A 55,736-nucleotide genomic window follows, 5' to 3' on the forward strand; every position below is an offset into this window, starting at 1 on the left:
GCGCCCTCTTGCAGCTTGGCTGGCGCCCGATCGCACAAAAACTGGTTCGACCGCGCGCTTCATATGCGCGAGCAGGAAAATTCCAGATTTCCGGCGTGTCTGCATGCGCAGCGACCCGGCATCCGATGTTTTATGAGTTTTGGGGCTGTGTGAGCCGCCTCTTATGAGCAGGAAACAACCCATGGCCCAGGCGACCGCCCCCTCCAGCCGCTTCATCAGCGGCTTCGGCGTCCAGGTGCTGGTCGGCATGCTCGCCGGACTGGGCCTTGGCCTGCTCGCGCGCCGACTGGGCGTCGAGGAAGGGCAGGCGGGTCACGCCCTGGCCGAGGTCCTGCACCAGGTCGGTTCGATCTTCATCCAGCTGCTGCGCGTGCTGGTGCCGCCGCTGGTGTTCACGGCCATCGTCGCCAGCATCGCCAACCTGCGCGAACTGCAGAACGCCGCCCGCCTGGTCTGGAAGACCCTGCTGTGGTTCGCGATCACCGCCCTGATCGCGGTGGCCATCGGCATCACCCTCGGCGTCGTGCTGAAGCCGGGCGCGCACGCCGTGCTCGATGCGGCGACCGCCGCCGCGCCGCGCACCAACGGCTCGTGGCTCGACTTCCTGACCGGCCTCATCCCGTCCAACATCCTGGGCCTCAACGCCTCGACCAAGGTCGGCGACAGCGGCGCCAGCACCTCGCTGTCGTTCAGCGTGCTGCAGATCCTGGTCATCTCACTGGCCGCCGGCATCGCCGCCCTGCGCGTGGGTCCTGCGGGCGAAGGCTTCCTGGCCTTCAACGCCTCGGCCCTGGCGGTCGTGCGCAAGGTGCTTGGCTGGGTGATCCGCCTGACGCCGATCGGCACCGTGGGGCTGCTCGGCAACGCCGTCGCCCAGTACGGCTGGACGACGCTGGGCCAACTCGGCGCCTTCACCGGCGCGATCTATATCGGCCTCGGTCTGGTGCTGTTCGTCGTCTATCCGATCCTGCTGACCGCGCACGGCCTCAACCCGCTGAAGTTCTTCGCCAGCGCCTGGCCTGCCATCCAGCTGGCCTTCGTCTCGCGCTCGTCGATCGGCACGTTGCCGGTGACCGAGACGGTGACCGAGGCGGGCCTAGGCGTGCCGCGGGCCTACGCCGCCTTCGCCGTGCCGCTGGGCGCGACCACCAAGATGGACGGCTGCGCCGCGATTTATCCGGCCCTATCGGCGATCTTCATCGCCCAGTTCTACCACTTGCCGTTGGGCGTGGCCGACTACGCGCTGATCGTCGCCGTCTCGGTGCTGGGCTCGGCGGCCACGGCCGGCCTGACGGGCGCGACGGTTATGCTGACCCTCACCCTGTCGACGCTGGGCCTGCCGCTGGAAGGCGCGGGCCTTCTGCTGGCCATCGACCCGATCCTCGACATGGGCCGCACGGCCGTGAACGTCGCCGGCCAGGCCCTGGTGCCGACCCTGGTGGCCAAGCAGGAAGGCATTCTCGACCAGGCGACCTATGACGCCGCCGCCGGCGTCGCCCCTGAAGGCTCTCTGGAGGAAGGCGCGGTCACGCAGTCCTGACCAACTCCGGCCGGGCTCGTAGGCGCGTGGCGTCGCGCAGCGGCGGGGCGCCGAACAGCCGGGCGTATTCGCGGCTGAACTGCGAAGGGCTGTCGTAGCCGACATTGTGGCCGGCCGTCGCCGCGTCCAGGCCCTGGGCCAGGATCAGCCGGCGGGCCTCCTGCAGACGCAGCTGCTTCTGATACTGCAGCGGGCTCATCGCCGTGACGGCCTTGAAGTGCTGGTGCAGGGCCGAGGGGCTCATCCGCGCCTCGGAGGCCAGTGTCTCCATCCGGAACGGCAGGTGATAATTGGTCCTCAGCCAGTGGATGGCGCGGGAGACCTGGCCCAGCCGGCTTTCGCAGGCGGCGATCTCGCGCAGGCGCGGGCCCTGGTCGGTGCGCAGCAGTCGATAGAGGATCTCGCGCTGGATCAGCGGCGCCAGCACAGGGATGTCGGACGGCTTCTCCAGCAGGCGGACCAGCCGCACCGTCGCGTCCAGTAACTCCGGCGTCGTCTCGCTCAGCGCCATGCCGGGCGCCGGGGCGTTGCGGACCGGGCCGGGGTCGATCTCCAGGATCAGTTCGTTCAGCCGGCGCGGATCGATGTCGAGCCGCACGCACAGATAGGGCGCGTCTTCGCTGGCCTCGATGACCTGGCCGACCACGGGCACATCGACCGAAACCACCAGGAACCGGGCGTGGTCATAGACATAGACCTCTTCGCCCAGCATCACCTGCTTGCGGCCTTGGGCGATGATGCAGACGGCCGCCTCGTGCACGCCGTGCACCGGCGGGCTGGGCTGCGACATGCGGGCCAGCCACATGCCCGGGATGGCGGTGGGATGCACGCCGTCCATCGATACGGATCGTTCAATCGCCTCGGCCAGGGCCGGATGGCGAGGGCAGCCGACAGGCGTCGACGCTGGGGAGGTTTGCATGACGCTAGGTTAGCGCCGTGGGGCGATAAGGCCAATGGCGGCGAGCACGGTTCTGCGGGATCGTGCAAGAATTCCGGGCGATCATGCGCCCAGGCAAGGGTCAGGGGTGCAGGATCAGCGAGCGCGGGGTCGCCTCGAAGCGCGACAGGCGGCCCAGATAGCTCATGCCCAGCAGCGAGGTTTCAAGGCCGCTCTCGATCACCAGGGCGTCGACATTGGCGACCTTGGCGCCGGCGATGGCGACGCTGCCCAGCTTGACCGAGGCGGCGCGGGTGCGGCCGTCGGCGGTGACGACGTCGTACTCATAGTTCAGCTTGGCGACGTCGATGCCCAGGCGCTGGGCGTCGGCTTTGCTCAGCGAGACCGCGGTGGCGCCGGTGTCGACCAGGAATCGTACGGCGCGGCCGTCGACCTTGGCCTCGGCCCAGAAGTGGCCGTCGGGACCCTTGGTCAGCTGAGCGGCGCCGGCGTCGCCCAGGGTGGCGGCGGCCGCGGTGGCAGGACCCGGTGACGATTGACGCAGCGAGCTGTCGAGCGAGGTCACGGCCTTGGCCGCACCTACCGCCGACAACGCACCGACAATCGCGATCGCCGTGAACTTGAGCATCGAAAGCACCCCGCCTTGCAGGCTTTTCGGCCGTTTCTACGACCATTGACTGCACAGTAGGGCGAAAGGCGTTTTCAACCCGTGAATCGGAATGCGGATTTACTTGGTTAACAAAGTGTCTTCAGAGCTCCCAGTTAACTCGCCGTAACATTCCATCCGCAACATGTAATAAAGTTCATTGACTGGATTTAACTTCAAAGCTCAGGCCCAAGGTCGCATGTTCACCAGCGTTGAAAAGACGCCTCGGGAACAACCTTGATGCAGAGCCTGAAGATACTTTCAAGAACCTGAGGATGCTTCAACCGCGCGAAGCCGACTGGGCGGCCATCAGGCTCTCCATCGGATCGGGGCGAAGGGGCAGGGCGGTAATGATCGCCGCGCGCTCCTCGTCGCTGTAGCGCGACCAGCCGGCGATCTCCTGCAGGGTCCGTCGGCAACCGAGACAGAAGCCGCTCGCGCCATCGACCGCGCACACCTTTACGCAAGGGGTGACGATCGGACGGGGAGGGCGGTTCTCGGAAGTCATGACCGAATGTCGCCGTCCGCGGCGTCGCGCGCAAGCCGCTCGACGTCCAGCGATCGCGCGGCCTGATTTCAACCACTGGGGACAATGCCATGCGCACCACCGTTATCCTGCTCGCCGCCGCCTCGCTCGCCGCCGTCGCCGCGCCGGCCCTGGCCGCCGAACGCCTGAACGACGCTCAATTCGTCCGCGCCAACCGCTGCCTGGGTCTGACCGAAACCAAGGCCTTGGGCGAAGCCGATCCGACCGCCCTGAAATCGCTGATCAAGACGCAGCGTCAGGGCCGCCACAGCTCGACCGAAGATCGCGCGGACAGCGCCCGCCTGGACGCCAAGCGCGAAGCCGCCAACGCCGAGGGCGCCGCCAAGTCGGCCCTGGTCGAGGAGCGCGACGGCGCCTGCAAGTCGCTGGGCCAAAGCTGATTTCGCGGGCCTGATTTCTTCGCATCGCGCCAACAATCTGGCGCGATGCGCTTGCATCGGGCGCGGACGGGTTTAAGTCCGCGCCCATGACCGCTTCCGCCGCCGCTTCGCCCTTTGCCGACATCCGCCGCCTGGCCGCCGACCTGCCCGCGCCGGGCGTCTTCGTTCCGCCGGCCGACGGCGGCCGTCTGGCCGAGATCTCGGCCTGGCTGACGGCCTGGACCGGCCGCAATCCGCCTTCGGTAAACCGCCCGGTGATCGCCCTCTATGCCGGCGCTCGGCAGGGTGTCGGTCCGCGCGGTTACGCTCGCGATCGCCTTGAAGCCGTCGCCTCGGGCGGCGCGACCGTCTGCCGCCTGGCCGGCGCCCAGGGCGCGGGCCTGGAGGCCTTCGACCTCGCCATCGACCGCCCGACGCCCGACGCTCGCCAGAAGGCCTCGATGAGCGAGAAGGAATGCGCAGCGACCATGGCCTTCGGCATGGAAGCCCTGGCCAAGCAGCCCGACCTGCTGATCCCCGGCGTGATCGCCGCCGAAGCCCATCGTGACGCCGCCGCCATCGCCCTGGCCCTGTTCGGCGGCGAGGCCGGCGACTGGACCGAAGCGACCGCCGACGTTTCCGCCGCCGTCGAGCGCGCGCGGGGCGACGGCGATCTCTCCGATCCGCTGGAAGTCCTGCGCCAGCTGGGCGGCCGCGAGACCGCCGCCGTCGCCGGCGCCATCCTGGCCGCCCGCGTCCAGAAGATCCCGGTTCTGCTCGACGGCTACGCCGCCGCGGCCGCCGCCGCCGTGCTGCATGCCATCGATCCCGACCTGATCGCCCACGCCGTCGCCGCTCATGTCGCCGGTCCCGGCCACGCTCGCCTGCTGGAGAAGCTGGGCAAGTCGCCGCTGCTGTCGCTGGAGATCGAGGGCGAGGAAGGCGTCGGCGGCGCATCTGCCGTGGCGCTCGTGCGCCTGGCCTGCGAGGTTCGCTGACGTACTTCCCGAAGCTTGGGTGAACGCCGTTTACGTTGACCCAAGCGTCATCTTTCCAAACGCTCGTTTGGCTCCTATCATCGCCCCGAGACAACAGAGAAGGCCGCCCCAGTCGGCCATGTTCGGGAGCCTGCCATGAACCTCGACTTTTCGCCTGAAGACTTGGCCTTCCGCGACGAGGTTCGCGCCTTCATCGCCCAGAACTACCCCGAGGGCCTGCGCGAGCGGCAGGAGGAGGGCGAGGAGATGTCCAAGGAGGACTTCCTCTCCTGGCACCGCACGCTCGCCAAGAAGGGCTGGGTCGCCCCGGCCTGGCCGCAGAAGTACGGCGGCCCAGGCTGGACCTCGGTTCAGCGCTACATCTGGTCGGAAGAGACCGCCCGCGCCGACTGCGTGCCGATCCTGCCCTTCGGCATCAACATGGTCGGGCCGGTGATCTACACCTTCGCCACGCCCGAGCAGAAGGAACGCTTCCTGCCGCCGACCCTGTCGGGCGAGATCTGGTGGGCCCAGGGCTACAGCGAACCGGGCGCCGGTTCCGACCTCGCCAGCCTGAAGACCAAGGCCGAACGCTTCACCGGCGATGACGGCAAGGAATACTACCTGGTCAACGGCCAGAAGACCTGGACCACCCTGGCCCAGCACGGTGACTGGATCTTCTGCCTGGTCCGCACCGACCCGAACGCCAAGATCCAGGAAGGCATCTCGTTCCTGCTGATCGACATGAAGTCGCCGGGCGTGACTGTGCGCCCGATCATCACACTGGGCGGCGAGCACGAGGTCAACGAGGTCTGGCTCGAGAACGTCAAGGTGCCGGTCGAAAACCGGATCTTCGACGAGAACAAGGGCTGGACCTGCGCCAAGTTCCTGCTGGCCCACGAGCGCTCCGGCATCGCCGGTGTCGCCCGTTCCAAGCGCGGCATCGAACGCATCCGCGCCATCGCCTCGACCGAGCTGTCGGACGACGGCGACGCGCTGATCAAGGACCCGATGTTCAAGCGCAAGATCGCCGAGCTGGAGATCGACCTGACGGCGCTGGAATACACCGAACTGCGCACCCTGGCGGGCGAGGCCGCCGGCAAGGGCCCCGGTCCCGAATCCAGCGTGCTGAAGATCAAGGGCACCGAGATCCAACAACGGATCACCGAACTGGCCCTGGAGGCGGCGGGTCACTACGGCGCGCCCTATTTCCGCGGCTTCCCGAAGGACGGCGACAACGCCCACCCCATCGGCCCCGACTTCGCCCACCGCGCCGCGCCGACCTATTTCAACGTCCGCAAGACCTCGATCTACGGCGGCTCCAACGAGATCCAGCGCAACATCATCGCCAAGATGGTGCTCGGGCTCTGACGTCTTCTCCCTCCCCGGAAGCGGGGAGGGCTTCGCAATCCAATCAACGACGCTCCTGGCAGGCCCGGCGGAACGCGGCCTCGGAGCTTTGAGAACAAGGGACTTCAGGGATGGACTTCAACTTCACCGAAGAGCAGTCGATGGTCCGCGACACGGTCGCGAGCTTCCTGCAGGACAAGTACGACTTCGAGACCCGCCGTAAGATCGTGGCCTCGGAAAGCGGCTGGCGCGCCGACTACTGGCAGGCCTTCGCCGAGGAGCTCGGCATCTTGGGCGCTTCGTTCAGCGAGGAGTTGGGCGGCCTGGGGGGCGGCGCGATCGACAACATGATCATCATGGAGGAGTTCGGCAAAGCGCTGGTCATCGAGCCCTATCTCGGCACGGTCGTCATCGGCGGCGGCTTCATGAAGCACTCGGGCTACGCCGGCGCTGCTTCGGTCATTGAGGGCATCGTCGCCGGAACCACGACCATCGCCTTCGCCTATGCCGAACCCCAGGGCCGCTACACCTGGAGCGACCTGAAGACGACCGCCAAGAAGGACGGTTCGGGCTGGATCCTGAACGGCCACAAGGCCGTGGTGGTCGGCGCGCCGTTCGCTTCGCATCTGGTCGTCACCGCCCGCACCGGCGGAAGCCAGCGCGAGGCCTCGGGCGTGTCGGTGTTCCTGATCGACAAGAGCCTGCCGGGCGTCGTTACCCGCGACTATCCCACCGTCGATGGCGGCCGCGCCTCGGAGGTCTATTTCGAGAACGTCTCGATCCCGGCCGACGCCCTGATCGGCGAAGAAGACGCGGGCCTGCCGCTGGTCGAGAAGGTCATCGACGAGGCCACCGCCGCCAGCCTGGCCGAAGGCGTGGGCGTGCTGCGCAAGCTGCACGAGGGCACCTTGGACTACGCCAAGCAACGCAAGCAGTTCGGCCGCGCCATCGCCGACTTCCAGGTGCTGCAGCACCGCATGGTCGACATGTTCATCGAGCTCGAGCAGTCGGTGTCGATGACCTACATGTCCACCATCAAGCTCGACGAAAGCGACGCCGAGCGCGCCAAGGCCGTCTCGGCCGCCAAGGTGCGCATCGGTCGGGCCCTCAAGTTCGTCGGCCAGAACGCCATCCAGATCCACGGCGGCATGGGCATGACCGACGAGTTGGCCATCGGTCACTACTTCAAGCGCGGCACGATCATCGAGGGTCTGTTCGGCTCGGTCGATCACCACCTGCGCCGCTACGAAGGACTCTCGTTCGGCGCCGCGGCCTAACACCACCTAAGAAACGGCGCCGCCCACGGAACGACGCCGTTTTTCCAGGGAGGCCGCCTGCGTCACGCCGACGCGGGCGGCCTTTTTTCTGGAAGCGCGATTTTCACCGCCCCGTCGGGCGGGGTGCGACCGTTCAACGCAGCAGAACACCCGATCGACTGCACGGTGAATGTGATGCTCCGCCCCGAAGCCCTCCAAGGTCTCTCCCCGGAAAAACTGGCCGACACCCTGGAGGCCATGGATTCCAGCGCCCGCCTTCTGCTCGACCAGGCCCGCGAGGCCAAGGCGCGCGCCGACAAGCTGGAAACCGCCCTGTCGCTGCTGGTCGGCGTGGTCGCCAACGACCCGGGCCTCGAGGAAAACTACGCCCTGCAACGGATCGCGGGCCAGCTGCGCCTGTGCGCCGACCTGCCGGAACTGGCCGCCGAACTGGTCGGCTGCGAGGCCGATCGGATCGAGCCGGTCATGCTGCGGGCCGCGGCCAACATCATCGCCGCCGCCGGCAAACCCGACGCCGTGAGCGAAGCCGTCACCCATGAGCTGATGGACCGGGATGGCGCCACGCTTCACTAATTCGTTCGTTGACTGATAATATTCGCGGCGACTGACCTGACCCGCCGGTGATCATTTTCAGCATGCGGACATCGTCCGAACCCGGAATATTTTGCTTGTCATGGGCGAGCTTGAGCGCATCTTCGCCCATGACGCGCTGACGACTAGGAGGGTGCGAGTCCCTGTAAGCCGCGCGCGTCTCTTTCTGGCTGGGCCGGTCTTTCGACCGGTCCCGTAACAAGTGGAGCGTTTTCAGGAAGCCCTCCTGAACCGCTCCGGGCTGGTCAAGGAGACGCCGCCATGAACGTGACGAAGATGAACCACGCCATGCTGTCCTTCGCCCTGATGGGCGGACTGCTGGTTGGGCCTCGCCCCGGAAACTCCAAGCCGCCGCAGCGGCCGTCCAAGACTTCGGACAGGAAGTAGCGCCTCAGCGCCTCTCACCAAAGAAAAACGCCATCCCGGTCGGTCCGGGATGGCGTGAAATCCGACGCTTTAGTCGGGGAGGGCTTACGGCTTGGCGGCCGCGTTGCATTCCTCGATGCCGGCGGCGTCGAGCGCATCGCCGCGCCACGTGAAGGCCGACACGGCCCCGAGCTCGGCCACGATCTTGCGGCAGCTGCGGCCGGCCGGAAGGGCCTTGACCGTCGGCGCCTTGCAGACGGTGCCGGTGCAGCGCCAGATCGCGCCGTCATGAATGAGTTCGGCCTTGGCCGGCGGCGCCTTGAGCACGAGCATGGCGCCTTCGGAAGTCGCGGCCTGGGCCGCGCCGACGAGCGAAATCGCGGCGAAACCGCCGAGCAGAAGCATACGCATGGACATCTCCTATCCCCACGTCCTATTTCTAGGTGGACGCTGATCACATTGTTCGTTGTGATTGAAAACTAAGTCAATCGGCGAACGTCGATCTCGTGGTCGCGATCGACGTCCAGACCCCAAGCCAGCACGGCCCGCGTCACTTCTGAAGCCTCCGTGACCGAGACCCAGGCGTTGGCCAGCGCCGGCGGCGTCAGTCCACGCTCGATCGTGTGGTGGAGCAGGGCGAACAGCGGATCCCAGAAGCCGTCGGGATTGTGGAACACGATCGGCTTGCGGTGCAGGTCGAGGCGTCGCCAGGACAGCAGCTCGATGATCTCCTCGAGCGTGCCGATGCCGCCAGGCAACACGACGAAGGCGTCCGAACGCTCGAACATCAGCATCTTGCGCTCGTGCATCGAGGTGACGATCACCGTCTCGACGTCATCGAAAGGCTGTTCGCGGCCGCGCAGGAACTCGGGGATGATGCCCAGCACCTTGCCGCCGGCGTCGTGCGCGCCGCGCGCGGCCGCGCCCATCAGGCCAACGCCGCCGCCACCGTAGACGAGCTTGATCCCCGACCGGGCGAAGTCGCCGCCGATGTCGTAGGCCGCCTGCAGATAGGCCGGGTCGGCCGTGTTCGATGAGCCGCAGTAGACGCAGACCGATCCCAGGGCGCTAGACAGGTCGGGCATCGTCGTCCACTCCAACAAAAGAAAAGGCGCGGCTCCCAGCGGGAAGGGCGCGCCATGGTGTTTCAGGCTCGGCCGCAGGCCGACGCCAGACTTGGAAGGCGCATGATCGGGATTCGCAAGGCCGCTTTCAAGCCGTGGCCCCTGGCGTTCGCAGCGTCCATGGCGCTCGTCGCGACCCTGGCGGGCTGCGACGACGCGGGGCGGCGCAACTGGGGCCGGGAAACGCCGGCCGCCCAGCCGGCCCGCGACCCGGAAGCGGCCTATCTGGCGCCGCCTAAGGTCGTGACCGCAGCGGTCGAGGGCGGCGGCGTGGCCGTGTCTGGATCCGCGGCTCCCGGGGCCTCCGTGCGCCTGGGCTCGCCCACCGGCCAGGCCGTCAGCACCGAGGCGGACGCCGGCGGTCTCTGGCGCGCGATCCTGCCCGGCGCGGCCGAGCCCCGCCTCTTCGGCCTGTCGATGACCCGCGAGGGTCGCACCGTCCAGGCCGAAGGCTATCTCTTCGTCGCTCCCGAGGGCGCTGTCGCCCTGCTGCGGGCCGGCGGCGGCACCGAGCCGCTGTCGGGACCGTCCGATTCGCCGCGCATTCTGGCCATCGACTTCGACCGCGAGGGAGGGGCGGTGATTTCCGGCGTTGGCCGGCCCGGCGCCGGCTTCGGCGTCCGCGTCGATCGCGCCACCCAGGCCGAGGGCAAGGTCGACGCCCAGGGACGCTTCAGCCTGTCCCTGACCCAGCCGCTGGGGCCCGGTTCGCACACCGTGCAGGTAGCCGGCGAGGGCGGCGAGAACCTCGTCCGCCTGGACGTGTCTCCGCCCGGACGGCTGACCGGCGGCCCTCTGCATGCCGAGCGCTTCGAAAGCGGCTGGCGCGCCGACTGGATGACCCCCGGCGGCGGGATCCAGACCACCATGCTGTTCACGCCGGGAACCGGCTCGTGAGGGGCTTTTCTTCGGCCGGTCGTGATCAGGCCCGCACCGCGCCGGAAGCCTCACGCCCGGTCTCCGGCTGGGAGGCGCTGGCGGAGCTGCTGCGCCTCGTCCTGCGCTCGAAGGCGCCGGGCCTGAGTTGGCGGCTGACGGCGGCCCTGGTCCTGACCTTCGCCGGCAAGGCGCTGGGCGTCGCCGCACCGCTGCTGCTGGGCGCGGCGGTCAACCGGCTGACGGCCGGGCAGGGCGCGGCCACCCAGGTGACCCTGTCGTTCGGCGCCCTGGCCCTGGGCTGGGCCGGCGTGCGGTTCATCGCCGCCGCCGCGCCGCAGGCCCGCGACGCGGTGTTCACGCCCGTCGCCCAGGCGGCCCAGAACCGCGCGGCGACCGAGACCTTCGCCCACGCCCTGTCGCTGTCGATCGACTTCCACCAGACCAAGCGGACCGGCGCCTTGTCGCGGACCATCGACCGCGGCGCGCGGGCCATGGATTTCCTGATCCGGGGCCTCGTCTTCAACATCGCCCCGACCCTGGTCGAGCTGGTCCTGGCCGCCGCCGTGCTGGCGCGGGCCTATGACTGGCGGTTCGCGGCGACGGCTATCGTCACGGTCGTGATCTACGGCGTCCTGACCTTCTCGATCTCCAACTGGCGGATCGGCCATCGCCGCGTGCTCAACGAAGCCGACGCCGAGGCGGCCAGCCGGGCCGTCGACGCCTTGCTGAACTACGAGACGGTCAAGACCTTCGGGGCCGAGGACCGGGCGGTCGCTGCCTATGAGCAGGCCTTGAAGACCTACGGCGCGGCCCAGATCAAGGCGACCAACTCGCTGTCGCTGCTGAACGTGGTCCAGTCGCTGGTCATGAGCCTGGGCCTGGCGGTCATGGCCGTGCTGGCCGGCTCGGAAGCCGCCGCCGGCCGCATCGGTCCGGGCGACATCACCGCCGTCGTGCTGATCCTCGTGAACCTGTACCAGCCGCTGAACTTCCTCGGCTTCGCCTATCGCGAGATCCGCCAGTCGTTCATCGACATGGAGTCGATGATGGACCTGCGCCGCCAGGGCGCCGACGTCGCCGACGCGGCGGACGCCATCGACCTGCCGCCGACCGGCGACCGCCGGGGCGGGGCCGTGGCCTTCGAGGGCGTCTCGTTCCGTCACGGCGCGCGATCGGACGGGCTGACGGACGTCGGCTTCGTCGCCAAGCCCGGCCAGACCGTCGCCATCGTCGGCCCGTCTGGAGCCGGCAAGACGACGCTGGTGCGCCTGGCCCTGCGGATGATCGATCCGCAGGCCGGCCGGGTGACGCTGGACGGCCATGACCTGAAGGCCCTGACCCAGGTCTCGTTGCGGCGGGCCGTGGCGCTGGTGCCGCAGGACGTGGCTCTGTTCAACGACACGATCGCCGCCAACATCGCCTTCGGGCGCCCCGACGCGACCGAGGAAGAGGTCTGGGGCGCCGCACGGTCGGCGGAGCTGGGCGACTTCATCGGCAATCTGCCGGAAGGCATGGACACCAAGGTCGGCGAGCGGGGCCTGAAGCTGTCGGGCGGCGAGCGCCAGCGGGTAGGCATCGCCCGGGCCCTGCTGGCCGATCCGCGGGTGCTGATCCTCGACGAGGCCACCAGCGCGCTGGACAGCCGCACCGAGGCGGCGATCCAGGCGACGCTGCGCAAGGCCCGGGAAGGGCGAACGACCCTGGTCGTCGCCCACCGGCTGTCGACCATCGCCGACGCCGACGAGATCATCGTCCTGCGCCGGGGCAAGGTGGTCGAGCGCGGTCCGCACGCCGACCTGCTGGCGGCCGACGGCGAGTATGCGGCCCTCTGGCGTCGCCAGACGCGCGGCAAGGTCGCGACGGCTTGATCGATCGGCTATATCGGCGGCGACTGCTTCGAACACCTGGGAGGCTCCCTTGCGCTATCTGCACACCATGGTCCGCGTGAAGGATCTCGACGCCTCGCTGCGGTTCTACTGCGAGGGCCTGGGCCTCCAGGAGATGTACCGGATGGAGAACGAGAAGGGCCGGTTCACCCTGGTGTTTCTCGCAGCGCCCGAGGACATCGAGCTGGCCAAGGAGCGCAAGGCGCCGCTGGTCGAGCTGACCTTCAACTGGGACACGGAGGACTACCAGGGCGGCCGCAACTTCGGTCACCTGGCCTATCGGGTCGACGACATCTACGAGACCTGTCAGCGCCTGGCCGATCTGGGCGTGGTCATCAACCGCCCGCCGCGCGACGGCCACATGGCCTTCGTCCGCTCGCCCGACGGCATCTCGGTGGAGCTGCTGCAGGACGGCAGCCTGCCGCCCGCCGAGCCCTGGGCCTCGATGCCCAACACCGGCGCCTGGTAGACGCACAAAAGGCCCGCCAGCACGGCGGGCCTTCTTCGTTTCAGCCCCGCGTGCCGAACCGACTGGCGCGGGCGGCGGTGGAGCGCAGGTCCGAGAAGCTGGCGGCGACCAGCGGGTAGTCGTCGGGCAGGCCCCACTTGGCGCGATACTCCTGCTCGGTCAGGCCCAGGCTGTTGAGGTGGCGCTTGAGCGAGCGGTAGCGGCGGCCGTTCTCGAAGCTGATAATGGCGTCGTCGCTGACGCTGGCGGCGATCTCGTCGGGACTGGGCCGCTCGACCGGCGCGGCCGGCGTCGAGAACACCGCCTCCAGCGCCGCATAGGTGCGGGCGGCGAGGTCGGGCAGGTCGTCGGTCGAGACGACGTTGTTGTTCAGATAGGCGCAAAGCACCTGGGCCGTCACGTCGGCGGCGCGTTCCTGGGCCTTGTTCATCGGTGGATCTCTAGGGTCTCGCATCGAAAAGAACCCCGGGGACGGCGGGCGGCCGTCCCCGGGGGCGGGGCAGGGTCAGTGGGCGCCGGCGGGACGCAGGCGGGCGCCGAACACGCAGGCGGGCGGCAGCTCGACCTTCGATCCCGTGCGCTCCTTGCTCTTGACCCACTCGCTGAGCACCTCGGTGGCGGTGTGGTCGAGCACGGTCAGGGCGCTGGTGTCGAGGCGGACGACGCCGCCGTCCGGAGCCGCGTCCAGGGCCTTGGTGATCTTCGGCAGCTGCACGAAGGTCGCCGCGCCCTCGAGGCGGATTTCCTGCTCCTGTTCGCCGACGTCGCGCTGGTCGATGCGCAGGCGCATCTTCTTCAGGTTCGGCAGCAGCTCGACGATGGTCAGGGCCAGGCCGACCAGGACGCCGGTGAGCAGATCGGTGGCGACGACCATGATGAAGGTCGCGGCCCAGATCAGCGCTGGCAGCAGGCCGTAGCGGGCGAACAGGTGGCGCACGTGGTCGAGGCTGACCAGCTTCCAGCCGGTGACCACCAGCACGCCGGCGAGGGCGGCGCTGGGCACCTGGCGCAGGACGAAGGGCAGCAGGGCCACGAAGGCCAGGATCCAGACGCCGTGCATGATCGCCGACAGGCGGGTGACCGCGCCGGCCTGGACGTTGGCCGAGCTGCGCACGATCACGCCGGTCATCGGCAGGGCGCCGACCGCGCCGCACATCATGTTGCCGACGCCCTGGGCGAACAGCTCCTTGTTGTACTTGGTGCGAGGGCCATCGTGCATGCGGTCGACGGCGGCCGCCGACAGCAGGGTCTCGGCCGAGGCGATGAAGGCCACCGCCACGGCGGTCAGCACGATCATCGGGTCCATCAGCTTGGCGAAGTCGCCAAGGCCCGGGATCGCGATGGCGGCGCCGATCGATTCCGGCACGGCGATCTTCTGGACGTCGAGGCCAAAGCCCATGGCCACGAAGGTGCCGGCCAGCACGCCCAGCAGGGCGCCGGGGACCAGCTTCAGCTTTGCCGGGCGGATCTTTTCCCACAGCAGGATCGAGCCGATGGTGACGACGCCGACCAGCAGCGCCGCTTCCGCGCCGCCGAAGGTCGAGGCCGACAGGCCGCCGAGGGCCGCCGGGATGGCCATCAGGTTGTCGAGGCCGTTGGCTTTCGGCTTGTCGCCGAACAGCACGTGCAGCTGGCCCGCGACGATCAGCACGCCGATGCCGGCCAGCATGCCGTGGACGACGGCCGGCGAGATGGCGCGGAACCATTGACCCAGGCGCAGGGCGCCGGCGATCAGCTGGACGAGGCCGGCCAGCACGAGGATCGGCCCGAGGGTCGACAGGCCGTGCTTGGCGACGATCTCGAAGACGATGACGGCCAGGCCAGCGGCCGGGCCGCTGACCTGCAGGGGCGAGCCGGCCAGGGCGCCGACGACGATGCCGCCGATGATGCCGGTGATCAGGCCGCGCTCGGCCGGCACGCCGGAGGCGACGGCGATGCCCATGCAGAGGGGCATCGCCACCAGGAAGACGACGATCGAGGCGGTCAGGTCACGCGACAGGAACGCCGTCAGACCGGGCTTGCCACCGTTGGGGGAGGAAACGGCGGGGCGGGTCATTCGGCGGCGATGCCCAGGTGATCGGCGGCGACCATGCGACGGCTCGGGCGCTGGGCGACGGGGAGGGGCGCGCCTTCGAAGACCTGTTCGAACTGGCCGGTGTCGCCGTTGTAGGCCTGGATCTGGCCGGTCTCGATCTCGAAGAACCAGCCGTGCAGGGTCAGCTCGCCCTTGGCCAGGCCCGAGGCGACCGAGGGGTGGGTGCGCAGGTGGTTGATCTGGACGACGACGTTCTCGAGCGACAGAGCGCGGGTGCGCTCATGGTCGCCCAGGCCGTGATAGGCGTTGCAGACCACGCTGTGGGCGGCGTGGGCGTGGCGCAGCCAGGCGGCGACGTTGGGCATCTTTTCCAGGGCTTCCGGATGCGAGAAGGCCTTCATGGCCCCGCAGTCGGAGTGGCCGCAGACGACGATGTCGCGCACGCCCAGCGCCACGACGGCGTATTCGACGGCCGAGGAGACCCCGCCGTTGGCCTGGCTGAACGGCGGCACGATGTTGCCGGCGTTGCGGCAGACGAAGAGATCGCCGGGCGCGGCCTGTGTGATCAGCTCGGGCACGACGCGGCTGTCGGCGCAGGAGATCATCAGGGCCTTGGGGCTCTGGCCGTGGCTGGCCAGGCGCTCGTAGAGGGCGCTCTGGGCGGGAAAGACCTGGCCGCGGAAGAGGGCGGCGCGTTCGAGAAACTGTTCCAAGGGAACCTCCGTGCGATGGCCGCGACGTCCGGGGAAAGGGGGAAACGGACGTCGCGGCGCGGCGCGGCTGGACCGCCACGCTAGGGAGGAAGTTGGGGGGCGGCCTTTGCTGCGATGCAGCGGGTTTGTGTCAAAGGGTGTCTGAGGCGCCTGCGAAGACCCCCTCCGCCCCTTCGGGCCACCTCCCCCAGAGGGGGAGGATCTACGCCGCAGATGCTCCCCCTCTGGGGGAGCTGTCGCGGAGCGACTGAGGGGGTTTTGGGCACGGCTTCTCGATCTCCCGTGGCGATCCACGAAAGTTGGCGGGGAGGCGCGGAGCGGCCGGGCGGAGCCCGGAGACCGTGATGTGGTTTAGCGTTTCGGCTTCGTCTGACCGCTCCGCCACATCGTAGGCTCGAAGGACCGGGGGCGCGGGTGCTTTTTCAACCCTGGACCCGGTTGTCCCTCGGACGGGCAGGACCAATAGCCCCGCGGTGATCCGGCGGCGCCTCGGCTGATCCTGTTAGGCCGGTTTGAAACGATCCCGACCCTGTCGACCCGCTTGTCTCGTCACGGAACGGCTGGCGGCCCAATCACGCCTTCTGAGCGATCCTGCAAACCCGCCCTTCCCATGACGCAACAAGCGGCCCCGCTCGATGCGATCTCAGCCGCTAACTCGGGCCGGTACCAAGAGCCCTCCCCATGGCTGGGATGGCTTTGATTATGGGGGGGCTGGAGTGGGTGGGGATAAGTTGGGGTTATAAAGTTGCAGGGCGTTGAGTTGGTTGGATTCTTTTCCAATTACGCCGTGTGAGCAGTGTGCGTAAGGCCGCCCCAACTCCGTAAAATCCCCGCGAAAGCGGGGACCCAGGTGTTTTATCGTCGAGCGCGGTGGGTGGCAGAAAAAGCCTGGGTCCCCGCTTTCGCGGGGATTTTACGGGAGAAAGGGTCGGGGTGGGACCGCCGGCGGTGTAACCCCTCACCCTCCCACGCTTCGCGTGGGCCCCTCCCTCTCCCTATGGGAGAGGTTTCCTAAAGGGCCGGCAGCCGCACCTCGGCCCGCAACCCGCCCTCGGGGCGGTTCTTCAGCACCAGTTCGCCGCCTTCGCGCTTGAGGATCTGCTGGACGATGGTCAGGCCAAGGCCCAGGCCCGCCGTGTTGCGGGCGCGGGCGCTGTCGAGGCGGTGGAAGGGCTCCAGGACGTGGGCCAGTTCTTCCTCGGGGATGCCGGGGCCGCTGTCCTCGACCGCCAGGATCACCAGCCGGCCGTCGCGGACCAGGCTCAGGCGGGCCTCGCCGCCGTAGTGCAGGGCGTTCTCGACCAGGTTGCTGATCGCCCGCTTCAGCGACAGCGGACGGGCGTGGACCGGCAGGTGCTCGGGGCCGTCGTAGGCCGCCTCGCGCTCGGAGTCGGTGGCGTCGTCGACCAGGGTCATGGCGATGGCGGCGATGTCGGTGCGGCGCGGCGGCTCGGGATCCTCCTGGCCGCCGAGATAGGCCAGCAGCGAGTCGAGCATGGCCGTCATCTCGGCGACGTCGGCCTCCAGGGCTTCGCGGGCGGCGGCGTCCTGGACGAAGCCGGCGCGCAGGCTGAGCCGGGCCAGCGGCGTGCGCAGGTCGTGGCCGACGGCGGCCAGGGCCTCGGTGCGGGTCTGCAGCAGGCCGGCGATGCGGTCCTGCATGGCGTTGAAGGCCTTGGCGACGAGCTTCAGGTCGCCGGCCCCGGTCTCGGCCACGCGCATCCGCTCGCCCTGGCCGACCTTGTCGGCGGCCTCGGCCAGCGCTCGAAGCGGCCGGCTGAGGTTGCGCAGCACCAGGGCGGCGGCGGCGATGACGCCCAGGCCCAGAATGAAGGCCGAGCCGAAGCTGCTGAGCACCACGGCCCAGGGGGCGGCGCGGATCTTGGTCTTCATCCACACCCACGAGCCGTCGCGCATCTTCAGCGCCACCTTCAGGTGGGTGTCGCGGGGCAGGGCGTGGTCGGTCTCGGTGTTCATCCGCAGCTCGCGCCGAACGAGGCTGGGCTCGGCGTCGCGGAACTGGTCCTTCAGCTTGCGCTCGGCGGCGCGCTCGCGATCGACCAGGCTCGGCAGGGCGGTCCAGCCGATCTCGTTGGGACGGGCCGACAGGCCGGCGGCGCGAGCGGCCCGCTCGTGCTCGGGACGGGTTTCGAGGATGGCCTCGGCGGTGACCAGTTGCTCGGCGGCGCGGCGGACCTGGTTGTCGCGATTGGGATAGAGGCGGCTGTTCTCGAACAGGATCGAGCTGCCGACGAACTCCAGGGCCACGGCCAGCATCAGGACCAGGGTGACCTGGCCGACCAGACGCTGCGGCCACAGCCGCAAGGGCTTCATCGACGCTCCACCGCCGCGGTGAAGATGTAGCCGACGCCGCGCACGGTGCGCAGCAGGGCCTCGGCCTGGCCGCTGACGGCCAGTTTGCGACGAAGACGGCTGACCAGCACGTCGATGCTGCGGTCCGAGGCGTCGGAGATGCGGGCGCGCGACATCTCCAGCAGGCGCTCGCGGCCGATCACCCGCTGGGGCGACGACAGGAAGGCCAGCAGCAGGTCGAACTCGGCCCCCGACAGATCGACGAAGGCGCCGTCGGGCGACAAGAGCTCGCGACGGCCCGGATCGAGCTGCCAGCCGGCGAAGACCATCTGCTGGTGGCCGCGCGGCTGGCTGGACTGGGTGTTGCCCTGCGCCCGGCGCAGGATGGCCCGGATGCGGGCGATCAGCTCCTTCTGGCTGAAAGGCTTGCCGATATAGTCGTCGGCGCCGAGCTCCAGGCCGATCAGGCGGTCGGTCTCGTCGTCGCGGGCGCTGAGCATGACGATCGGCACGTCGCTCTCGCGGCGCACGCTGCGGCACAGGTCAAAGCCGTTGCTGCCGGGCAGCATGACGTCGAGCAGGATGATGTCGACGCTGTTGGTCTCCAGCACCCGGGCCATCTCGGCCCCGTGGGCGGCGCTGAGCGGCTGGAAGCCCTCCTCGCGCAGCAGGCGCATCAGGAGCGTGCGCAGGGCCGGATCGTCCTCGACGATCAGGACGACCGGCGCGACGGGGGCGGCAGCGATCTCGCGCTGCAGGGCGATCATTCCGTGGCCTGAGGATTCCATGCGTCCGGGCTATCTAGGAACGACGGCGCCGTGAACAAGGCCGAAAGGGGCGTTTCTTCGCCGGTTTCCACCAGGGGTCGGCCGACTTTCGTCGCTCGCTGAAAAGTAAGGCGCCCTCGCGCGCACTTCGGGGGAAGAGGAACTCGCGCGAGGGCAGGCCGCCGGGGCGGCCGTCTTTGGACCGCTGGCTTACGCCGCGCGGCAGGCTTCGGAAACGGCGGCCCGCACCGCGCCTTCGTGGGCGGCGGCGTCGGCGGCGCTGTTGAACACCACGTGGACCAGGCCGTCCTGCGGCTTGGCCTTGGACACGCCCTGGCGGCTGGCGACGGCGGTGGCGGCCGACTGGGCGCAGGGGGTCTGGATCTTCACCGTGCGCTTGGCGAGGTTCTGCTTGGCGACGGCTTCGGTGTGGGTGAGGCCGTGGCCGGCGGGACCGGCGACGGCGGGCGAGGCGGCCAGGCACGCGGCCAGGCCGAGGAACGCAACGACTTTCATGGACTTAAGAAGCTCCGGATACTGAACTCAGCCGCCAGCGGCGGTGTCGGCTTTCGCCTGAAGGGCGGGCAGGGTGGCGCGGTAGCCGTCGACGGCCTTCAGCAGGCCGGCGATTTCGGCCGGGGTGATGGCCGTGCGGTGCTCGTAGCCCTTGTCGGACTTGAACTTGAAGCCCCAGGCCGACGGCGCGGCGGCCAGCTTGCGCAGCTCGGTCTCGCTGACGGTGAAGGCCAACTCCTCGCGGCAGAGCTCGGGCGCCTCGAACAGGAAGCACTGGCCGGCGTTGTCGCGGATCTTGGTCACCTGAGCCTGCACCGGGAAGGCGCTGGTCTGGTAGGCCACGGCCCCTTCGCCATAGCCGCGCATCGAGCCCTGGTAGGTCAGGGTCTGGCGCACCTCGAAGCGGGTCGAGCCCGTGCGCTTATCGACGACGGCGCGCAGGTGGTTGTCGTTGGAGGGCGAGCGGAACACGCCCTTGCCGGTCTGGAAGCCGCGCTCGGTGCTGACGACGGTCTCGATGTCGAGCGGATCATCCAGCACCTGGGCCTTGGCGTGGAAGTGCTCGACGCCGAGCGCCGTCTGCTTGGCGGGCAGTTTCACCGTTTCCGCGGCTGCGACGCCGGCGATCGCGAAGCCGCTGATCACGGTAAGCGCCAGCAGGCGATGACGGGTCTTGTTCATGGTCTTCTCCCGAACGGCGCCGACCGATCCCTCGTTCGACAGGCGCCTCTGAACGTGTGTCAGAGTGGAGAGAGCGCCTTGCGGCTTTGCATCGCGTTCGTGACAAAACGTGTCGGAGCAGGCGTTTCCGCGCGACGGCGTTATGCGGCCGAGCCCAGGTAGCCCAGGCCCGTGGCGCGGTGGATGGCCTGCGCCCGGCCGGCGACGCGCAGCTTCAGGGCCGCGTTCTGGACGTGGAAGCGGACGGTGGGTCCGGAGATGCCGATGATCTGGCCGATGTCGGCGTCGGTCTTGCCGGCCGCGGCCCACTTCAGGCACTGGATCTCGCGCTTGGTCAGCCGGGCCAGCGGCGCGTCGTCGCCGACGCCGTCGCGATAGGCCGACACCAGCCGCAGGGCCGCGCCATGCAGCTGGTCGGCGCGGGCCTCGTAGAGCGCCGGCAGGTCGGGAACGGGCTTGGCCGAGGCCCAGACGACGGCCCCGATCACCCCGCCGGTCAGGTAGGCGGGTGCGATGATGGCGGCGGCGACGCCGAAGTCCTCGGCCGCCTCGCGAACCGCGATGGCTTCCAGCCGGGGCAGGGGGCGCCAGCTAGAAAAGCGGCCTTCGTGATAGAAGAACGGATCGGCGGCGTAGCGGGCGGCCAGGATGAACGGGGCCCGCAGGGCGAACGAGCGGTCGCGCCAGTAGCGCAGGCCCGCGTCCAGCCACTCGAAGGTGGTCTCGGCAAGCGGCAGGCCATCTGGCCCGAGCATCGGCTCGGGGCTCGAGATGTCGGCGCTGGCGGCGATGTAGGGCAGTCCGATCTCGGCGCCGAGGTCGCGGACGCGCACCGCCAGGTCCATGACCCGCGCCAGGCGTTCGTCGCTTCCCCCCAAGGACTGGGCCGTGGTCGCCGTCATGCGGGCGCTCTTTCCCTATCGGTTCCGATAGCTTGCGCACCCGGGCCAGGCTTTCGCAAGTTTCCCCGAGGGCGTGTGATGGGAGTGAGCGCGTGGATCTGGAACTGTCGGCTAAGGACCTGGCCTTCCGCGACGCGGTGCGCGCCTTCATCGACGCGAACCTGAGTCCCGAGCTGCGCGAGGCCGGGCGGCGGATGACCAGCGTGTTCTGCGACAAGGCCCACAGCCTGGCCTGGCAACGGATCCTGGCCGCCCAGGGCTGGGCCGCGCCGACCTGGCCGGTCGAGTACGGCGGGCCAGGCTGGAGCGAGATCCAGCGCCACGTGTTCTTCGCCGAATGCGCCCGGGCCGGGGCGCCGGGCCTGGCGCCGATGGGCCTGAGGATGGTGGCGCCGGCGATCATGCGGTTCGGCAGCCCCGAGCAGAAGGCCCGCTACCTGCCGCGGATCCTGTCGGGCGAGGACTACTGGTGCCAGGGCTATTCGGAGCCGGGGGCGGGGTCGGACCTGGCCTCGCTGCAGATGAAGGCCGTGGCCGACGGCGACGACTATGTGCTGAACGGCTCGAAGATCTGGACCACCCACGCCCACTGGGCGACGCACATGTTCTGCCTGGTCCGCACGAGTAGCGAGGGCAAGCCGCAGGCGGGGATCACCTTTCTGCTGGTTGAGATGGACCGGCCGGGGATCTGCGTCGATCCGATCATCACCATGGCCGGCGAGCACGAGGTCAACCAGGTGTTCTTCGACGATGTCCGCACGCCCAGGGCCGACCGGCTGGGCGAGGAGAACCAGGGGTGGACGGTGGCCAAGCACCTGCTGGAGTTCGAGCGGGGCGGCGGCTATGCGGCCGGGCTGGAGGCTGGGCTGGAGCGCCTGCGCGGGCAGGTCGAGCCACAGGATCTCGATCACCGCCGGCGGCTGGCGGAAGCGCAGATCGCGGCGCTGGCCATCGACGTCACCGAGCGGCGGGTGCTGAGCGCCTTCGCCAGCGGGTCCAATCCGGGGCCGGCCTCGTCGATCCTCAAGGCGCAGGGCTCGGAGGCCTTGCAGCGGCAGGACGAACTGGCGCTGGACGCCCTGGGCGGCTACGCGGCCGTGCACCAGCCGAAGGCGCGCGAGGCGGGCTCGAACGAGGTCTTCGTCGGTCCCGAGACAGGTCTGACGACCACGGCCCGCTATCTCAACAACCGCGCCGCCTCGATCTATGGCGGCTCCAACGAGATCCAGCGCGACATCATCGCCCGGCTGGTGCTGGGTCTATGACCCTATCAGTTCCGATAGCTTGTTAGAGTCCCCCGCCCACCGCACGCTCCGATAGAGCCAGCGTCCAATGAAGGCGCGGCCGGAGGGAGGTTTCGCATGCGAGGACTTCGTGTCGCGCTGACGCTAGGGGTGTCCGCGGTGGCTCTGACGATGGCGGCGCCGGTCTGGGCGCAGGCCCAGGCGGCCAAGCCCGCCCAGGACGACAAGGACAGTTTCGCCATCGAGACCGTCGTGGTCACGGCCCAGCGCCGCGAGGAGGCGGCCAACGACATCGGCATGCCGATCCAGGCCTTCAGCGGCGACGCCCTGAAGCAGCTGCGGGTCACCGACCCCAAGGACCTGTCGACCGTCGCGCCCAGCTTCACCGTCAGCCAGAGCTACCAGGGCGTGCCGACCTACACGCTGCGCGGCATCGGCTTCAACACCATCAACCTGTCGGCCACCTCGACCGTCGGCACCTATGTCGACGAGGTCGCCTACGCCTATCCGTTCATGAACACCGGCCCGATGTTCGACCTGGAGCGGGTCGAGGTGCTGAAGGGTCCGCAGGGCACGCTCTACGGCCGCAACACCACGGCGGGCCTGGTCGACTTCGTGACCAACAAGCCGACCGACCAGTTCGAGGCCGGGCTGACGGCCGAGGCCGGCAACTACGAGACCCGCAATCTCGAGGGCTATTTCAGCGGGCCGCTGGGCGACAAGGTGCAGGCCCGCGTCGCCTTCCGCGCCGAGCATAGCGGCGAGGGCTGGCAGAAGAGCAATTCGCGCGACGAGCGCCTGGGCGAGGTGCATCGCCAGGGCTGGCGACTGTCGCTGGCCGCCCAGCCGAGCGAGAAGGTCGATCTCGATTTCTCCTACGCCGGCTGGCGCAACCGGTCCGACACCGTGGCCGCCCAGGCCGTCGGCTTCACCCCGGCCACGGCCGCCAGCCCGTTCAACGCGGCGGGCCTGGCAGCCTACGTCGCCAACAACAAGCCGACCAAGTCGACGGAGGCCGACTGGGCGCCGCTGTCGGTGCGCGGAACCGACGTGGGCACGGGCCTGGGCATCAGCGACCCGGCCGAAGAGGACGACCGCTTCGACGCGGCCAAGCTGCGCTTTTCCTGGCACCTGTCGGACGACGTCAGCCTGATCTCGCTGACCAGCTACAACAAGCTCAAGCGCGACGCCGTCTTCGACTGGAGCGGCGCGCCCTATGAGATCCTGGTGCAGAAGGCGCATGGCGACATCGAGTCCACGGCCGAGGAACTGCGGCTGGAGGGGCGGACCGAAAAGGGCTCGTGGCTGGTCGGCGTCTATGTGGCGCACGACAAGATCCTCGACATGAACCGCACGATCCTGGGCCAGAACGCCAATGTCGGCCTGATCCGCTATTACGGCTCGACCCTGCTGGCGACGCCGTTCAACAGCGGCGGTTACACGGCCCTGCAGATGAGCCAGGCGTTCCGCACCTATGAGGACGTCGGCAATATCGAGACCGACACGGCCAGCCTCTTCGCCAACGCCGACCGGCAGCTGACTGATAGGCTGAAGCTGACCGTCGGCCTGCGCTACAGCCAGGACAAGCAGGACTATGTGGGCTGTTCGCGCGACTTCAACGGCAACATGCTGCCCAACGTAAATGTCGTGAACCGGGCGCTGTTCTTCGGGGTCTACGGCCTGGTGGCGCCGATCACGCAAGGGTCGTGCAACACCTTCGATCCTGCGACGGCCAGCTTCGGTTTCGTGAAGTCGACCCTGGACGAGGACAACTTCGCCTGGCGCGTGGCGCTGGACTGGCAGGCGTCGGACGACGTCTTGGTGTTCGGCTCGATCTCGCGCGGAGCCAAGGCCGGGGCGACGCCGATCAACGCCGCCAACATCTCGACCCAGAACGCCCCGGCGCGGCAGGAACTGCTGACCGCCTACGAGCTGGGCGTGAAGGCGGCGCTGTTCGACCGCCGGGTGCAGGCCAACCTCGGCGTCTTCTACTACGACTACACCGACAAGCAGCTCAGCGTGTATTTCGCCGACCCGATCTATACGGCCCTGTCGCGCCTGGCCAACGTGCCGGAAGGCGAGGCCAGGGGCCTGGACGGCGACATCACCTGGCGCGCCACGCGGTCTTTGACTTTCCTCGCCTCGGCGACCTGGCTGCACACCGAAGTGAAGGGCTACACCGGCATCAACGCCGCCGGTCAGGCCCAGACCTTCGATGGGCGGCCCTTTCTATACAGCCCGAAGTTCCAGGGCGGCCTGACGGCCCTGTTCGACCACGACCTCAGCAATGGCCTGAAAGTTCAGGCTGCGCTGAACGGCCGCTGGCAGGACAAGTCGAGCGCCGACCTGGAGGGCAATCCGCTGTTCGCCATCGACAGCTATGGCCTGCTGAACGCGAGCCTGGGCCTCTCCTCGCCGGAAGCCGGCTGGGAGGTCTCGCTGTGGGGCCGCAACCTGACGGACGAGTACTACTGGACCGCCGTCAGCAGCAACGCCAACACCGTGGTCCGCTTCCCCGGCAAGGCCCAGACCTGGGGCGCGGCGCTGAGCTGGAAGTTCTAGACGGATCAGGGGCGACGCGGAGCCGATCCGCGTCGCCGCCTCGCAGTTGGCCAGCGGCCGATCATCGCGCCTGGAATTGATATGGCTCTGGGGCTGGCGTTCTCGCCCGACCCAAGCTAGCAGACCGCCCCATGATCCGCCTCGACAACATCTCCAAGCAGAACGGCCACCAGATCCTGTTCATCGAAGCCTCGATGGGCATCCAGAAGGGTGAAAAGGCCGGCCTCGTCGGCCCCAACGGCGCCGGCAAGACGACGCTGTTCCGCATGATCACCGGTCAGGAGCAGCCCGACGATGGGCTGGTCGCGATCGATCCCGGCATGCGGATCGGCTATTTCAGCCAGGATGTCGGCGAGATGTCGGGCCAGAGCGCGGTCGCCGCGGTGATGGACGGCGTCGGCCCCGTCAGCGCGCTGGCCGCCGAAATGGCCGCGCTCGAGGCGTCCATGGTCGATCCGGACCAGGCCGACCAGCTGGACGCCGTCATGGAGCGCTATGGCGAGGTGCTGGAGCGCTTCCAGGAGCTCGACGGCTATGCGCTGGAGGCGCGGGCGCGCGAGGTGCTGGCCGGCCTGAGCTTCAGCCAGGAACGCATGGACGGCGACGTCGGCATGCTGTCCGGCGGCTGGAAGATGCGCGTGGCGCTGGCCCGCATCCTGCTGATGCGGCCCGACGGCATGCTGCTCGACGAACCCTCCAACCACCTGGACCTGGAAAGCCTGATCTGGCTCGAAGCGTTCCTGAAGAACTACGACGGCGCGCTGCTGATGACCTCGCACGACCGCGCCTTCATGAACCGCATCATCGGCAAGGTGGTCGAGATCGACGGCGGCCAGCTGATCACCTATTCGGGCGATCTGGACTTCTACGACCAGCAGCGCGCGCTGGGCGAGGCGCAGCGCCAGGCGCAGTACGAGCGCCAGCAGGCCATGCTGGCCAAGGAAATCAAGTTCATCGAGAAGTTCAAGGCGCGCGCCTCGCACGCCGCCCAGGTGCAGAGCCGGGTCAAGAAGCTCGACAAGATCGAACGCGTGGAAGCCCCGCGCCGTCGCCAGGCGGTGCAGTTCGAGTTCCAGAGCCCGCCGCGCTCGGGCGAGGACGTGATCAGCCTGCGCAACGTCCACAAGGGCTATGGCGGCAAGCCGATCTACGAGGCCCTGGATTTCCTGGTGCGCCGCAAGGAGCGCTGGTGCGTGCTGGGCGCCAACGGGACCGGCAAGTCGACGCTGCTGAAGCTGGTGGCCGGCGACGCCAAGCCCGACCAGGGCGCGGTCAATATCGGCGCCAGCGTCAAGATGGGCTATTTCGCCCAGCACTCGATGGACCTGCTGGACGGCGAAGAGACGATCTTCGAGTCCCTGGAGCGCTCGTTCCCGCAGGCCGGGCAGGGCGCCTTGCGCACCCTGGCGGGCTGCTTCGGCTTCTCGGGCGACGACGTCGAAAAGCCCTGCCGCGTGTTGTCGGGAGGCGAGAAGGCGCGTCTGGTCATGGCCAAGATGCTGTTCGATCCGCCGAACCTGCTGGTGCTCGACGAGCCCACCAACCACTTGGACATGGCGACCAAGGAGATGCTGGTCGCGGCCCTGGCGGACTTCGAGGGCACGATGCTGTTCGTCTCGCACGACCGCCACTTCCTGGCGGCCCTGAGCAACCGCGTGCTGGAACTGACGCCCGAGGGCGTTCACCAGTACGGCGGCGGCTATACGGAATACGTCACCCGCACCGGCCAGGAAGCGCCGGGCCTGCACCCGGGCGGGTAAGAACCGCCTGACCGTTTAGCGTGCGGCGAGGGCGCGACGAGACCCTCGCCGAAGCGACGTCAACTTCCCGACGTCAGCTTCCCGCCGCCGGCTTGGTGATCAGGAAGCGCGGCAGCAGGCTGGCCACGACGCGGCGGGCCGCGTCGTCGGGCTGGTCGAGCATGTCGCGCAGGGGCGGGCCGATCAGGGCCTCGCCGAAGGCGCTGAGCGCGATGAACAGCACCGCCGCCCCCATGCCCTGACGGGCCTGAGCGTCCTGCACGCCCATCTTGTCGCTGATCGCATCGACCAGATTCTGCACCGCGGCCCGCACGGGCTCCAGGTGCGAGAGGTCTCCGGACAGCGCTATCCAGGCGGCCAGACGGCCGGCGCCGCCGGTCGAAAAGGCGTCGAACACCGCATTGACCAGCTCCAGCGGCGCGCCCTCGTCGGTGCGCAGGCGGGCGACCGCCTCGTCGAGGGCCTGGGTCAAGTCGGCGACCATCGAGGCCATCAGCGCCGACTGCAATCCAGCCGCCGATCCGAAGTGGTGGATCAGGTTGGCGTGGGTCACGCCGATCTCGCCGGCGACCGCCGACAGCGTCACCGCGTCGGGCCCGCCCGACAGCAGCAGGGCGCGCGCCGAGGTCAGCGCTTCACGTCGCGCCTCCTCGGGCAGGCGTCGACGACGACGCGTGGCGGTCTTTTCAATTGACATCGATGTAAATGACATTCATGTAGATAAGACGAAATTCTTAAGCCCGGACAAGGGGAACCGCAAGTGCAAGCTTCGCCGTCATCACCCGTGTTGCAGCCCGTTGCCGGGCATGAGCGGCTGCCGTCCCTGACCGCGCCGCGTCGCGTGCAGCCCGTGCGGGCGGCCCGCGCCTTCGGCCGGCTGGTGGCCGACAAGGAAGACACCCGGCAGGTGTTCGAGATCATGAACGCGCTGGCGGGCCGTTCGATCGACTGGGGCTACCAACGCCTGCTGGAGACGCCGGAGGGCGGCCAGCAGGCCTATGCCCAGGTCGAACTGTCGGACCGGCTGCAGGACCGCGACTGGCTGGCGGGCTTCGCGCCCGGCACGGTCGGCGCGGCCTATCTGGCCTTCATCGACGTGCGCAACCTCTCGGCCTACGGCCTAGCCGACGAGAGCCGCAAGGTGGCCGACAGCGAGATCGAGGCGGCCCATCCCCGCGCCTGGTACGCCCGCCGCATCCGCGACGTGCATGACATCTGGCACGTGCTGACCGGCTACCAGACCGATGCTCTGGGCGAGGCCTGCGTAGTGGCCTTCTCGCTGCCGCAGACCAAGAGCGCGGGCTTTGGCCTGATCGCCGCCGGCGGGGCGGTGCAGTTCATGCGGGCGCGCACCGGCTATCCCTGCGGGCGGGCCGTGCTGCAGGCCTGGCGCAACGGCCGCCGCGCGGCCTGGCTGCCGGGGCAGGACTACGAGGCGCTGATGGCCGAGCCGCTGGAAGCGGCGCGCCGGCGGCTGAAGATCCCGCGCCCGAGCGTCTACGAACAAGTGCCGCCGACCGTGCGCAACGCCTATCTGGGAGGCGCCGGATGAGGCGCGCGGCGACGGGGCTTCTCGTCGGACTGGCCGTCCTGGCGGCCTCGGCCTCGCCGGCCCTGGCGCAGGACGACGCCTTGGTCGGTCGCTGGCGCACCTCGGCCCGCGACGGGGTCGTGGCCATCGAGCGCTGCGGCGCGGCGCTGTGCGGGCGGGTGCTGGACGCGGCGCCCCTGCGGACCAATCCCGACCAGCGCGATATCCACAACAAGAAGCCGGCCCTGCGGACGCGGCGGGTGATGAACCTGCTGGTGCTGGAGAACTTCACCGGCGGTCCCAAGGCCTGGAAGGGCGGGCCGCTCTACGACCCCGACAGCGGGGACCGAGCCGGAACCGGGACCCTGACCCTGATCGACGACGACACCCTGGCGGTGAAGGGCTGCATCGCGCCGCTGCTTTGCCGGACCCAGACCTGGAAACGCGCGCGCTGAGTATCGGGCGCGCGGGCCCAATGAGTGCCCAGTAACGGGCGGCCCAGGCCGCCGCTTTTCATCCGATGGCTTCGAGGAAGCCGGCGTCGAAAGGGACGCCGGACGGGGGATTGCGACCATGCTGATCTGGATCGGCGCGCTTGCGCCTGTGGTGTTCCTGCTGGCCTTCGTGCAGGCCAGGGCCCTGGCCTGGGGCGCGGCCCTGGCGGCCTGGATAGCAGCGGGATGGGCCCTGGGCCTGGTGGGTGCGACGCCGGCCCTGGCGGCGGCGGCCGTTGTCGCGGTCTTCACCGTCCTGCTGGGCCTGCGGCCGCTGCGCGCCGCCGTACTGTCGGCGCCCGCCATGAAGGCCTTCGGCGCGATCATGCCGAAGATGAGCCCCACCGAGCAGGCCGCCGTCGAGGCCGGTAACGTCTGGTGGGACGCCGAACTCTTCGCCGGCCGGCCCGACTGGAAGAAGCTGCTGGCCACCCCGGCGCCGAAGCTGAGCCCCGAAGAGCAGCGCTTCGTCGATGTCGATACCGAGCACCTGTGCGACCTGTCGAACGACTGGGAAAGCACCGCCGTCTGGCAGGACCTGCCGCCGGCCGCCTGGGCCTACGCCCGCGACAAGGGCTTTCTCGGGATGATCATCCCCAAGCGCTATGGCGGTCTCGGCTTCTCGGCTTACGCCCATAGCCAGGTGGTGCAGAAGCTGTCGACCCGCTGCTCGGCCGCGGCCGTGTCGGTGATGGTGCCCAACTCGCTGGGTCCGGCCGAGCTGCTGCTGCACTATGGCACCGAGGCGCAGAAGGACCACTACCTGCCCAGGCTGGCGAGCGGCGACGAGATCCCGTGCTTTGCCTTGACCAACCCCTATGCCGGCTCGGACGCCGCCTCGATCACCGACACGGGCGTGGTCTGCCGTGGGACCTGGCAGGGCCGCGAGACCCTGGGTTTCCGCATCAGCTGGCGCAAACGCTACATCACGCTGGCCCCGATCGCCACGGTGATCGGCCTGGCCTTCCGCGCCGTCGATCCGGACGGCCTGCTGGGCCTGGGCGCCGAGCCCGGCATCACCTGCGTGCTGATCCCGCGCGAGCATCCGGGCGTCAATATCGGCCGCCGTCACTGGCCGCTGAACGCGGTGTTCCAGAACGGCCCGATCACCGGCGACGACGTGTTCGTGCCGATGGAGATGGTGATCGGCGGCCAGGCCCAGGTCGGCCATGGCTGGCGGATGCTGATGGAGTGCCTGGCGGCCGGGCGGGCGATCTCGCTGCCGTCGTCCAATGTCGGCATGTCCAAGCTCGCGGTCGGCATGGTGGGGGCCTATGTGGCGATCCGCCGGCAGTTCAACATGCCGATCGGGGCCTTCGAGGGCGTGCAGGAGCCGCTGGCCCGGATGGCCGGCCACCTCTACGCCGCCGACAGCGTGCGACAGCTCGCGGCCGCGGCCCTGGACCAGGGCGAAAAGCCGTCGGTGGTCTCGGCCATCGCCAAGTACCACGTCACCGAGCGCGCCCGCATCGTCGTCAACGAGGCGATGGACGTGGTCGGCGGTAAGGGCGTGTGCATGGGCCCCGGCAACTTCCTGGCCCGCGCCTATCAGCAGATCCCCATCGCCATCACGGTCGAGGGGGCCAACATCATGACCCGCACCCTGATCATCTACGGCCAGGGCGCGATCCGCTGCCATCCCTACGTCCTGACCCTGATGCGAACGACGCAAGCCGCAGACCTCAAGGCCTTCGACGCGGCGCTGTTCGGCTATGCCGGCTTCCTGTTCCGCAATCTCGCCCGATCGGCCGCCTTCGCCCTGACGGGCGGCGCGCTGATCGCCGCGCCGGCCGGCGCCGCGCCGCAGCTGGCCCGCTACTATCGCGCCGCGACCCGGTTCTCGACCCTGCTGGCCCTGGCTTCGGACCTGTCGATGGCGACGGTGGGCGGCGCGCTGAAGCGCAAGGGCGCGCTGACCGGACGGCTGGGGGACCTGCTGTCGCAGCTGTTCATCCTGTCGAGCGTGCTCAAGCGCTTCGAGGACGAGGGGCGGCCGGCCGAGGACTTGCCGTTCGTCCACTGGGCGGCGCAGGACGCCCTGGCGCGGGCGGCGGTCGCCTGGAGGGCGCTGTTGGCCAACCATCCCAGCCGCGTCGTGGCCGGGCTGCTGGGCCTGGTCGGCGTTGGCCTCTCGGGACTGACGCGCGGACCCAATGACGATGTCGCCTCCGCCGTCGCCGGCCTGATTCAGCGCCATGGTCCGGCGCGCGACCGCCTGCTGGCCGGGTCGTGGACGCCGCGCATCGAGGTCGATCCGATCGCCGCCACGGCGGTGGCCTTCGATCTCCACCCGCAGGTCGAGGCCATCGAGCGTCGCCTGAAGCCCGCCATCACGGCCGGGACGATCGCCCGCGCGCCGCAGAACCTGACCCTGATGGACGCCTGGGCGGCTGACGCCGAGGCCAAGGGCCTGATCGACGCCGCCGAACGCGACCTGATCGGCCGGTTCGCCCATCTCGCCGACCAGGCCATCCAGGTCGACGACTTCCCGCAGGACTTCGGCCTGGGCGAGGGCCTGGCCCGCCGTAACGGGATCAAGGGCGCGGCGCGCGCCAAGAAGGAAGGGGTGGCCTGATGCCCGACCGCTATCTGGAATTCGCCAGCAGCGGCCTGGGCGGCTGGGTGGTCGAGGCCCTGGGCCTGCCCAAGCCCGCGCCGCTGCTGCGGCGGGGCGAGGGGGAGGCTCCGCCAAGCCTGCCGCTGCTGCTGGGCCCGCCGACGGCGGACGGACGCATGGGGCCGATGCTGGAGCGGCTGGCGGCCGCCTCGGGCGTCGAGATCCACCAGGCCTGGACGCCGGACGTGCGCTATGGCGGCCTGGTGTTCGACGCCTCGGCCTGCCTGGACGTCGCCGCGACGCAGGGGCTCTACAGGTTCTTCCACCAGGCGATCCGCTCGGTGGCCGAGCATGGCCGCATCGTCGTGATCGGCATTCCGCCCGAGACGGCCAAGACCGCCGAGGGCGAGGCCATCCAGCGCGGGCTGGAGGGCTTCGTGCGGTCGCTGGCCAAGGAGGCGCGGCGCAGCATTGCCGTGCAGCTGCTCTACGTGACGCCGGGCCGCGAGGATCAGGCGCAGAGCACCCTGGCGTTCCTGCTGTCGCCGCGTTCGGCCTATGTGTCGGGCCAGGTGATCCGGGTAGGCGCCGCCGCCGTGGCGGCCGATCCCGCCGTCGGTCACGCCGGCCGCCAGGTGCTGGTCACGGGGGCCGCCCGAGGGATAGGCGAGGCGATCGTCCGGCTGTTCGTCGCCGAAGGGGCCAAGGTCACGGCCCTGGACGTGCCCAGCGCCCAGGACGACCTGCGCGGCCTTGCCGCCGAACTGGGCGTCGATCCGCTGGCGCTGGACATCACCGCTCCGGAGGCGGCCGGCGTGCTGCTGAAGACGGCGCGGGCGAGGGGCGGGTTCGACGTGGTGGTGCACAACGCCGGCATCACCCGCGACCGCACGCTGGGCCGAATGGACGAGCGCGAGTGGAACAGCGTCATGGCCGTCAATCTCGGCGCGCCCCTGGCCCTGACCCGCGTGCTGCTGGAGGCCGGCGCGGTGCGCCGCAACGGTCGGATCGTGGCGGTCTCGTCGCTGAGCGGCGTGGCCGGCAACATGGGCCAGACCAACTACGCGCTCTCCAAGGCCGGCTGGATCGGCGCGGTCGGCCGCATGGCGCGCGACGGGCTGGACCACGGGATCACCGTCAACGCGGTGGCGCCAGGCTTCATCGAGACCCGCATGACCGCGGCCATCCCCTTCGCCATCCGCGAGGCCGGGCGGCGCATGAACAGCATGGGGCAGGGCGGCAGTCCGGTCGATGTGGCCGAGACCATCGCCTGGCTGGCCCACCCGGCCAGCGGCGGCGTCAACGGCCAGGTGGTCCGCGTCTGCGGCCAGAGCCTGCTGGGGGCCTAAACCATGTCCAACGCCGAGCCGGTGTCGCCCCTGGGCCTGGCCTGGGGCGCGGCGCGAGGGCTGCTGCGCGCCGGAACGGTCAGCGACCTGCCGTCCGTCAGCCTGCACGCCGATCAGGTCTGGGTGCGCGCCGAGGCCGTCAGAGCCTATGCCGAGGTCTGCGGCTTCGCACCCCAAGCAAGCGTGCCGCCGACCTTCGCCCACATCCTGGCCTTCCCGTTGCAGATGCGGATCATGCTGGCGGCGGGGTTTCCGTTCCCGGTGATGGGCCTCGTGCACATCCACAACCGCATCCGCCAGCGCGCGCCTCTGCGCATCGGCGAGAGCCTGACGATCGGCGCCCGCACTGGCCGGCTGATGGCCCACGACAAGGGCCAGGCCTTCTCGCTGGAGACCTGGGTCCTGCGCGACGGCGCCACGGTGTGGGAAGGGACGAGCGTCTATCTGCGCCTGGGCAAGCCCGGCCGCGGCGAGCCCGCGCCGGTGCTCGACGTCGGCGAGGCGAGGGCGCCTGTCGAGACCTGGCAGGTCCCCGCCGACATCGGCCGGCGCTACGCCCGGGTGTCGGGCGACGCCAACCCGATCCACACCTCGCCGCTGGGCGCGCGGCTGTTCGGCTTTCCGCGTCCGATCGCCCACGGCATGTGGGCCAAGGCCCGGGCCTTGGCGGCCCTGACCCGAGGCCAGGCGGTCGAGGCGATCGAGGTCGAGACGGCCTTCCGCGCGCCCCTGTTGCTGCCAAGCGAGGCACGCCTGTCGAGCGGCCCCGCCGGCGCCTTCGAACTGACGGACGCCAGCGGCGGCCGAACCCATCTGCGCGGGCGCCTGATCAGCGCGCCCCAATCACAGGATCTATCCCCATGCTGACCTTGCCCGCGCCGCGCCGCGTCGCCGTGATCGGCGGCCGCCGCATTCCCTTCGCGCGCTCCAACACCGCCTATGCCGAGGCCTCCAACCAGGACATGCTGACCGCCGCCCTCCAGGGCCTGGCCGACCGCTTCGACCTGCACGGCCTGCGGCTGGGCGAGGTGGCGGCCGGCGCGGTGCTGAAGCACTCGCGCGACATCGCCCTGACCCGCGAGAGCTTGCTCTCGACCACCATCGGTCACGACACCCCCGCCTACGACGTGCAGCAGGCCTGCGGCACCGGGCTGGAGGCGGCGATCCTGGTGGCCAACAAGATCGCGCTCGGCCAGATCGACGTCGGCATCGCCGGCGGGGTCGATACGACCTCGGACGCGCCGATCGCCCTCAACGAGGACTTCCGCAAGGCGCTGCTGGCCGCCAATCGGCAGAAGACGACGGGAGCCAAGGTCAAGGCCCTGGCGGGCGCGGGTCTGACCGCGCCGTTCCGCCCCGAACCGCCGCGTAACGCCGAGCCGCGCACGGGCCTCTCCATGGGCGAGAGCTGCGAGTTGATGGCCAAGCGGTGGGGCATCGCCCGCGAGGAGCAGGACGCCCTGGCGATCCGCAGCCATCGCCGGATGGCGAAAGCGTATGACGACGGCCTGTTCGACGACCTCGTCACGCCGTTCCGGGGCCTGAAGCGGGACAACAACCTGCGGCCCGACATCGACCCGGCCAAGCTGGCGACCATGAAGCCGGTGTTCGACCGCGAGCACGGCACGCTGACGGCGGCCAATTCCACGCCCCTGACCGACGGTGCCTCGGTGGTGCTGCTTGCCAGCGAGGACTGGGCGAGGGCGCGGGGCCTGCCGGTGCTGGCCTACCTGCGGGCCGGCGAAACGGCGGCGGTGGACTTCGTGGGCGGCGACGAAGGCCTGCTGATGGCCCCGGCCTACGCCGTGCCGCGCATGCTGGCCAAGCTTGGCCTCTCCTTGCAGGACTTCGACTACTACGAGATCCACGAGGCCTTCGCCGCCCAGGTGCTGTGCACGTTGAAGGCCTGGGAGGATGACGACTACGCCCGCGCGCGGCTGGGGCTGGAGCGCGCGCCGGGCGCCATCGACCGCGAGAAGCTGAACGTGCACGGCAGCTCGCTGGCCGCCGGCCACCCGTTCGCCGCAACCGGTGGGCGGATCCTGGCGCATCTGGCGACCATGCTGGACCGCAAGGGATCGGGGCGAGGCCTGATCTCGATCTGCGCGGCTGGCGGCCAGGGCGTCGTGGCGGTGCTGGAGAAATGACCGGCGCGCCGATCATCGAGGGCGTCGACGGGGCCGACGCCGAACAGCTATGGGCCGAGCGCTTCTGGACCCGCGCCTATCGCCCCGACGTGCCGGGGACGATCGACGACGAACTGGCCCTGTGGCGGTCGGTCGGCCAGTTGTTCGAGCACGACGCCGCGCGTTTCGCCCGGCGCACCGGCTTCGTCAGCATGGGCTCGGGCGTGGACTATGGTCGCGCCCTGAAGGATGCGCGGGCCTTCGCCGCCTGGCTGCAATCGGCGGGCGTGCGCCAGGGCGAGCGGGTGGCGCTGATGATGCCCAACTGCCTGCAATATCCGATCGCCCTGTTCGGGACGCTGATCGCCGGCGCCGTGGTGGTGAACGTCAACCCGCTCTACACGCCGCGCGAGCTGCGCCACCAGCTGGAGGACAGCGGCGCGGTCGCCATCGTGGTGATGGACATGTTCGCCCACACGCTGGAGCAGGCGATCGAGGGCACGGCGCTGCGCCAGGTGGTCGTGACCTCGATGGGCGACATGATGGGGCTGGCCAAGGGGACGGCGATCAACGTCCTGATGGGCCATGTCGAGAAGCTGGTGCCGAAGTGGCGGCTGCCCGGCGCCCTGCGCTGGCCGGCGATGATGCGGCGGGCGCGGCGGCTGCGGTTTCAGCCTGTCGAGGTGCGCCCCGAGGACCTGGCCTTCCTGCAATATACCGGCGGCACGACGGGGGTGGCCAAGGGGGCCATGCTGACCCACCGCAACATCCTGGCCAATGTGCTGCAGGGCCGCGCCTGGATCATGACCCAGATCCCGCCCGACCAGGCGGTGGGCAACGTGACCATGCTGCCGCTCTACCATGTGTTCTCGCTGACCGCGAACCTGCTGATGTTCGTCGGGGTGGGCGGGCGCAACATCCTGATTGCCAATCCGCGCGACGCCAAACGGGTGGAGTGGGTGCTGCGCAAGGAGCGGTTCGCGGGGCTGGCGGGGCTGAACACCCTGTTCGCTAGCCTGCTGAAGAACGACGCCTTCCGCGGGCGTGACTTCTCGGAACTCAGCCTGACCATCGCCGGCGGCATGGCCACCCAAAGGGCCGTCGCCGAGGAATGGGAGCTGGTCACCGGCTGCCCGGTGATCGAGGGCTACGGCCTGACCGAATGCTCGCCGATCGTCTGCGTCGGCTATGTCGATCTGGAGCGGCCGCAGACCATGGCCTTCGACGGCACGGTGGGCCTGCCGGTTCCCTCGACCGAGGTGCGCATGCGGCGCGAGGACGGCTCCTGGTGCGGCGTCGACGAGCCGGGCGAGCTGTGCGTGCGCGGGCCGCAGGTGATGAAGGGCTACTGGAACCATCCAGGCGAGACCGCGCGGGTGCTGTCGGCCGACGGCTGGCTCTCGACGGGCGACGTCGCCGTGATGCAGGCCGACGGCCGCGTGCGGCTGCTGGACCGGCTGAAGGAGATGATCCTGGTCTCGGGCTTCAACGTCTATCCCAGCGAGATCGAGGACGTGGTCGCCGCCCACCCCCTGGTCGACGAGGTCGCCGCCGTCGGCGTGCCCGACCCGGTGCAGGGCGAGCGGATCAAGGTGGTGGTCGTACCGCGCTCGGCCGAGCTGACGGCCGAGGCGGTGATCGCCCACTGCCGCGAGCGGCTGACGGGCTACAAGGTGCCGCGCATCGTGGAGTTCCGGGCCGAGCCCCTGCCGAAGACGGCGGTGGGCAAGGTGCTGCGGCGGGAGTTGCGGTAGAAATCTCTAACTCGTCATCCCGGGCGAAGGGCCGCGAAGCGGTCCGCAGACCCGGGACCCAGGGGCGGTCGCACTGCGATGGCCAACGCCCACGAGGCTGAGCCTGATCGCGGAGCCCAGTCCCCCGGGTCCCGGCTCTCCGCTTCGCTACGGCCGGGATGACGACGAGTTTGGGGCTGAGCTCGTCGAAGGACGAGGATCACGCAAGGCGCCCGCCGTCCGCGTCACCACCACCCCGAACAGCGCCGCCAGCGGGAAGGCGGCGACGCCGTAGACCGCGGCGGGCAGGCTGACCTCGGGGCGTTGCAGCACCGACTGGGCGATGACGATGGCCAGGGCGGCGTTGTGCAGCCCCACCTCGAAGGCGCTGGCGATCGCCTGGTCGCGGGGCACGCGCAGCAGGCGCGGCACGACGAAGCCGAGGCTCAGGCTGGCCAGGCAGAAGACCACGGTGACGCCGGCCAGGGCCAGGATCTCGTCGCGCAGCTCGGCCAGGTTCGAGGCGACGGCGCCGATGACCAGCACGGCCAGGAACAGGCTGGAGGCGATGCGCACCGGCTTGTCCATGGCCCGGGCGAAGCGCGGCTTCAGGCGTCGGGTCAGCATGCCCAGCGCCACGGGAACCAGCACCACCAGGAACACCTCGACCGTCTTGTCCAGCCGCAGGCCGACGCGCCCGTCGCCGGGCTCAAAGCCGGCGATGGCCAGGTTGACGACCAGCGGCAGGGTGACGACGGCCAGCACCGAGTTGATCGCCGTCAGGCTGACGTTCAGCGCCACGTCGCCGCGGAAGAGGTGGCTGTAGAGATTGGCCGCCGTCCCGCCGGGCGAGGCGGCCAGCAGCATCAGCCCCACCGCCATGGCCGGCGGCAGGTCGAACAGCAGCGCCAGGGCGGAGGCGACGAGCGGCAGGATCAGCACCTGGCAGGCCAGGGCGACCAGGGCGGCGCGCGGCTGGCGGGCGACGCGGGTGAAGTCGGCTGGGGTCAGGTCGAGGCCCAGCCCGAACATGATGATCCCCAGCGCCGCCGGCAGGCCGGTGGTGATCAGCGGCGAGGCCAGGCCCTCCACGGCTCAGACCGCGCCGGCCAGGGCCAGGCCCGCCGCCCGTCCGGAGAAGATGCAGCCGCCCAGGAAGGTGCCCTCCAGGGCGTTGTAGCCGTGCAGGCCGCCGCCGCCGAAACCCGCAGCCTCGCCGGCCGCGTAGAGTCCCTCCAGCACCTGGCCGTCGGGCGTCAGCACGCGGCTGGAGAGGTCGGTCTGCAGGCCGCCCAGCGACTTGCGGGTCAGGACGTGCAGCTTGACCCCGATCAGCGGCCCGGCGGCCGGATCGAGAATCCGGTGCGGCGCGGCCGTGCGGGCCAGGCGGTCGCCCAGCGACCGGCGGCTATTGTGGATGCCCATCACCTGCAGGTCCTTGGCGAAGGGATTGGCGATCTGGGCGTCGCGGTCCTCGATCTGGCGACGGATCAGGGCCGTGTCGAGCAGCGGCTGATCGGTCAGGTCGTTCATCTTGGCGACCAGATCCTCCAGCCGCTCGGCGACCACGAAGTCTGCGCCGTTGCGCTTGAAGGCGTCGACCTCGGGCGGCGCGCCCTTGCCCAGGCGGGACTTCAGGAGCGCCAGCCGTCGGCGGTTGGTGATGTCGCCGTTTTGCTCGGAGCCGGAGAGGGCGAACTCCTTCTCAAGGATCTTCTGGCTGACGATGAACCAGCTGTGGTCGTGTGCGGCCAGGTCGGGCGTCGTGCGCAGGTGGCGCAGGGTGGCGATGGTGTCGTAGCCGGGCAGGGCGGGGAAGGGCAGGCGCCGGCCCAGGGCGTCGAACCACATCGACGAGGGGCCGGGCAGGATGCGGATGGCGTGGCTGGGCCAGATCGGCGCCCAGTTCCGCACGCCTTCTACGTAATGCCACATGCGGTCGCGGTTCACGAGACGGGCCCCGGCGTCGCCGGCGATGTCGAGCATCCGCCCGTCCACATAGGCTGGCACGCCAGTGATCATGCTGGCCGGCGCGGTTCCCAGGCGCTCGGGCCAGTAGCGGCGGACGAGATCGTGGTTGCCGCCGATGCCGCCGGTGGCCAGCACCACGGCCTGGGCCTTCAGCGTGAAGTCGCCGACCGCATCGCGATTGGACGGTGCGCCGCGCGGGGCGTCGTCGGGCGCCAGCACCGCGCCGGAGACGCCGGTGACCCGGCCGCCCTCGACGACCAGATGATCGACCCGGTGGCGATGATGGAAGCTGAGCTTGCCGCTGGACGCCGCCTGCCGGGCGCTGTCGGCGAAGGGTTCGGAGACGCCGGTGCCGGTGCCCCAGGCGACATGGAAGCGGGGAACCGAGTTGCCGTGGCCCCGGGCCTGGCCGGCCCCGCGCTCGGCCCAGCCGACCATCGGCGTCAGACTGATCCCGTGGCGGCGCAGCCAATGGCGCTTCTCACCGGCGGCGAACTCGACATAGGCCCGGCCCCAGCGGATCGCCCATTCGTCCTCGGACAGGGGCCCGTCCAGCCGGTCCCAGCCGGCGCTGCCGGTCCAGTCGCGCCAGGCCAGATCGAGGCTGTCGCGGATGCCCATGCGTCGCTGCTCGGGCGAATTGACGAGGAACAGCCCGCCGAACGACCAGAAGGCCTGGCCGCCCAGGTTGGCGGGGTTCTCCTGGTCGAGCAGGGCGACCCGCTTGCCGGCCCGGACCAGCTCGTCGGCGGCCACCAGCCCGGCCAGTCCGCTCCCCACGACGATGACGTCGGCATCCATGTTTCGCCCTCCCGATCGGCGCTGACCCTTGGCTATTTTTACAGTGATGTAAATATTAATTCGAGGTCAGGAACAGGCCCGACCGTCCGGCCCCGGAGGGCCGTGGAGAGCGATCTGCGAGGCGCGACGCCTTGCCCGAAAAGGCGCGCCGTCAGACTGCCGCAGCGTAACTGAACATCGATGTAAGTAATGTATTGACATGCTAGTGAATAGGTAGATCGTACAACCCAACCGTGGGGCGGAGCCGCCATGCCGCGCGGAGATTGATGAGGGGCGGGGGAAACGTTCACCGGGCCAGACGCAGAGCTGGCCGGGGCAGGGGAGGATAGGGCATGGCTGCAAAAGCCTGCGTGCGCGCGCGTCTGGCCGTCACCGCATCCGCCATGGCGCTCGCCGTGGCGGCGGGGCCGGCTTTGGCGCAAGAAGCCACGACCCAAGTCGAGGACATCGTCGTCACCGCGCAGAAGCGCGAGGAATCCATCCAGCAGGTGCCGATCGCCGTAACGGCCCTGTCTTCGGAAGCGCTCAACGAACGCAAGATCGAGGGCGGCTCCGAACTGATGCGCGCCGTGCCGAACGTCTCGTTCTCGAAGGCGAACTTCAGCATGTACAACTTCTCGATCCGCGGGGTCGGGACCAAGGCGATCTCGGCCAGCAGCGATCCCGCCGTGGCCGTCAGCTTCAACTCCACGCCGCTGATCCGCAACCGGCTGTTCGAGCAGGAATACCTGGACGTGGCGCGGGTCGAGGTGCTGCGCGGGCCGCAGGGCACGCTCTACGGCCGCAACGCCACGGGCGGCGTCGTCAACATGATCCCGAACCTGCCGGGCCGGGAATTCGAAGGCTCCATCAAGGGCGAGGTCGGCAACTACGACAGCCGGCGGATGCAGGCCCTGATCAACGTGCCGATCGGCGAGACCTTCGCCCTGCGCCTGGCCGGCTCGGCCACCAAGCGCGACGGCTTCGACTACAACAGCTTCAACGACACCAAGGTGAACGACCGCGACCTGTGGTCCACCCGGCTGTCGGCGGCCTGGGAGCCGACCAGCCGCCTGCGCACCAACGCGATCTGGGAGCACTTCGAGGAAGACGACAACCGCTCGCGAACGGGCAAGCAGCTCTGCACCACCGATCCGGGCCCGACCACGGTGGGCGCGGTGACGATCACCTCGTCGCTGCTCCGCAACCGCCTGAGCCAGGGCTGCCTGCCGGGCTCGCTGTACAATGACGCGGCCTATGGCGTGCCCAACGGCGGCGCCTTCGCGCACATCTTCCTGGCCTCGGTGTCGCTGGGCCAGAACGCGTCCAACCAGACGGTGTTCGCCGTGCCGCTGGGGACCGATCCCTATGCCGGCCTGACCCAGTCGAAGGACCTGCGCGAGATCGCCACCAGCTACGACCCGGTCTTCCGCGTGAAGAACGACGTCTTCCAGTTCAACGTCGAGTTCGACCTGACCGACAAGCTGAAGCTGATCTCGCAGACGGCCTACGCCAAGGACGACTACTACTCGAGTCAGGACTACAACCGCTTCGTCTCCAACCCGATCTTCAGCAGCACCGACGGGCTGCGGGACGTGCTGGGCCAGCCGATCGTGGGCAAGTCGTTCCTGTCGGGCGGCTACTACACCGACCCGCAGCTGGGTACGTCGAACCGGATGGTCTCGGCCGACCTCAGCCGTTCCGACAATCGCCAGTGGACCCAGGAACTGCGCCTGCAGTCGGCCTTCGACGGGCCGTTCAACTTCAGCCTCGGCGCCAACTACATCGACTTCAAGTCGGCCGACGACTACTTCGTGTTCAACAACGTGTTCACGTTCCTGGCCGAGTACTACTACAACGTCGACATCACCTTGCCGAGCAACCAGGGCCGCCAGACCGCACCCTGTACGCCGACCACGGCCAAGGAATGTGTCTATGTCGACTATTCGTCGCTGGATAACCTGGCCGGCGACGGCCACAACTACTTCCGCAGCAAGAACGCCATCCACACCCGCTCGTGGGGGATCTTCGGCGAAGCCTATTACGACCTGTCGCCCACCTGGCGGGTGACCGCGGGCCTGCGCTACACCGACGACCGCAAGGTCAGCACGCCCTATCCGAGCCAGCTGCTGCTGGGCGCCGACAGGGGCACGCCAGGCACGTCGTCAGGCGGCTATGTCAGCCGCGGCTATCCGGCGCTGCCGGACATCGACCAGCAGTGGGACGCCGTCACCGGCCGCCTGGTGGTCGACTGGAAGCCCGACTTCAGCTTCACCGACGACACCATGGTCTACGCGTCCTATTCGCGCGGCTACAAGGGCGGCGGCGCCAACCCGCCGCGGGTCGATATCAACCCGTCGGTCATCCAGTACCAGCCGCTGGCCGAGACCTTCGATCCCGAATACGTCAACGCCTTCGAGATCGGCACCAAGAATACCCTGGCCGGCGGCATGGTCCGCTTCAACGCCACGGCCTTCTACTACGACTACAAAGACTACCAGGTGTCGCAGATCGTCGACCGCATCTCGCTGAACGAGAACTTCGACGCCCGCACCTGGGGCGTGGAGTTGGAGACCGTGTTCCGGCCCACCCGCGACTTCCGGCTGGACGCCAACCTCGGCTATCTGAACACGCGGATCGCCGACGGCGAGGGCTCCATCGACGTCATGAACCGCACCCAGGGCAACGCCGACTGGATGGTGCTGCGGCCGTGGCTGCAGGTGCCGTCCAACTGCGTGGCCCCGACCAAGTACGTCGAGCGGGTGCTGTCGCGGCCATTCCCGGTGGAGCTGACAACCCTGGCCCTGCAGGCGCTTTGCGGCGGCTCGCTGCGGACGGGGACGTTCAACCCGGCCTTCACCTCGACCCTGCCATTCTGGGCGCTCTACGGCTTCACCTACGACCCGCTGACCGAGGCCCCCAACGGCGGTCGCGGCTTCGAGGCCGATCTCAGCGGCAACGAGCTGCCCAACGCCCCAAACTGGACCGCCAACATCGGCGCCCAGTACACCTTCCACAAGGACGACTGGGCCCTGACGCTGCGCGGCGACTACTACTACCAGGGCAGCAGCTACGCCCGCGTCTACAACACCGAATACGACCGGCTGAAGTCGTGGGACAACGTCAACATCTCGGTGACGCTGGAGAAGCCCTCCGACGGGCTCGTCTTCCAGGCCTACGTCAAGAACCTGTTCGACAAGACCCCCATCACCGACAGCTTCACCAACAGCGACGACACCGGCCTGACGGCCAACGTCTTCACCCTCGATCCAAGGCTCATCGCGGTCAGCGTGTCCAAGCGCTTCTAGGCCCTCTCGGTGACTCGCCGCCCCACGTTCGGGGCGGCGATTTTTTCGCCCGACGCCCTTGGGAAAGGACGCCGGGCGCCGGCGCGACTCTCGATATAAGCCATTGAAAATACTGTATTATTTCGTTTGACTCCCTTTGCATTTCGCAGTTGCATCACCCCGCCGCCCCAATGCGCGGTTGTAACAAAAAACATCGGAGGAAGACGTCATGTTGAAGACCGCTTCTGTTCTCGCCGCCGCCGCCCTGGGCTTCGCCGGCCTGGCCGGCGCCAGCTCCGCCTCGGCCGCGACCATCTCTCCGGCTGGCACCAGCTTCACCCTCACGGGCACCCTGAGCCTCAGCCAGACCACCAACGTCACCTGCGCCGTCACCCTGACGGGCACGGTGAACGCGGGCGGCACCTCCGCCACCATCACCGGCGGTTCGTTCGCTCCGGGCTCCTGGCAGTGCGGCTGGCTGGTCGTTCCGTCGGGCTTCCCGTGGACCGTCACCCCGGGCGCGGGCCCCACCGTGACGATCACCGGGATCGCCGCCAGCTCGATCGCCGGCAGCTGCTCGGGCACCATCACCGCGCCCTGGACCAACGGCCCGCCGAGCAGCGTGACCTTCACGAGCGCCACGATCCCGGGCTCGCCGAGCGCCTGCACGATCAGCGGCACCCTGACCAGCAGCCCGACGCTGACCATCCTCTGATCCCCCAGGACGAACCCTCGTCCCTCGACTCGCCGGGAGCCCTCGGGCTCCCGGCGTTTCTTGCTCCAGGGGAGCGGTGATCCGCTCCCACGACAGGTCATTCGGGAGAAGACATCATGTCGAAGAGCGTTTCACTCGCAGCCGCGGCCAATCTCGCAGCCAGTCTCGCAGCCAGTCTCGCGATCGCCGCCTTGGCCGGTCCCGTCTCGGCCGCCACCTTCACGCCCAACAGCCCCACCAGCACCACCCCGGTCGCCTTCGGGGGCACGCTGACCATCGGTCCCCCGTCGATCAGCTGCTCGGTGAGCCTGACCGGCGTCGTGAACCCGGGCGGCTCCAGCATCACCATCACCGGCGGCTCATTCAGCCCAGGCAGTTGGCTGTGCGGCTTGGGGGCCTATCCGGCCGGCTTTCCGTGGACCCTGACGCCGACCACCACCACGGCGGTCACCTTCACGCCGATCAGCGTCGCGGGCGGCGCCATCAACTGCTCCGGCGCGACCACCGTTCAATGGGTCAATCCGGGCACGATCGTCTTCAACGCCGTCGTCGTCCCAGGCTCGCCCAATCCGTGCCAGATCAGCGGCACGCTGAACACCGCGCCGTCCCTGTCGATCTACTGACCCATTCACCATCGGCCCTGAAAAGGAGACCGCCGTGTGGAAGTGGATTTCCGCCCTGTCGGCCATGGTGCTCGCCACGACCGGCGCCGCGGCGGCCCAGACGATCAGCCCCAACAGCCCCACCGGGAAAACCAGCGTCACGCTCAGCGGGGTCCTGACCATCAGCCAGACCACGACCGTCTCCTGCAACGTCACCCTCAATGTCGAGGTGGCGGCGGGCGGCGGCTCGGCCATGGTGACCAGCGGATCGTTCTTCGGGGGATCCTGGCAGTGCGGCTGGCTGGTCTCTCCGACAAGCTTTCCGTGGGCCTTCACGCCAGCTCCAGCCTCCCGCGTCTGGATCACCGGGTTCAGCCTCAACAATATCGCCGGCTCGTGCTCAGGGACGATCCACACCTGGTGGACCAACGGCTCGCCCGGCCGCCTGGAACTCGACAGCTGGACCATCCCGGGGTCGCCGACCTACTGCACGATCGACGGAACGCTCAGCAGTTCTCCCTCGCTCACCATCTCCTGAGATCGTCAGCCGTGACCTCGGCGCTTGACGGCGGCGGGTGTCCGGCGCGACGGTCGCGCTGACGGCGGCGCAGGGAGCCGCCGAAGGGGGGGAGATCGTCCGTGTCTGCATCTAGGTTCGCCCGCCTGGGCCTGGCGGCGCTGGTCGCGTTCGCGGCTTCGTCGGCCAGCCTGGCCCAGGTTCAGACGCCGGGTCCCGACATCTTCGGCGTCTGGCGCAATCCCAAGGACAGCGTCCATGTCGAGATCAAGCCGTGCGGCGGCGAGGTCTGCGGCTATGTGATCTGGGCCAATGACGAGGCGCGGACCGATGCGCGCAAGGGCTCGGGCGGCGAACTGGTGGGCCGGCAGTTGCTCAGCGACTTCTCGCGCGCAGACAAGGGCGAGTGGCGCGGCAAGGTCTTCGCGCCGGACGTCAACATGACCTTCTCAGGCCGGGTGCTGGTGCTGGACGCCGGCAAGCTGAAGGCGCGCGGCTGCGTGCTCGGCAACTTCCTCTGCAAGACCCAGGTCTGGACGCGGGTGGCCTAGGGCTGGGCGCGCACGCCCGCGAGGAAGGCCCAGCGGACCGACAGGCCGGGCTGCAGGGTGCCAGCGTCGACGAAGGCGTGGCCGAAGCGGTCGTCGGCCTTGCGGTAGGCCAGTTCGACCATGCCGCCGCGCGAGCACAACACCGAAGCCCGGGCCCGATAGCCGCAGCGAAGCACGACCTCGACGGTGTCGCCGTCCGCCACGGGGAAGGGGGTCTTCTGGGGTTTCTTGCGGGCAAGCATGGCGGGTACTCGTGGAAGGGGCCGGGGACGCATCCCCGGCGTTTGCATCCACGATGAACGGCGCGTGATTAATCGCACCTGAACAGCGGCTTAAGGCCGCAGCTTCATGCTCAAGCTTCCCGATCAGGCCTCATCGACCACCGTGTTCGACAGCAGGCCGACGCCCGTGATCTCGACCTCGACGACGTCGCCGGCCTTCATCCAGAGCGGCGGTTCGCGCTTGGCGCCGACGCCGCCCGGCGTGCCGGTCAGGATCAGGTCGCCCGGCGACAGCGGGGTGAAGCCCGACAGATAGGCGATGATGGTCGGCAGCGGGAAGATCAGGTCGGCCAGGCTGGCGTGCTGAACCTGCTGGCCGTTGAGGCGGGTGGTGACGGTGACGGCGTTGAGGTCTTCGATCTCGTCGGGCGTGACCAGCCAGGGACCAAGTCCGCCGGTGCCGGGGAAGTTCTTCCCGGGCGTGAACTGCTGGGTGTGCCACTGCCAGTCGCGCACCGAGGCGTCGTTGGCGCAGGCGAAGCCGGCCACGTGGCTCATGGCGTCGGCCTCGCTGATGTGGCGGCCGCCCTTGCCGATGACGATGGCCAGCTCGCCCTCGTAGTCCAGGCTGGTCGAGCTCAGGGGCCGCACGATCGGGCCGCCGTGCGGGGTCAGGGTGTCGGCGAAGCGGGTGAAGATCGACGGATGGCCGACCTTGGCGCGGCCGGTTTCCTGGCGGTGGGTCTCGTAGTTGTGGCCGACGCAGAAGATCTTGCCCGGGGTGGTGACGACCGGCAGCAGCTGGATCTCGGACACGGGCACGTCGAAGGCGGCCTCGGCGGCCAGGGCAGGGATGGCGTCCAGGCGCAGGGCGGCGACGAGGTCGTGCTCGTCCGGACCAGCGATGGCGCCGAAATCGGCGACGCGGTCGCCCTGGATCGCGCCGTAGGAGGCGACGCCGTCACGCAGGAAGCTGATCAGTTTCATAAGCTTGGTCTCGATTCTTGAGGTGCGTTGCGTCTAGGCGACCGGCAGCGGGGCGTGGCCGAAGGTGCGCTCGGCGGTGTTGAGGCCGGCGAAGTCCTTGCCCGACAGGCCCCACTGGTCGATGCGGCCCTCGGGCCAGGTCCAGTCCTCGGGCGCGCCGACCTTGTAGTCGTCGGGGATGATCTCGACGGCGGTGGAGAACTCCACGACCGCGCCAAACGGGGCGATGAAATAGGCGAAGACGTTGTCGCCCGGACCGTGGCGGCCGGGGCCCCAGGCGGGGACCGCGCCGGTGTCGCGCAGACGGCCGACGCCGCGCATCACCGCGTCGAGGTCGGCCATCTCGAAGGCGATGTGGTTCAGCGAGGTGAAGCCGGCGCGGGCGAAGGCGGTGGAGTGGTGCGAGGCGTTGCAGCGCACGAACACCATGCCCTTGGTGCGGTCGGAGACCTTGAAGCCCAGGGCCGCCTCGGCGAAATCGGCCGTGGCCTCGGCGTTGGCGGCGTTCATCACCACGTGGGTCAGCTTGACCGGCAGGTCGCGGCCCTCGATCGGTTCGGCCAGGGCCGCGCCGTGCAGGAAGCGGAACACCTCGCCCTCGGGCAGCTGGACCAGGACGCCCCGGCCGCCGCCGAGGTCTTCGGACACGGTCTCGACCACCGGAGCGCCGGCTGCGCGGGCCTTGGCGGCGATCGCCTCGACCTCGGTTTCCTCGCCGACGAAGGTGGTGCAGCGCACCGACGGACCGGCCGTCTCGGTCATGGCCACGAGATAGGGGAACGGCCCAGAGCCGCGCAGGTAGCGGGTGTCGCCGGCCGTTCCGGCGTCGGCCAGGCCCCAGGTTCCGGTCAGGAAATCGACGGCTGCGGCGGTGTCGGGCAGGTTCAGTTCGATACTGCGAAGACGCATGGCGGCTCCTTTAAGCTTGGGGAGCGGGCGCGCCGCCCGGATCGGGGGTGAGGGCGGCGGCGATCACGCCGGCGATGGCGCAGGCCTCGTCGGCGTCGCCGGTGTCGCCGCTGATGCCCACCGCGCCGATGATCCGGCCGTCGGCGTCACGGATCAGCACGCCGCCGGGCGAAGGGGCCATGGCGCCGCCGCTGATGGCGAACAGGGCCGAGTAGAACACCGGGGCGGCGTTGGCGCGCTTGGCCAGTTCGCGGCTGCCATAGCCCATGCCCAGGGCGCCCGTGGCCTTGGCGACGGCGATCTGCGGCCGCATCAGGCTGGCGTCGTCCTCGCGCTTGAGGGCCACCAGGTGCGCGCCGGCGTCGAGCACGGCCACGGCCAGCGGCTGGTAGCCGTCGCGGCGGGCTTGGGCGAGGGCCGCGTCGACGATGATGGAGGCGGCCTCCAGGGTCAGGCGGGACATGCGGTCTCCTTGGGCGCTGCGACCTTGAGGGAAAGGTCGGCGCAAAGCTGGTCGATCAGGGCTGGCAGGGCGTCGGCCGTTTCGGCGACGCCGTAGACGTAGCGGTCGGGGCGCAGCAGCACGGCGGCCGCGCCCTTGGCGTCGAGCCAGGCGGCAAGAGCGCCGTCGGCGTCGTCGAGCCCCTGGCCGATCACGTGGAGCGAGCCGCCGATGCGGGCGAAGTCCGACGATGCGGCCACCGGTTCGCGGGCGATGACGGCGAAGCCCTCGCCCAGAACTTCGTCGAGCAGGACGCCGCCGACGCGGGGCTGGATGAAGCGCTCGCCGGAGCCGGGCCGGGCGACCCCGGCCTGGTAGGCGGGGATCAGGTCGGCGGCCGTGGTTCCGGGCTTGGCGGCGGCCATCACCTCGCGCATGTGGGCGTCGCGCTCGGCGGCCTTGGCCGGATCGAGTTGGCAGATGTAGCGACCCGCGTTCACGGCCGCGCCGATGACGCCGCGCACGTGCGGGTCGCGCTCGGGCTGGTAGGTGTCGAGCAGGGCGTCCCCGGCCAGGCCGGCGATCACCAGCGGCAGCTTCCAGGCGAGGTTCGAGACGTCGCGCAGGCCGTGGCACATGCCCTGGCCGAAGAACGGCGGGGTCTGGTGGGCGGCGTCACCGGCCAGGAACACCCGGCCCACGCGCCAGCGCTCGGCCACGAGGCCATGGAAGCGATAGGTGGCGGCGCGCACCAGGCGGTAGGTCGAGCCTTCGACCCACGGTGCGATCAGGGCCTCGACCTGCTGCGTGGCCATCATCGCCTGGTCGTCCTCGCCGGGCAGCAGCATGAACTCCCAGCGGCGGTGATTGCCGCGGCCCGGGACGATGGTGGCCGGACGGCGCGGGTCGCACAGCATCACCGACAGCTGCTGCAGGTCGGCGCCCGCCGGCAGGCCTGGAATGTCGGGAAAGACGATCGGGCCGTCGACCTCGGCGTCGACGACGAGCCAGGGCTCCTCGAAGTCGAGGTCGTCGAGCTTGACGCCCAGGCTCTTGCGCACGGCGCTGCGGGCCCCGTCGCAGGCGATCACCCAGCGGGCGCGCAGGGTCTCGCCGTCGGCCAGGACGAGGTCGGCGCCGTCGGCGTCCTGGGTCAGGCTTTCCAGCTTGGCGCCCAGGCGCAGGGTGACGGCCGGGAAGCGGGCCAGGGCGTCGCGCAGCTCGGCTTCCAGCTCCGGCTGGTAGAAGAAGTAGTCGTTGGCCCAGCCGAAGCGCTTGGCCTGGCCGGCCGTGCCCATGTAGCGGATCACTCCGCCGTCGGCGCCGATGTGCAGGTGGCCCTGCGTCTCGCGCATCAGCGGATGCAGGCGATCGACGAGACCCGCCCCCTGGAAGATGCGCATCATCTCGTGGTCGAGATGGACGGCGCGGGGCAGGGGATGCGGATCGCGCTCCTGCTCCAAGACGAGAACGCTGAGGCCCGCCTGGCCCAGGAGATTGGCGGCCAGGGCCCCGACGGGGCCGCAGCCGACGATGGCGACGTCGTAAATCATCACAGGTGCTTGTCGAGGAAACGGACGATGGCCGGGGCGACCCGGCCGGCGGCGGTGTGGGGCGTGTCGACCTCTTCCTCGCTGAACCAGAAGTGGCCGGCGTCGGGCACGGGCAGGGTGCGCACGAAGAAGCGGGCCTGGCGCAGGGCGCGGGCGAAGGCTTCCGACTGGGCGGGATCGATGTCGTGGTCGCGCTCGCCCCAGATCACCAGCGCCTTCAGGGCGTTGCGATCGTAGCGCACGTGGCGCAGCGGCGAGGCGGCGACATAGAGCTGCGGATCCTCGAAAGGGTCCGCGCCCAGCATGCGGAAGGTCGGGTCGGTTCCCGGGGCGGCGTTCTTGGTCAGATCCGTCTGCCAGTGGGCGAAGAGGTCGTAGACGCCGTAGACCGCGACCAGGGTCCTGAACTGGACAGTCTCGCCATAGAGCCAGGGCTGGCCCTGGGCCAGGGCCGCAAGCGCCGTCAGGTGCGCGCCAGCCGAGGCGCCGAGCAAGCCGATGCGGTCGGGGTCGACGCCGAGGCCAGCGGCCTCGCGCTTCAGAAAGCGCGCGGCCTCGACCACGTCCTGGACGTTGCCCGGAAACGACTTGCCGTTGGTCGAGCGGCGGTAGTCGATGGCGAAGACGGCGTAGCCTTGGGCGGCGAGATACTTTCCCCAACGCGCCAGCTGGGCCTTGTCGTTGCGCAGCCAGGCGCCGCCCGGGGCTGCGACCAGCACGGGGTGCGGGCCGGGCGCGTCGGGCAGATAGAGGTCGCCCTTCAGCTCGGCCGAACCGGCCACGCCGAAGACGATGTCGGAACGGACGCTCATCAGGCGGCGGCCCGCGAAAGCGGCTGGGCCGGCGCCTTGTGCATCTTGCCGTCCTTCATGATCATCAGCAGGCGATCGCGGCGCTGCAGGATCGAGACGTCCTGGGTCGGGTCGCCGTCGACCAGCAGCAGGTCGGCCAGGTAGCCCGGCTCGACCAGGCCCAGCTCATCGGCGCGGCCCATCAGTTCGCCGCCCAGCTTGGTGGCGGCCACCAGGGCCTCGGTCGGGGTGTAGCCGAACAGATCGACGAAGTGCTGCAGGTCGCGGGCGTTGGCGCCGTTGGGATTGAACGGGAAGCCGTAGTCGCCGCCGGGCAGCACGCGCACGCCCCGGCGCTTCAGCTCGGGGATCAGCACCTTGCACTTTTCGACGACCGGAACAGCGGCTTCCTTCATCGAGGTCATGTCGATGTGCGGCGGCGGCTTGGCCTCCAGGGTGGCGACGATGACGCCGATGGCCGGGGCGACGAAGATCTCGTCCTTGTGCGCTTCCAGCAGGTCCAGCGCTTCCTCGTCGGCGTAGGTGCAGTGGTAGAGCACCCGTACGCCGGCCCGCAGGGCCATCTTGATCGCCTCGCCGGCCTGGGTGTGGGCCGACAGCCAGATGTCGCTCTCGCGGGCCTGCTCGCCGGCCGCCTGGACCTCTTCCTCGGTGTAAAGGATGTGCTGCGAGGAACCGGGCAGCAGGGCGTCCTCGCCCGAGATGACCAGCTTGACCTGGTCGATGCCGATGGCCTTGCAGTGCTTGACGAAGGCCTTCATCGCCTCGGGACCGCGGCCGTGCTCGACGGCGCCGGTGTCCTGGCCTTCGGGGCTGCGTTCGATGGTGGAGGCGCGCAGGCGCGGACCCGGCGTCCAGCCGCCCTCGATCTCGTTGCGGACCACCACCTCGATGCGTTCGCCCAGGGCGCCGGCCGAATAGGCGCTGGTGAAGCCGCTTTCCAGCAGGACGCGGGCGTTGCGCACCGTGGCCAGCAGTTGTTCCTCGGGCGGCAGGATGAATTCGGGAATGAAGCGCTCGATCGACGAGGGCCAGGACAGGTGCGCGTGGGCCTCGATCAGGCCGGGCATCAGGGTCGCGCCGGCGCCGTCGATGACCGTCGCATCGGCCGCCTCGATGCGGCCTTCGGACGCCGTCTGCGCCACGCGGGCGATGCGGTTGTCCTCGATCAGGACCTCGCCGGCGAAGGGCGCGCGGCCCGTGCCGTCGAAGACCTGGATATTGGTGATGAGCGTACGCGCCACGTGGATTCCACCCTGACAGTCTTGTTGCGGGCGGCGGTCGATGATGCGCCGCGCCCCTTGCCGCCATTTACGGGGAGGGGACCGGCCGAAAAAAATTCAATCGGGGAATGTCTCGCATCACCGCCGATGATGGGGCCGCCGACGCGGGGAAGCCTTCATGCGGCTTATGGCCGCCATTCAGCGATTGAATTGGCGGATAGTCAGTATCGCGAGGAAGCTCCTCCCATGCCGCCGTCAGAGCGGTCTTGGGAGGAAACAGGACATGACCATCGACATGGTCTCGCGTCGCCAGCGCCGCGCGCACGGGCTGACCAGCAGCCTCTTCTGCTTCACCACGATCATCGCTGGCCTGACGGCCGCCGCGGTCGTGCTCAAGATACTGATCGGCCTGGCGACCTAGGGCCGTTCACCGACCCTCGCCCCTAAAGGCTCTGGGCGTGCTCGATCAGGAAGTCGCGCAGCCACAGCGTGCCCGCGTCGGTTTCCTTGTTCTTGTGCCACTGCAGGAACTCGGTGAACGTCGCGATCTCCACCGGCGGCGCCAGCACCTTCAGCGGCAGGCGCTTGGCCAGAATGGCCGCGTTGCGGGCGTGGACGGTGGCGATCATGTTGGTGCCCACCACGATCTCGGCCACGCAGTTGAAGGTGGGCGCGTGGACGACGATGTTGCGCTCCACCCCTTGCGCATCCAGCGACTCCTGCTCGATGTGCGGCGGGTTGTGCGGGCCCAGCGTCACCGACACGTGCTCCAGCTCCAGGTACTTCTCGAGGCTGAGACTGGCGCCGACCAGCGGATTGTCGCGCCAGGCGATGCAGGCGAAGCGGTCGCTGAACAGCGGGCTCTTCGGATGGCCCGGATCGCACTTGCGCTCGGGCGAGATCATGAAGTCGATCTTGCCTTCGCCCAGCAGGGCCGCGCTCTGGTCGGAGGTCAGCAGCACCACGATCTTCAGTCGCGGCGCGACCGTGACGAGCTTGCGGATGGCCCCGGTCATCAGGACGTTGAAAACGTAGTCCGAGCAGACGAACGTGAAGGTGCGGTCGGCGGCGGCGGGATCGAATTCCGAGCGGTTGACGACGATACGGCGCAGGCCGTCCAGGGCCTCGCGCACCGGTACGGCCAGGCTTTCGGCGAACGGCGTGGGGACCATCTTGCGGCCGACCTGGACCAGGAGGTCGTCCTCGAAGTGCTGGCGCAGGCGCGAGAGGGCGTTGCTGATCGCCGGCTGGGTGAGGCGCAGGGCCTGGGCCGTCTGGCTGACGCTGCGTTCCTGAAGCAGGGAATCCAGCACGACCAGCAAGTTCAGGTCGAGGTTGTGAAAGCGCACGGCGGGATCCTCCTGAGACGTCGGGCCTTCTGTGGACCCTGACATTTCAAGCGGCTTAGACCGAGCGACGCCATTGGGGCAAGCCTGTTGTCGGTTTCATTATATGAAATGCAGTCCCGCATAATCTTGAGTGATAGTTGCTGTTCAACGATTGAATTGGTCGGTGCGGGACCCCCTCGCTACCGTTCAGCTCAACACCAACGTCGGCGCCAAGCCGGGGTCCAGGGAAACGGAAACGAAGCCGGACGACGAAGATCGCCGGCTCGCAGGGAAGGGGAACCCCCATGAACGCATTCAAGCTCAGCCTGCTGGCCGCCACCAGCCTCACCGTCGCCATCGGCGGCGCGGCCCACGCGCAGGACGCCTCGCCCGCCAGTGGCGCGACCACCGAGTCGCCGATCGCCATCGAAGAAGTGGTGGTCACCGCCACCCGCCGCTCCGAGCGCCTGCAGGACGTGCCGCTGGCCGTCTCGGCCGTCAGCGGCGACCAGCTTGCCGCCACCGGCGCCAAGGCCGTGACCGACCTGCAGTATTCGGTCGCCGGCGTGCAGTTCGGCACCACGCCCAACGACTCCGGCTTCCGCCTGCGCGGCGTCGGCTCGGCCGGCGGCTTCACCTCCAGCTCGGAATCGCCGGTCGGCCTGGTGGTCGACGGGGTCGTGGTTCCGTTCGGCTCGCCGGTCGACAGCCTGGGCGACCTGGAGCGCGTCGAGGTGCTGAAAGGCCCGCAAGGCACCCAGTTCGGCAAGAACGCCTCCAGCGGCGTCATCTCGATCACCACCCGCAAGCCCAGCCTGACCACGGCGACGGGCGACTTCTTCGCCTCCTACGGCTCGCTGAACGAGCGCGACGTGCATGGCGGCGTCACCGCCCCGCTGTCGGACACCCTGGCCGTCGGCATCTTCCTCTACGACAAGGCCTATGACGGCTACGTCCACAACGTCGTGCGCAACGAGGACTGGGGCGGCATCCACAACAACGGCGCCCGCGGCAAGGTCTACTGGAAGCCGACCGACACCTTCAGCGCCTATCTGATCGGCGACTATTCGCGTCAGCGCCAAAAGGGCCCCGGCCAGCTGTGGACCCTGAACAAGGCCCCGACCAGCGACGCCAACTTCCTGGCGCCCTTCACCAGCTTGTCAGCCCTGGGCGTCACCCCGGGCGCTTCGAACGACAAGTCGATCGAGGACGGCGGCGGCAGCTACAGCACGACCAACTACGGCGGTTCGCTGGAGCTGAACTGGGATCTGGGCGAGTACACCCTGACCTCGCTGAGCGCCTATCGCGGCTTCGAGGAGGACCCCTACGTCTATTCGATCGACGGCTCGCCCCAGAGCAAGTTCACCGCCCAGGCGCGGGGCCAGGTCAAGACCCAGGCCTCGCAGGAATTCCGCCTGACCTCGCCCAGCAGCGGCCGCCTCAGCTATGTCGCCGGCCTGTTCGTCTCGCGCCTGGAAACCGAGAACACCGGCGAAAGCGCCCAGCTGCGCCCGGCCACGCCCTACAGCACCGCCCCGGTGGTCTCGATCACCGCCGGCCTGAACCACGGCAAGACCACGACCGACAGCGCCGCGGTGTTCATCGACGGCCGCTACAAGCTGAGCGACACCCTCAGCCTGCTGGGCGGCGCGCGCATGACCAAGGACAAGGTCGAGGCCTCCAACTGGTCTGAACTGGATCCGTCGCTGCCGGCCTTCCTGACGGCCGGCGGGACCACCGTGCCCTATACGCCGCGCGCCCTGCAGACCGGCGAGACCTCGAAGTCCAGCCCCTCGGGCCGCATCGGCCTGGACTGGAAGCCTTCGGACAACGTGCTGATCTTCGGCACCGTGGCCCGCGGCTATCTCGGCCCGACGGTGACCTTCTCGGCGCTCAGCGGCACCAAGACCAATGTCGCCCCGCAGACCGTCGACGACGTCACCATCGGCGCCAAGACGACCCTGCTGGATCGTCGCCTGACGCTGAACGGCAACATCTTCTACGACAAGTACACCGACCTGCAGACGGCGGTGCTGCGCAACAACGAGTTCGTCACCGAGAACGCCGGCGGCCTGGAGGCCAAGGGCTTTGAGATCGAGGCCAACCTGCGGGTCAACAGCTCGCTGAAGCTGAACGCCTCGACCACCTATTCCGACGCCAAGTACACCGACTACATCACCAGCTGCCCGAACAACCTGATCCTGGCCGGCTATGTCGGCTGCACCCTGAACAACGGCACCTACGTCTACCAGGCCAAGGGCCAGACCCTGGCCGGCGCGCCGAAGGTCACCGTCGTGCTAGGCGCCAACTACGAGCACGCGATCACCGACGCCCTGACGTTCGACGCCGCGGCCAACTACTCCTACCGCACCAAGACCCAGAACAGCGTCGGCGATCCCAACACCATCCAGAAGGGCTACGGCGTGCTCAACGTCTCGGCCGGGATCGGTCCGGAAGACCGCCAGTGGCGCGTCGGGGTGTTCGCCCGCAACCTGCTCAAGCAGGACTTCAACGCGGCGATCATCACCCTGCCGTTCCAGAGCGGCTATGACGGCTACATCAACTGGCGCACCCGCGAGGCCGAGCGCACCGTCGGCGTGACCCTCGAAGGCCACTTCTGATGCGGGGCAGGCTTTTCCTTCTGGTGGGCGCGGCTCTCGCCGCGTTCGCCGGGAGCGCCTTGGCCCAGGGCATTCCTCAGCGCGTCGAGATCCGCACGATCCCGACGCCGGCCCAACCCGGCGCGATCCCCCTCTGGCCCGGCGTCGCGCCGGGTTCGGAGGGCGCGACCCAGGTCGAGCACTGGAACTACCTGATCGACGGCGTGGCCGTGCGCAACGTCACCAAGCCGACCCTGACGCCGTATCTCCCGGTCAAGGGCAAGGCGACGGGCGCTGCGGTGATCGTCGCCCCGGGCGGCGCCTACATGCTGCTGTCGATGGAGTGGGAAGGCGAGCGGGTCGCGCAATGGCTCGCCGATCACGGCATCGCCGCCTTCGTCCTCAAGTACCGCCTGGATCCGACGCCGGACAACGACCAGGAGACGCTGCAGGTGCTGGGCGCGCGCTTCGGCGCCGCGGCCAAGGCCGGGGCCGACAAGGCCCCGCCGATCAGCCAGCCCCTGGCGCTGGACGACGCCCAGCAGGCCCTGCGCCTGGTGCGCTCGCGCGCCGGCGAGTGGGGCGTGGATCCCAAGCGGGTAGGGCTGATGGGCTTCTCCGCCGGGGCCATGACCACCCTGGGCGCGACACTGCGCAACGCGCGCGACGCCCGGCCGGACTTCATCGCTCCGATCTACGGCCCGATGAACACGGTGACCCCGCCGGCCGATCCGCCGCCGATGTTCACCGCCATCGCCAATGACGATCCGCTGTTCGGCAACACCGACTACGGCCTCGTCCAGGCCTGGAAACGGGCTGGCGGCAAGGTCGAGATGCACGTCTACGAGAAGGGCGATCACGGTTTTGGCCTGCACAAGCGGGGCACGACCAGCGATCTCTGGATCGACCAGTTCTACGCCTGGATGGCCGCCCGCGGCCTGCTGAAGCCCGCCCAGTGACCCTTCCAGTGACCCTTATTGCGTTCCTTTTCCGGAGATCCCGATGACCTTCCGTGACCTCCCGCTCACCCGCCGGCTGCTGATGGC

The 55,736-nt window shown here is 69.3% G+C and carries 54 protein-coding genes (1 of these 54 cut by a window edge); 29 read left to right on the plus strand and 25 right to left on the minus strand.

Going from position 1 to position 55,736, the window contains the following annotated elements:
* Nucleotides 1–181: 181 nt before the first annotated feature.
* Entirely contained in the window at nt 182–1,540 is a 1,359-nt protein-coding gene (locus AC2YHT_RS09005; protein WP_487289289.1) for a dicarboxylate/amino acid:cation symporter, read from the plus strand.
* Here the strand turns inward: AC2YHT_RS09005 and AC2YHT_RS09010 are convergent.
* The 3 genes from AC2YHT_RS09010 to AC2YHT_RS09020 all read right to left on the minus strand — a co-directional run bounded on the left by AC2YHT_RS09010 (nt 1,527) and on the right by AC2YHT_RS09020 (nt 3,592).
* Complete coding sequence (locus AC2YHT_RS09010; protein WP_487289290.1) at nt 1,527–2,378, minus strand: AraC family transcriptional regulator; 852 nt, start codon at nt 2,376–2,378, stop codon at nt 1,527–1,529. The two genes, AC2YHT_RS09005 and AC2YHT_RS09010, sit on opposite strands and share 14 nt — an antisense overlap.
* Before the next feature lie 181 nt (nt 2,379–2,559).
* Nucleotides 2,560–3,075 (minus strand): TIGR02281 family clan AA aspartic protease, encoded by a 516-nt coding sequence (locus tag AC2YHT_RS09015; RefSeq protein WP_110121651.1) that lies wholly within the window; start codon nt 3,073–3,075, stop codon nt 2,560–2,562.
* A 289-nt stretch (nt 3,076–3,364) separates the two neighbouring features.
* A complete protein-coding gene (locus AC2YHT_RS09020) occupies nt 3,365–3,592 on the minus strand; it encodes a DUF1289 domain-containing protein (protein WP_487289291.1) in 228 nt (75 codons plus the stop codon).
* An 89-nt stretch (nt 3,593–3,681) separates the two neighbouring features.
* Here AC2YHT_RS09020 and AC2YHT_RS09025 point away from each other — a divergent pair, with 89 nt between their 5' ends.
* The 6 genes from AC2YHT_RS09025 to AC2YHT_RS09050 all read left to right on the plus strand — a co-directional run bounded on the left by AC2YHT_RS09025 (nt 3,682) and on the right by AC2YHT_RS09050 (nt 8,572).
* A complete protein-coding gene (locus tag AC2YHT_RS09025) occupies nt 3,682–4,011 on the plus strand; it encodes a hypothetical protein (RefSeq protein WP_487289292.1) in 330 nt (109 codons plus the stop codon).
* Between the two features lie 86 nt (nt 4,012–4,097).
* Complete coding sequence (locus tag AC2YHT_RS09030; protein ID WP_487289293.1) at nt 4,098–4,988, plus strand: nicotinate-nucleotide--dimethylbenzimidazole phosphoribosyltransferase; 891 nt, start codon at nt 4,098–4,100, stop codon at nt 4,986–4,988.
* A 135-nt stretch (nt 4,989–5,123) separates the two neighbouring features.
* Complete coding sequence (locus AC2YHT_RS09035) at nt 5,124–6,338, plus strand: acyl-CoA dehydrogenase family protein (protein WP_487289295.1); 1,215 nt, start codon at nt 5,124–5,126, stop codon at nt 6,336–6,338.
* Between the two features lie 110 nt (nt 6,339–6,448).
* The gene (locus tag AC2YHT_RS09040) at nt 6,449–7,594 is read left to right on the plus strand and encodes an acyl-CoA dehydrogenase family protein (RefSeq protein ID WP_487289296.1); all 1,146 of its coding nucleotides are present in this window, start codon (nt 6,449–6,451) and stop codon (nt 7,592–7,594) included.
* A gap of 174 nt (nt 7,595–7,768) precedes the next feature.
* A complete protein-coding gene (locus tag AC2YHT_RS09045) occupies nt 7,769–8,167 on the plus strand; it encodes a hypothetical protein (RefSeq protein ID WP_110121657.1) in 399 nt (132 codons plus the stop codon).
* Between the two features lie 279 nt (nt 8,168–8,446).
* Nucleotides 8,447–8,572 carry a hypothetical protein gene (locus AC2YHT_RS09050; protein WP_233245354.1) on the plus strand — a complete coding sequence of 42 codons (126 nt, stop codon included), beginning with the start codon at nt 8,447–8,449 and terminating at the stop codon, nt 8,570–8,572.
* 84 nt (nt 8,573–8,656) lie between these two features.
* On the opposite strand, the gene AC2YHT_RS09055 is transcribed toward AC2YHT_RS09050, so the two are convergent.
* Both AC2YHT_RS09055 and AC2YHT_RS09060 read right to left on the minus strand, forming a co-directional pair.
* A complete protein-coding gene (locus AC2YHT_RS09055) occupies nt 8,657–8,962 on the minus strand; it encodes a DUF8200 family protein (protein WP_487289297.1) in 306 nt (101 codons plus the stop codon).
* Between the two features lie 68 nt (nt 8,963–9,030).
* A complete protein-coding gene (locus tag AC2YHT_RS09060; RefSeq protein WP_487289298.1) occupies nt 9,031–9,636 on the minus strand; it encodes an LOG family protein in 606 nt (201 codons plus the stop codon).
* A gap of 102 nt (nt 9,637–9,738) precedes the next feature.
* Here AC2YHT_RS09060 and AC2YHT_RS09065 point away from each other — a divergent pair, with 102 nt between their 5' ends.
* From AC2YHT_RS09065 to AC2YHT_RS09075, 3 genes are read left to right on the plus strand one after another with little or no spacing between them, the layout of a single operon-like run.
* Nucleotides 9,739–10,572: a hypothetical protein gene (locus AC2YHT_RS09065; protein ID WP_487289299.1), complete on the plus strand. Its 834-nt coding sequence runs from the start codon at nt 9,739–9,741 to the stop codon at nt 10,570–10,572.
* Nucleotides 10,497–12,422 (plus strand): ABCB family ABC transporter ATP-binding protein/permease, encoded by a 1,926-nt coding sequence (locus AC2YHT_RS09070; RefSeq protein ID WP_487289413.1) that lies wholly within the window; start codon nt 10,497–10,499, stop codon nt 12,420–12,422. The genes AC2YHT_RS09065 and AC2YHT_RS09070 overlap by 76 nt, the downstream gene beginning before the upstream one ends.
* Nucleotides 12,423–12,471: 49 nt before the next feature.
* Nucleotides 12,472–12,909 (plus strand): VOC family protein, encoded by a 438-nt coding sequence (locus AC2YHT_RS09075; RefSeq protein ID WP_487289300.1) that lies wholly within the window; start codon nt 12,472–12,474, stop codon nt 12,907–12,909.
* Between the two features lie 40 nt (nt 12,910–12,949).
* Here AC2YHT_RS09075 and AC2YHT_RS09080 read toward each other — a convergent pair whose 3' ends face one another.
* The 8 genes from AC2YHT_RS09080 to AC2YHT_RS09115 form a co-directional block, all read right to left on the minus strand.
* A complete protein-coding gene (locus tag AC2YHT_RS09080; RefSeq protein ID WP_487289302.1) occupies nt 12,950–13,339 on the minus strand; it encodes a Ros/MucR family transcriptional regulator in 390 nt (129 codons plus the stop codon).
* Between the two features lie 75 nt (nt 13,340–13,414).
* A complete protein-coding gene (locus AC2YHT_RS09085) occupies nt 13,415–14,965 on the minus strand; it encodes a SulP family inorganic anion transporter (RefSeq protein ID WP_487289303.1) in 1,551 nt (516 codons plus the stop codon).
* Nucleotides 14,962–15,657 carry a carbonic anhydrase gene (locus AC2YHT_RS09090; RefSeq protein ID WP_110121664.1) on the minus strand — a complete coding sequence of 232 codons (696 nt, stop codon included), beginning with the start codon at nt 15,655–15,657 and terminating at the stop codon, nt 14,962–14,964. Before AC2YHT_RS09090 ends, AC2YHT_RS09085 begins: the two co-directional genes overlap by 4 nt.
* Before the next feature lie 1,011 nt (nt 15,658–16,668).
* Entirely contained in the window at nt 16,669–17,991 is a 1,323-nt protein-coding gene (locus tag AC2YHT_RS09095; protein ID WP_487289304.1) for an ATP-binding protein, read from the minus strand.
* Entirely contained in the window at nt 17,988–18,737 is a 750-nt protein-coding gene (locus tag AC2YHT_RS09100) for a response regulator (protein WP_487289305.1), read from the minus strand. The genes AC2YHT_RS09095 and AC2YHT_RS09100 overlap by 4 nt, the downstream gene beginning before the upstream one ends.
* A 210-nt stretch (nt 18,738–18,947) precedes the next feature.
* On the minus strand, nt 18,948–19,253 hold the full coding sequence (locus AC2YHT_RS09105) for a hypothetical protein (protein WP_487289306.1): 306 nt from the start codon (nt 19,251–19,253) through the stop codon (nt 18,948–18,950).
* Between the two features lie 27 nt (nt 19,254–19,280).
* Nucleotides 19,281–19,934 carry a hypothetical protein gene (locus AC2YHT_RS09110; protein WP_487289307.1) on the minus strand — a complete coding sequence of 218 codons (654 nt, stop codon included), beginning with the start codon at nt 19,932–19,934 and terminating at the stop codon, nt 19,281–19,283.
* Nucleotides 19,935–20,074: 140 nt separating this feature from the next.
* Complete coding sequence (locus AC2YHT_RS09115; RefSeq protein WP_487289309.1) at nt 20,075–20,836, minus strand: helix-turn-helix transcriptional regulator; 762 nt, start codon at nt 20,834–20,836, stop codon at nt 20,075–20,077.
* A 92-nt stretch (nt 20,837–20,928) separates the two neighbouring features.
* On the opposite strand from AC2YHT_RS09115, the gene AC2YHT_RS09120 reads away from it, so the two are divergent.
* The 3 genes from AC2YHT_RS09120 (at nt 20,929) to AC2YHT_RS09130 (ending at nt 26,402) form a co-directional block, all read left to right on the plus strand.
* The gene (locus AC2YHT_RS09120) at nt 20,929–22,101 is read left to right on the plus strand and encodes an acyl-CoA dehydrogenase family protein (protein WP_487289310.1); all 1,173 of its coding nucleotides are present in this window, start codon (nt 20,929–20,931) and stop codon (nt 22,099–22,101) included.
* A gap of 138 nt (nt 22,102–22,239) precedes the next feature.
* Nucleotides 22,240–24,642, plus strand: coding sequence for a TonB-dependent receptor (locus AC2YHT_RS09125; protein WP_487289311.1), 2,403 nt, complete (start codon nt 22,240–22,242; stop codon nt 24,640–24,642).
* A gap of 131 nt (nt 24,643–24,773) precedes the next feature.
* A complete protein-coding gene (locus AC2YHT_RS09130; RefSeq protein WP_487289312.1) occupies nt 24,774–26,402 on the plus strand; it encodes an ABC-F family ATP-binding cassette domain-containing protein in 1,629 nt (542 codons plus the stop codon).
* 73 nt (nt 26,403–26,475) lie between these two features.
* On the opposite strand, the gene AC2YHT_RS09135 is transcribed toward AC2YHT_RS09130, so the two are convergent.
* Nucleotides 26,476–27,099: a TetR/AcrR family transcriptional regulator gene (locus AC2YHT_RS09135; protein WP_487289313.1), complete on the minus strand. Its 624-nt coding sequence runs from the start codon at nt 27,097–27,099 to the stop codon at nt 26,476–26,478.
* Nucleotides 27,100–27,186: 87 nt separating this feature from the next.
* Between AC2YHT_RS09135 and AC2YHT_RS09140 the strand changes: the two genes are divergently transcribed.
* The 7 genes from AC2YHT_RS09140 (at nt 27,187) to AC2YHT_RS09170 (ending at nt 36,213) form a co-directional block, all read left to right on the plus strand.
* On the plus strand, nt 27,187–27,954 hold the full coding sequence (locus AC2YHT_RS09140; protein ID WP_110121410.1) for a Coq4 family protein: 768 nt from the start codon (nt 27,187–27,189) through the stop codon (nt 27,952–27,954).
* The gene (locus AC2YHT_RS09145; RefSeq protein ID WP_487289315.1) at nt 27,951–28,388 is read left to right on the plus strand and encodes a DUF2147 domain-containing protein; all 438 of its coding nucleotides are present in this window, start codon (nt 27,951–27,953) and stop codon (nt 28,386–28,388) included. Before AC2YHT_RS09140 ends, AC2YHT_RS09145 begins: the two co-directional genes overlap by 4 nt.
* A 118-nt stretch (nt 28,389–28,506) precedes the next feature.
* Nucleotides 28,507–31,002 carry an acyl-CoA dehydrogenase gene (locus AC2YHT_RS09150; RefSeq protein ID WP_487289316.1) on the plus strand — a complete coding sequence of 832 codons (2,496 nt, stop codon included), beginning with the start codon at nt 28,507–28,509 and terminating at the stop codon, nt 31,000–31,002.
* A complete protein-coding gene (locus AC2YHT_RS09155; RefSeq protein WP_487289317.1) occupies nt 31,002–32,333 on the plus strand; it encodes a 3-oxoacyl-ACP reductase in 1,332 nt (443 codons plus the stop codon). Before AC2YHT_RS09150 ends, AC2YHT_RS09155 begins: the two co-directional genes overlap by 1 nt.
* A 3-nt stretch (nt 32,334–32,336) precedes the next feature.
* A complete protein-coding gene (locus AC2YHT_RS09160) occupies nt 32,337–33,200 on the plus strand; it encodes a MaoC family dehydratase (protein WP_487289318.1) in 864 nt (287 codons plus the stop codon).
* Nucleotides 33,194–34,480, plus strand: a complete 1,287-nt coding sequence (locus tag AC2YHT_RS09165; protein WP_487289320.1) for an acetyl-CoA C-acetyltransferase — start codon at nt 33,194–33,196, stop codon at nt 34,478–34,480. The genes AC2YHT_RS09160 and AC2YHT_RS09165 overlap by 7 nt, the downstream gene beginning before the upstream one ends.
* Entirely contained in the window at nt 34,477–36,213 is a 1,737-nt protein-coding gene (locus tag AC2YHT_RS09170; RefSeq protein ID WP_487289321.1) for an AMP-binding protein, read from the plus strand. The genes AC2YHT_RS09165 and AC2YHT_RS09170 overlap by 4 nt, the downstream gene beginning before the upstream one ends.
* Nucleotides 36,214–36,227: 14 nt before the next feature.
* Here AC2YHT_RS09170 and AC2YHT_RS09175 read toward each other — a convergent pair whose 3' ends face one another.
* From AC2YHT_RS09175 to AC2YHT_RS09185, 3 genes are read right to left on the minus strand one after another with little or no spacing between them, the layout of a single operon-like run.
* Nucleotides 36,228–36,416, minus strand: coding sequence for a hypothetical protein (locus AC2YHT_RS09175; protein WP_487289322.1), 189 nt, complete (start codon nt 36,414–36,416; stop codon nt 36,228–36,230).
* The gene (locus tag AC2YHT_RS09180) at nt 36,361–37,284 is read right to left on the minus strand and encodes a bile acid:sodium symporter family protein (RefSeq protein ID WP_487289323.1); all 924 of its coding nucleotides are present in this window, start codon (nt 37,282–37,284) and stop codon (nt 36,361–36,363) included. Before AC2YHT_RS09180 ends, AC2YHT_RS09175 begins: the two co-directional genes overlap by 56 nt.
* Before the next feature lie 3 nt (nt 37,285–37,287).
* A complete protein-coding gene (locus AC2YHT_RS09185) occupies nt 37,288–38,964 on the minus strand; it encodes an FAD-binding dehydrogenase (protein ID WP_487289325.1) in 1,677 nt (558 codons plus the stop codon).
* Between the two features lie 332 nt (nt 38,965–39,296).
* On the opposite strand from AC2YHT_RS09185, the gene AC2YHT_RS09190 reads away from it, so the two are divergent.
* The 5 genes from AC2YHT_RS09190 to AC2YHT_RS09210 all read left to right on the plus strand — a co-directional run bounded on the left by AC2YHT_RS09190 (nt 39,297) and on the right by AC2YHT_RS09210 (nt 44,615).
* Nucleotides 39,297–42,251, plus strand: a complete 2,955-nt coding sequence (locus AC2YHT_RS09190) for a TonB-dependent receptor (RefSeq protein WP_487289326.1) — start codon at nt 39,297–39,299, stop codon at nt 42,249–42,251.
* Between the two features lie 208 nt (nt 42,252–42,459).
* The gene (locus AC2YHT_RS09195; RefSeq protein ID WP_487289328.1) at nt 42,460–42,945 is read left to right on the plus strand and encodes a protein activator of alkane oxidation PraB; all 486 of its coding nucleotides are present in this window, start codon (nt 42,460–42,462) and stop codon (nt 42,943–42,945) included.
* 116 nt (nt 42,946–43,061) lie between these two features.
* Nucleotides 43,062–43,568 carry a protein activator of alkane oxidation PraB gene (locus tag AC2YHT_RS09200; protein WP_487289329.1) on the plus strand — a complete coding sequence of 169 codons (507 nt, stop codon included), beginning with the start codon at nt 43,062–43,064 and terminating at the stop codon, nt 43,566–43,568.
* A 34-nt stretch (nt 43,569–43,602) separates the two neighbouring features.
* Nucleotides 43,603–44,085, plus strand: coding sequence for a protein activator of alkane oxidation PraB (locus AC2YHT_RS09205; RefSeq protein WP_487289331.1), 483 nt, complete (start codon nt 43,603–43,605; stop codon nt 44,083–44,085).
* Between the two features lie 101 nt (nt 44,086–44,186).
* Complete coding sequence (locus tag AC2YHT_RS09210) at nt 44,187–44,615, plus strand: DUF2147 domain-containing protein (RefSeq protein ID WP_487289332.1); 429 nt, start codon at nt 44,187–44,189, stop codon at nt 44,613–44,615.
* On the opposite strand, the gene AC2YHT_RS09215 is transcribed toward AC2YHT_RS09210, so the two are convergent.
* From AC2YHT_RS09215 to AC2YHT_RS09245, 7 genes are all read right to left on the minus strand, one after another.
* Entirely contained in the window at nt 44,612–44,857 is a 246-nt protein-coding gene (locus AC2YHT_RS09215; protein ID WP_487289333.1) for a hypothetical protein, read from the minus strand. The genes AC2YHT_RS09210 and AC2YHT_RS09215 overlap by 4 nt on opposite strands.
* A 123-nt stretch (nt 44,858–44,980) precedes the next feature.
* A complete protein-coding gene (locus AC2YHT_RS09220; RefSeq protein ID WP_487289335.1) occupies nt 44,981–45,823 on the minus strand; it encodes a fumarylacetoacetate hydrolase family protein in 843 nt (280 codons plus the stop codon).
* A 33-nt stretch (nt 45,824–45,856) separates the two neighbouring features.
* Nucleotides 45,857–46,732 carry a VOC family protein gene (locus AC2YHT_RS09225; protein WP_487289336.1) on the minus strand — a complete coding sequence of 292 codons (876 nt, stop codon included), beginning with the start codon at nt 46,730–46,732 and terminating at the stop codon, nt 45,857–45,859.
* Between the two features lie 10 nt (nt 46,733–46,742).
* Nucleotides 46,743–47,195: a GlcG/HbpS family heme-binding protein gene (locus AC2YHT_RS09230; protein ID WP_487289338.1), complete on the minus strand. Its 453-nt coding sequence runs from the start codon at nt 47,193–47,195 to the stop codon at nt 46,743–46,745.
* Nucleotides 47,183–48,727, minus strand: coding sequence for a bifunctional 3-(3-hydroxy-phenyl)propionate/3-hydroxycinnamic acid hydroxylase MhpA (gene mhpA, locus AC2YHT_RS09235; protein ID WP_487289339.1), 1,545 nt, complete (start codon nt 48,725–48,727; stop codon nt 47,183–47,185). Before mhpA ends, AC2YHT_RS09230 begins: the two co-directional genes overlap by 13 nt.
* Complete coding sequence (locus AC2YHT_RS09240) at nt 48,727–49,539, minus strand: alpha/beta hydrolase family protein (RefSeq protein WP_487289340.1); 813 nt, start codon at nt 49,537–49,539, stop codon at nt 48,727–48,729. The genes mhpA and AC2YHT_RS09240 overlap by 1 nt, the downstream gene beginning before the upstream one ends.
* Nucleotides 49,539–50,783 carry an amidohydrolase family protein gene (locus tag AC2YHT_RS09245; protein ID WP_487289342.1) on the minus strand — a complete coding sequence of 415 codons (1,245 nt, stop codon included), beginning with the start codon at nt 50,781–50,783 and terminating at the stop codon, nt 49,539–49,541. The genes AC2YHT_RS09240 and AC2YHT_RS09245 overlap by 1 nt, the downstream gene beginning before the upstream one ends.
* A 262-nt stretch (nt 50,784–51,045) precedes the next feature.
* Here AC2YHT_RS09245 and AC2YHT_RS09250 point away from each other — a divergent pair, with 262 nt between their 5' ends.
* Nucleotides 51,046–51,183 (plus strand): hypothetical protein, encoded by a 138-nt coding sequence (locus tag AC2YHT_RS09250; RefSeq protein WP_158285872.1) that lies wholly within the window; start codon nt 51,046–51,048, stop codon nt 51,181–51,183.
* A 22-nt stretch (nt 51,184–51,205) separates the two neighbouring features.
* On the opposite strand, the gene AC2YHT_RS09255 is transcribed toward AC2YHT_RS09250, so the two are convergent.
* On the minus strand, nt 51,206–52,111 hold the full coding sequence (locus AC2YHT_RS09255) for a LysR family transcriptional regulator (protein ID WP_487289343.1): 906 nt from the start codon (nt 52,109–52,111) through the stop codon (nt 51,206–51,208).
* Nucleotides 52,112–52,395: 284 nt separating this feature from the next.
* Here AC2YHT_RS09255 and AC2YHT_RS09260 point away from each other — a divergent pair, with 284 nt between their 5' ends.
* The 3 genes in view from AC2YHT_RS09260 to AC2YHT_RS09270 are tightly spaced (at most 43 nt apart) and all read left to right on the plus strand, a layout consistent with a single transcriptional unit that may run on beyond the window.
* Nucleotides 52,396–54,711: a TonB-dependent receptor gene (locus tag AC2YHT_RS09260; RefSeq protein WP_487289345.1), complete on the plus strand. Its 2,316-nt coding sequence runs from the start codon at nt 52,396–52,398 to the stop codon at nt 54,709–54,711.
* Nucleotides 54,711–55,649 carry an alpha/beta hydrolase gene (locus AC2YHT_RS09265; protein ID WP_487289346.1) on the plus strand — a complete coding sequence of 313 codons (939 nt, stop codon included), beginning with the start codon at nt 54,711–54,713 and terminating at the stop codon, nt 55,647–55,649. Before AC2YHT_RS09260 ends, AC2YHT_RS09265 begins: the two co-directional genes overlap by 1 nt.
* A gap of 43 nt (nt 55,650–55,692) precedes the next feature.
* A protein-coding gene (locus tag AC2YHT_RS09270) for a glycoside hydrolase family 1 protein (protein WP_487289347.1) crosses the window boundary here: on the plus strand, nt 55,693–55,736 show its beginning. 1,273 nt of this gene lie beyond the right edge of the window; only the first 44 of its 1,317 coding nucleotides appear in the window; it begins with the start codon at nt 55,693–55,695; its stop codon lies off the right edge, out of view.

The organism is Caulobacter sp. SRI_008, assembly GCF_057586355.1.

Excerpts from the sequence above, each read along its gene's own strand:
- AC2YHT_RS09005 (WP_487289289.1), top strand. The coding sequence starts at position 182 with ATGGCCCAGGCGACCGCCCCCTCCAGCCGCTTCATCAGCGGCTTCGGC.
- AC2YHT_RS09010 (WP_487289290.1), bottom strand. The coding sequence starts at position 2,378 with ATGGACGGCGTGCATCCCACCGCCATCCCGGGCATGTGGCTGGCCCGC.
- AC2YHT_RS09020 (WP_487289291.1), bottom strand. The coding sequence starts at position 3,592 with ATGACTTCCGAGAACCGCCCTCCCCGTCCGATCGTCACCCCTTGCGTA.
- AC2YHT_RS09025 (WP_487289292.1), top strand. The coding sequence starts at position 3,682 with ATGCGCACCACCGTTATCCTGCTCGCCGCCGCCTCGCTCGCCGCCGTC.
- AC2YHT_RS09030 (WP_487289293.1), top strand. The coding sequence starts at position 4,098 with ATGACCGCTTCCGCCGCCGCTTCGCCCTTTGCCGACATCCGCCGCCTG.
- AC2YHT_RS09035 (WP_487289295.1), top strand. The coding sequence starts at position 5,124 with ATGAACCTCGACTTTTCGCCTGAAGACTTGGCCTTCCGCGACGAGGTT.
- AC2YHT_RS09040 (WP_487289296.1), top strand. The coding sequence starts at position 6,449 with ATGGACTTCAACTTCACCGAAGAGCAGTCGATGGTCCGCGACACGGTC.
- AC2YHT_RS09045 (WP_110121657.1), top strand. The coding sequence starts at position 7,769 with ATGCTCCGCCCCGAAGCCCTCCAAGGTCTCTCCCCGGAAAAACTGGCC.
- AC2YHT_RS09050 (WP_233245354.1), top strand. The coding sequence starts at position 8,447 with ATGAACGTGACGAAGATGAACCACGCCATGCTGTCCTTCGCCCTGATG.
- AC2YHT_RS09055 (WP_487289297.1), bottom strand. The coding sequence starts at position 8,962 with ATGCGTATGCTTCTGCTCGGCGGTTTCGCCGCGATTTCGCTCGTCGGC.
- AC2YHT_RS09060 (WP_487289298.1), bottom strand. The coding sequence starts at position 9,636 with ATGCCCGACCTGTCTAGCGCCCTGGGATCGGTCTGCGTCTACTGCGGC.
- AC2YHT_RS09065 (WP_487289299.1), top strand. The coding sequence starts at position 9,739 with ATGATCGGGATTCGCAAGGCCGCTTTCAAGCCGTGGCCCCTGGCGTTC.
- AC2YHT_RS09080 (WP_487289302.1), bottom strand. The coding sequence starts at position 13,339 with ATGAACAAGGCCCAGGAACGCGCCGCCGACGTGACGGCCCAGGTGCTT.
- AC2YHT_RS09085 (WP_487289303.1), bottom strand. The coding sequence starts at position 14,965 with ATGACCCGCCCCGCCGTTTCCTCCCCCAACGGTGGCAAGCCCGGTCTG.
- AC2YHT_RS09095 (WP_487289304.1), bottom strand. The coding sequence starts at position 17,991 with ATGAAGCCCTTGCGGCTGTGGCCGCAGCGTCTGGTCGGCCAGGTCACC.
- AC2YHT_RS09100 (WP_487289305.1), bottom strand. The coding sequence starts at position 18,737 with ATGATCGCCCTGCAGCGCGAGATCGCTGCCGCCCCCGTCGCGCCGGTC.
- AC2YHT_RS09105 (WP_487289306.1), bottom strand. The coding sequence starts at position 19,253 with ATGAAAGTCGTTGCGTTCCTCGGCCTGGCCGCGTGCCTGGCCGCCTCG.
- AC2YHT_RS09110 (WP_487289307.1), bottom strand. The coding sequence starts at position 19,934 with ATGAACAAGACCCGTCATCGCCTGCTGGCGCTTACCGTGATCAGCGGC.
- AC2YHT_RS09115 (WP_487289309.1), bottom strand. The coding sequence starts at position 20,836 with ATGACGGCGACCACGGCCCAGTCCTTGGGGGGAAGCGACGAACGCCTG.
- AC2YHT_RS09130 (WP_487289312.1), top strand. The coding sequence starts at position 24,774 with ATGATCCGCCTCGACAACATCTCCAAGCAGAACGGCCACCAGATCCTG.
- AC2YHT_RS09135 (WP_487289313.1), bottom strand. The coding sequence starts at position 27,099 with ATGTCAATTGAAAAGACCGCCACGCGTCGTCGTCGACGCCTGCCCGAG.
- AC2YHT_RS09145 (WP_487289315.1), top strand. The coding sequence starts at position 27,951 with ATGAGGCGCGCGGCGACGGGGCTTCTCGTCGGACTGGCCGTCCTGGCG.
- AC2YHT_RS09150 (WP_487289316.1), top strand. The coding sequence starts at position 28,507 with ATGCTGATCTGGATCGGCGCGCTTGCGCCTGTGGTGTTCCTGCTGGCC.
- AC2YHT_RS09155 (WP_487289317.1), top strand. The coding sequence starts at position 31,002 with ATGCCCGACCGCTATCTGGAATTCGCCAGCAGCGGCCTGGGCGGCTGG.
- AC2YHT_RS09160 (WP_487289318.1), top strand. The coding sequence starts at position 32,337 with ATGTCCAACGCCGAGCCGGTGTCGCCCCTGGGCCTGGCCTGGGGCGCG.
- AC2YHT_RS09165 (WP_487289320.1), top strand. The coding sequence starts at position 33,194 with ATGCTGACCTTGCCCGCGCCGCGCCGCGTCGCCGTGATCGGCGGCCGC.
- AC2YHT_RS09170 (WP_487289321.1), top strand. The coding sequence starts at position 34,477 with ATGACCGGCGCGCCGATCATCGAGGGCGTCGACGGGGCCGACGCCGAA.
- AC2YHT_RS09185 (WP_487289325.1), bottom strand. The coding sequence starts at position 38,964 with ATGGATGCCGACGTCATCGTCGTGGGGAGCGGACTGGCCGGGCTGGTG.
- AC2YHT_RS09190 (WP_487289326.1), top strand. The coding sequence starts at position 39,297 with ATGGCTGCAAAAGCCTGCGTGCGCGCGCGTCTGGCCGTCACCGCATCC.
- AC2YHT_RS09195 (WP_487289328.1), top strand. The coding sequence starts at position 42,460 with ATGTTGAAGACCGCTTCTGTTCTCGCCGCCGCCGCCCTGGGCTTCGCC.
- AC2YHT_RS09200 (WP_487289329.1), top strand. The coding sequence starts at position 43,062 with ATGTCGAAGAGCGTTTCACTCGCAGCCGCGGCCAATCTCGCAGCCAGT.
- AC2YHT_RS09215 (WP_487289333.1), bottom strand. The coding sequence starts at position 44,857 with ATGCTTGCCCGCAAGAAACCCCAGAAGACCCCCTTCCCCGTGGCGGAC.
- AC2YHT_RS09220 (WP_487289335.1), bottom strand. The coding sequence starts at position 45,823 with ATGAAACTGATCAGCTTCCTGCGTGACGGCGTCGCCTCCTACGGCGCG.
- AC2YHT_RS09225 (WP_487289336.1), bottom strand. The coding sequence starts at position 46,732 with ATGCGTCTTCGCAGTATCGAACTGAACCTGCCCGACACCGCCGCAGCC.
- AC2YHT_RS09230 (WP_487289338.1), bottom strand. The coding sequence starts at position 47,195 with ATGTCCCGCCTGACCCTGGAGGCCGCCTCCATCATCGTCGACGCGGCC.
- mhpA (WP_487289339.1), bottom strand. The coding sequence starts at position 48,727 with ATGATTTACGACGTCGCCATCGTCGGCTGCGGCCCCGTCGGGGCCCTG.
- AC2YHT_RS09240 (WP_487289340.1), bottom strand. The coding sequence starts at position 49,539 with ATGAGCGTCCGTTCCGACATCGTCTTCGGCGTGGCCGGTTCGGCCGAG.
- AC2YHT_RS09250 (WP_158285872.1), top strand. The coding sequence starts at position 51,046 with ATGACCATCGACATGGTCTCGCGTCGCCAGCGCCGCGCGCACGGGCTG.
- AC2YHT_RS09260 (WP_487289345.1), top strand. The coding sequence starts at position 52,396 with ATGAACGCATTCAAGCTCAGCCTGCTGGCCGCCACCAGCCTCACCGTC.
- AC2YHT_RS09265 (WP_487289346.1), top strand. The coding sequence starts at position 54,711 with ATGCGGGGCAGGCTTTTCCTTCTGGTGGGCGCGGCTCTCGCCGCGTTC.